Raw genomic sequence first — 55286 nt, 5'->3', positions numbered from 1 at the left:
GTCTGGATTTGTCCCTTGGTGACATCAAAGAAATCTTAGATCTGCGGGACCGACAAATCGCCCCGTGTGGCGTTTTGCTAGATTTGCTAGATAACAAAGCCAAAGAGATAAATCAAAGAATAATCGAGTTGCAGGTTTTGGAGAAAGATTTAAAACAGCTTTTTTCTCTTGGCCTCACCTTTCCAGCTGATGATGTAGAAGGAAAAAATTGTGTTTGTCATTTAGTCAGCCAACAAGCTGAATTAGAAAGTACGTACAAGAGGTGAAGATGGCGCAATATAAAAAGCTTGATTTAGATGTTCGCGGCATGACGTGTGCCACTTGTCCTAACCATGTCGAAAGGGCACTCAGTCAGGTTGAAGGGGTTAAGTCTGTAGATATACCTAATTGGCAGTCGAGCAAGGCAACTGTTATCGCAGAAGCTGAAGTGTCCGAGGAAGCTCTAACAGCTTCCGTAGAGAGAGCCGGGTACCACGCTAGGGTTAAAACCGTTTCAATAGTTGATGACAACGTGGAACAAAGTGGTTCCACTTTTTCTAACGGACACGGGGAAAACAACTTTGATTTGCTGGTCATTGGTGCTGGATCAGCCGGATTTGCCGCAGCGATAAAGGGCGCAGACCTAGGATTTCGAGTCGGCATGGTCGGCCATGGCACTATTGGGGGAACTTGCGTCAATAGGGGTTGTGTACCTTCCAAGACCCTGATTAGAGCTGCCGAAGCCTGGCACAACGCAGGTCACCATCCCTTCAAAGGCATTAATACTCAGCAAGGCAATCTGGATTGGGAAACTGTTCGCTCCCAAAAAGATGAACTCATTTCGCAGATGCGCCAAAGCAGATATGCAGATGTTTTGGCTGCCTATCCCAACATCACCTACATTGAAGGCTTTGCCCAATTTACCGAAGGGGGAAAGGTGCAGGTAGGAGACACGCTTTATAAGGCCAATCGATACGTGATCGCAACAGGCGCGCAACCCCGTATGGTCAACTTTCCAGGGATTGAGGAAGCCGAACCACTGAATAGCACTACGTTGATGGAATTAGAGCAGTTGCCAAAGTCACTCATCATCTTGGGAGGGAGAGCTGTGGCTCTGGAATTAGGGCAAACAATGGCGCGCTTGGGTGTTAATGTTTTGATCCTTCAACGCAGTACTCGCCTGGTGCCGGACCATGAGCCCGAGATTGGTCGGGCAATAAAAGATTATTTGGAGCAAGAGGGGGTCAGCGTTATCACTGGTGTTGAAGTTGGGCGCTTGAGTCAAGATGGCGACACTCGATCTGTTCATGCCCGCGTGCTGGGGCAGGAGCGAGAATTCAAAGCCGATCAAATCCTGATGGCCCTTGGGCGAGAAGCCAACACAAAGGGTATGGGGTTGGAGAACAGGGATGTTGAGCTGGAGCAAAACGGCGCAATCGTTGTAGACAGATACATGCAAAGTTCCAATCCGGCGATTTATGCTACCGGTGATGTGACCACTAATCCAGAATTTGTATACGTGGCCGCTGCCGGAGGATCGATAGCGGCCCAAAATGCTCTCACGGACACAAAAAAGCCCCTTGATTTGTCAACTGTACCAGGCGTTATTTTTACCGACCCACAAATTGCAACCGTTGGATTGACGGAGGCCCAGGCCAAAATTGAGGGAATCAAAGTCAAAACCAGTACTGTCAGTCTTGAGTATGTAGCTCGGGCGCAGGCAGCCCGCGATACACGCGGTTTTATCAAGCTAGTAGCAGATGAAACAACCAACCGGCTTCTAGGCGCGCATATTCTTGCCGCTGAAGCGGGCGAGGTCATTCAATCCGCAACCTTGGCGATCAAGTTTGGTCTCAAAGTCGATGACTTAACAGATACCCTATTCCCGTACTTAACCCAGGTTGAGGGGCTAAAACTAGCAGCAATTGCTTTTGAAAAAGATGTTGCTATGCTTTCTTGCTGCGTAGCCTAAATTAGCCAGATTACTCCGTCGCAATATACTCATCCAGAAAGTTTTGCGAGATCTCAATAGCCGTGAGGGGCGTCAATTAGCAAATGAGAATAATATCTTCTCTACTCCCGTCACCTTGATAAATAATCAGATTGCGTTCCGAGGCGTTCCCGAACTTGACCAGGCAACGGCGGCGGTCGAAAGATGAAAATCGGAGTGCTCAACTCGCCTCACTGTAAAGGTTACTTAAATAGGTCAACCTCGGTCTTAAAAATAGGGTCGTCTTTTCCTAGCTCCATTTCGGGTGCAACGCGGGTGCAACCAGCTTGGATGAGATAGAAACCTTATACTCTATAAACGCAATTTTCCCCCTATTTTTCCTAAAAACTGGATTTCCCATAAAATTTTAGAGCGTGGGTCGAACTCATAAGCCCTTGGTCTTTATGCAAGAGATGCTGAATCCTTGTTAGGCTTTGATAATTCTAGAACTGTAATATCTGCTAAATCGGCAACAAATGCGTAAATTGCCAGCATTACCTTTGTGAATTCCTGCTGAAGTACAAACTTACGAATATCATCTTTTGTCCACTCTTTATATTTAGCTCTCTTATCAGGGTTGTTCACCTTCACTAGATTGCCATATACCATGACGTCAAATATTTCTTGATGTGTTGGTCGCTTCCCCCAAAGATCGTTAACAGAAGGCGGAAACGCTTCCATGAATGCAATATATTGAGTTCTGAGGTCGCTGGCTTTGTTTCTCCATTCTTTTGAAATCGATTCATCCAAAAGTAAATGCCTGAGGGCGGGTATTGAAACAGGTTGTTTTTCAAGAGTAAAAATTCGCAGGGTGTTAACAAAGGCATGTACCTTTTCTTCCTCTGGTAAATCAAACTCGACTGTAAATGTTCTGCATCTTGTTCTTTGGTCGTTCTGAAACCAAGCCCCACTGCAACAACATGTTCAAAAAAACCGAAACTTTTCAGGACCTTATACTTTTCTACTATAGTTTCAAGAATTTCTTTGCTGTCTGGTTTATTCAAGTTCCAGCCCGTTGTTTTCTGTCCTTAGAAGATAACTCGGCAACCTTTTCTCGTTGCTTAAATTGAAACGCTAGCAGTAAGCTATCTTCCTTGCTAGATGGTTCGTGTTGGGTCTTGTAAGGTGCCCCAGGTGGGACTCGAACCCACAGCCTTAGCCTTAGGAGTGCTCTGCTCTATCCATTTGAGCTACCGGGGCTTACATCCGCTCAACGGGCGGACTTGTGTTGCAGCGAGCCGGCGGGCCGGTTCAGGCAACTACCTAATAGTGTATCGCTATAGAAGCAGGTTCTATTTACCCTTCCAGTCTGGTTTGCGCTTCTCACCAAAAGCGCGCATCCCTTCCTTCTGATCTTCCGAAGCAAATAAGAAGTAGAAGGCGCGGCGCTCCTCTTGAATTCCATTGGCCAAGTGAGTTTCAAAGGCGCGGTTGACCGCCTCTTTGCCGAGGCGCAGAGCCAACGGGGCCCGCGCGGCAATCTCGTGCGCCAACTGCAGCGCCTCATCCAAATAACGCTCCACTGGTACGACGCGGTTTACCAAGCCGTAGCGCTGGGCCTCTTCGGCACTGAGCGTGCGATTGTTCAGCACCATCTCCATCGCCAGTGCCTTGCCCACCGCACGCGTCAGACGCTGGGTGCCCCCCGCACCGGGGATCACGCCAAGGTTGATCTCGGGCTGGCCGAAGCGGGCGCTTTCGGAGGCTACGATCATGTCGCACGACATGGCCAATTCATTGCCACCGCCCAAACACCAACCGGAAACTGCCGCAATGATCGGCTTGGTTATATGCTGAATACGATCAAACGGTGAAATATGCTCCTTGAGCAGCAATTCAACCGCAGAGGCATCTGCCATTTCTTTGATGTCGGCGCCGGCGGCAAAGGCCCGCGCATCGCCAGTGATCACAAACGCGCCCACCCCTGGGTCAGCGTCCAGTTGCTCCAACGCATCCGTCAGCTCCACCATCAGATCACGCGTCAAGGCGTGCATCGCCTGTGGCCGGTTGAGGATGAGCAAAGCAACCCGTTCGCGCCGTTCGATCCGAATCAGGGGGCTATTCGCGTCTATCATCTGTGTACTCCTTGGCTGCACTTGCCAACATTGTACTGGAGCTAGCCGGCCAGCTCCGCCAGCAGCGTAGCTGCCGTGGCTTCGGGATACCAAGCCAGGCGAATGTGATGCGCGGCAAATTCGGCCGCGGCCGCCTGCGCCAGCGTTTGCAGTCCGACGGCAGCGGCGGTGTACACCGGGGCCGCCGCGGCGGGCACGCCGGCATAAGCGATCGCCCCGCCACCCAACTGGCGCATCACGCGCCCGACTGACTGGGTGATCAGAAAGCCAGCCGTCAGCGTAGCATCCACGGTGCGGTGCCAATCCCACTCGTCTAGATCGAGAAGGCCATTCTCTGGATGCACGCTGGGAATGAACACCAAAGCGTCCACGCGCTCCCAGTGTTCCAGCACGGCTTGCAGCATCGTCTGCAGCGCCAGCTTGCGTGTCAAATCGGCTGGGTAGGCCGCGGCCTGGCCGCCCGCCTGCTGGATCAGAGCCACCAACGGATCCAGCCGGGTGGGTAAGAGGTCATTCAGTGCGACGCGCCAGCCGGCGGTGGCAAAACCGCGCCCCAGCTCCTGGCCCAGTCGGGTACCAGCCCCGGTCACAAGTACTACACGCTCACTCATCGTTGCCTACCAGGTTCCATTTCTCCACCGTGCTGGTGCCGGCGCACAGTGGTACTTCGTGCGGGTTACGCGGGTGGTTAAGGTTTATATTGAAATACGGCGATGGATCATAGGTATTGCCAATGCGGCTCTCGTTCAAGAAGTGGCCTTCGCCATCATCTTTCACGATCGAGAAATGTAAATGCAAGCCGGTGGGCACGCCCGCTTCGCCAGAGAAGTTGCCCATGTAGCCCAAGAAGGTGCCGGCCGCGACATACACCTCTGCGGTGCCGGCGGGGAACTCGGCAGAGATAAAGCTCTCGCCGTTCACATCGGCCATGTGCGTGTAATAGGTCCAGATCTGGCGGCCCGGTTGCAAAGGGTCACTGGGGATGCGAATGATCACCGTGGAACGCCAATCGGGCAACCGGCTGAGATAACCCGGATAGGCGGCATACACCGGGGTGACCCCTGGTTGCGTGCCAGAGAAAATATCCAGCCCGGTATGCGTGTGCCCAAAACGGTACGACTGGTTCCACAGGCCGAGAATGACGCCATGCGTAGGGAAGGCAAAGGGGGCCGTGCCGCAATGGCTGCCGGGCGCAATCGCATAGCGCGTGAACAAGCTGCGGTCGGTATGCAGATCTTGAAACAGCGCCCAACGCCCAGCGGCTGGCACATAACGATTGTAGATATACACCCCTGCTAGCACAGCCAGGGCCAGGCCCAGTACCGCCGCCAAACCCAGCACCACGCGCCGGCTCACGCCCGGTCTCCGGGCGGGGCATCGTCCGCCGCGCCGCGGCGAAAATGAGCCAGATCATCCTGCAAATGGTCCGCAAACAGCAAAGTGACCTTGCCCGCGGTGATCTCCTGCAGCACCTGGCCGGCACGCTCACCCGCCGGGGAGCCCATCGCCTCGGCGACTGCCGCCAGCGAATCAAAGTACAGCTCATGGATCATGTGGATGGGGTAACTGCCGTGCAGCACGCGATCAATATGGCTGGTAACCTCGCGGCGCAAGCCGGGCATGCGCTCGGCCTCGGCCAAAAATAGTGGCCAGCGGCTGTCAAAATGAGCCGCATCGTCCTGCGGCTCGATCAAAATGACCAATTTATACATAGGCGCCGGGATTATAACCCCCGCCTCTTTAATGCCCTTCAACCTGGCACCCAATCGATTTTTGCGTATGGTAAACTACGCGCGCAAGTGATATAGCAACTATGGATGACAAGATAACAATCATCGAAGGGCCGCCACCTACCTTTGAAGTGGTAGACGATGGCTGGTCTACCGGCGTGCTTGAAGGCCCAACTTTATACGGCGTAGCGCTCACCCATTTACGCACCTTTAACGGCGGTGAGCTGGTGGAGCGTTGCTATCGCGCCTGGAAGGGCCGCCAGGCGATCACCCTCGAATACCGCGACGAAGACGGCAACAACAAAACCGCCCCGATCCTGGCGGCGCGCAGCGCCAACACCGATGAAGGTGAAATGTTGATGCTGTGGGTACGCCTGCCTGACGAAGAGATCGAACTCGCCATTGATTTTGATGACGATGACGAAGAGGATGGCGACGACTTCGAGGCGCTGCCTTAATCGCGTTGCTGGCTCACCCGGCTCCATTACAATTCAATTGAATATCGCTCATACGGAGGCAGCATGGCAGATGCAATGATCGCGCGCGAACTCAAGGAAGGCGTACTGGTACTCACGCTGGACCGGCCCAAGGCGAATGCATTCACTACCGCGATGGCGGTGGAGCTGCAAAACGCCTTTAAGGATGCCAAGCGTGACAAGGCGGTGCGCAGTATTCTGCTGCAGGCCAATGGCAAGCTTTTCAGCGCCGGGCAGGATGTAACTGAGTTTGGCGGAGACGGCCACGTCTCTTTCCGCAAGCATCTGCAAAAAACCTACAACCCGCTGGTGCTGCAAATGCGTCAACTGGAAAAGCCGATCCTGGCTGCCATCCAGGGCGCCGCCGCCGGGGCCGCGCTCGGCCTGGCGCTGGCCTGCGATATCCGCATCGGTTCACCCGACGCGCGCTTCGTCATCGGCTTCAGCGGCATTGGCCTGGCGCCTGATTCGGCGGTCTCGCTCATGCTACCGGCGATCATCGGCCTTGGCCGCGCCAGCCAGGCCGCGTTCTACAACGAGCCGATCAGCGCGGAACAAGCGCTGGCCTGGGGCCTGCTCAACGCCGTGGTGCCGGCTGACGCGCTGCCGCAAAGTGCCTGGGAGTGGGCGCTGCGCCTGGCACAAGGCCCCACCAACGCCATGGGCCTCACCAAGCGCGCCTTCAACAAAGCCTTACTCGCCAATTTGGAAGACGTATTGGATTACGAAGCCCACAACCAGGAAGTTGCCGGCGAGGGCAGTGACCACAAAGAAGGCCTGGCCGCCTTTGTGGAGAAACGCGCGCCGGACTACGCCAAGGCTGCGGGCAACTAGCTGCACGCAGCTCGCCGCGCCCGGTTAGGCCAGCAGCTTGCCGGCCGCCGCCGCGCCAAAGATCAGCAAGACCGCCAATGCACCCAGCCAAATTCGGTTGGGCGCATTGCGATCCACCAGTTCCAGCGCCTCGGGGCGCTCGCGCAGCTCAAAGACGGGGCCGCTCAGGAAGGTGAAGATCAGCCCGCCGAGCAAGCCGCCAAAGTGGCCCCAGTTATCAATGCCAGGGGAAAGACCAATCAGGAAGTTGATCGCAGCAATCTGCAAAATGCTACGCACCACCGCCTGGGCACGCCGCCCAAACACGCGCTGATTGCGGTAGGCAAAGACGGCGTGCGCCGCCAACAAGCCGAACACCGCTGTTGAAGCGCCCAATGAGGCGGCCGCGCTCATCAGGAACGAAGCCACCGTGCCCGCAAAGCCGCTCACCAGGTACAGCGCCAGGAACGCAGCATGCCCAAACATGCGCTCCAGCTCCGGCCCGAGGGCATACAAGGCATACATATTGAAAGCTACATGCACCAAGCTGGCATGCAATAAGACTGGGGTGATCAAACGCCACCACTGCCCTTGCAAGATCAATTCATTGACCTTCATGCCATAGCAGGCGGGCAAATCCGGGCTTAGGAAGTAAGGGCAGTTGCCCCAGGCCAATACGCCGAGGGCGGTGAGCGCTTGCACCGCGTACACCAGCAGCGTCAGCGCCAACAGCGCATACACCACCACTGGCTTGCGCTGCGGTAATCGCACCGGCACGCGCCGGGGCTGGATGCGCCCCAAGGGCTGGGCTGGCTGGGCCTCGGGTGGCCCGGCACCTTCAGGGTGTTCGCTCACAGGTGCACGCGCCGAGGCTTAACGCGATGATGCTCGGCCGAGATGATGTCTTCGATACGGTCCACCGTCTCGTCCAGCTCGCCATCGCGGTTCACCACCACATAGTCGAATTCATCAATGCGTTTGAATTCCTGGCGTGCCGTAGCAATGCGCAGCTTGAGATTTTCAGGAGTTTCGGTCTTGCGCCGTTCCAGGCGTTCCACCAATTCGTCTTCACTGGATGTGGTGATAAAAACCAGGATCGCCTCTTCAGAGATCTTGCGGATGGTGGCCGCCCCTTGCACATCCACGCGCATCACCACATCCACGCCACTGCGCAGGGCTTTGCGCACCTGCTCCTTGGGAATGCCTTTGTAATCGTTATAGACGATGGCGTATTCCAACAACTCTTCTTTTTCGATCAGGCCAGCAAATTCCTCGCGGCTGACAAAAAGATAATCGACGCCATCGCGTTCTTCGGGGCGCGGCGGGCGGGTGGTGGCAGTAACAACAAAATGAAAGGGCAGGCCGCGGCGCTTCATTAACTCCAGCACGCTGTCTTTGCCAACACCAGACGGGCCGGAAATTACGATCAGCAGCGGTTCGACTACGGGGCCAAATTCAGGGCTCGGTTTGCTCATTGCGCCCGATTATACAAGGCGCTACCGGCTTTGTACGCGCGCCAGCACAATCTCGGCCAAGTCACGCGTTACCTCGGCAGGCGGGCGCGTGGCATCCACCACTACCCAGCGCCGCGGTTCAGCGGCGATCAGTTCACGGTAGCCGGCATACACGCGCTCGTGAAACTCCACCTGGTAATCATCCAAACGGTTCCAATTGCCCCCGGCATCGCGGCGGCGCAAACCGTCACGCGGCGGAATATCCAGAAACAGGGTCAGATCCGGCGTGAGCCCACCGGTGGCAAAGCGCACCAGCTCCGCCAACGGCGCCAGCTCGAGTTGGTGGCCATACCCCTGATAGGCCATCGTGCTGTCGGCGTAGCGATCGCACAGCACTACCTCGCCGGCGGCCAGGGCCGGGCGAATGACCTCTTCCACCAGTTGGGCGCGTGAAGATTGGAACAGCAAGATCTCGGTACGCGGCTGCATCGCCTTGTTGCCCAGATCAAAAAGTACCTTGCGAATTTGATCCCCGATGGGGGTACCGCCCGGCTCACGCGTGGTGCGCACGCGGTAGCCAGCAGCCAGCAGTGCCTGCTCCAGCAAAGGAAGCTGCGAAGTCTTGCCGCTGCCTTCCGGCCCTTCGAGGGTAATGAACATGGCCTAAAAACCCTCGATCTTCGAAAAGTCTGCCACGCCGTGCGCCAGGGCGGCCACGCGCTGCAACAAGCCCAAGCGGTTGCGGCGCACGGCTTCGTCTTCCGCCATCACCATCACTTTGTCGAAGAAGGTGTTGATCGCAGGGATCAGCGGGGCGAACGCAGCCAGCATCTCATTGACCGAACCTGGCAGGCGTGGGGTGGCCGCGGCCTGCTGCAGTGCGGCCAGCAGGCCGCGCTCAGCGGCATCGATCAGCGCGGCTTCGTCGACGCGATAGGTTTCGGTCAGATCGCGCGTAATGCGCACACAACGCGCAAAGGCGGCCAGGGTTTGCGGCCAATCAGCCTTGGCGCTGTGCGCGGTCAGCTCGCGGATGGCGCGGGCCGCCCGCGCCGGGTCATGGCCTTGCTGCGCCAAAACGGCGTCGATCACATCGTGGCGTTCACCATTTTCCAGCAGCAGGGCGCGTACCCGTGCCACGATGAATTCGAGCACCTCGGTTTGCACTTGCTCGTTCGCGCTCACCGGCTGCACCACCGCCGCCTGCTGGATCGCCTGGCGCAGGTCAAAGCTCAGTTCCCCAGCGATCAGATTCTGCACCAGGCCGATGGCCGCTCGGCGCAAGGCGAAGGGATCCTTGGCGCCACTGGGCGCCAGCCCCACGGCGAACAAACCCGCCAGGCTATCCAAACGGTCCGCTACGCCCACCACCAATCCGGCCGGGCTGCTGGGTGTGCGGTCTCCGGCGTAGCGCGGCAAGTAATGTTCAAAGATCGCATCGGCTACGGCAGCCGGCTCGCCTGATTCGTATGCATAGATGCGCCCCATCACGCCTTGCAGCGAGGTCATCTCGATCACCATCTTGGTCACCAGATCGGCCTTGCTGAGCTGGGCGGCGCGCGCGGCAATTTCATCCGCGGCGCTCAGGCCCAGTGCCGGCGCGTAGATCTGGGTGAGCTCGGCCATGCGTTGGGTCTTATCCCACATCGAGCCGAGCTCTTTTTGGAAGGTGAGCTGCTTGAGCCCATCCACGTAGTAGGCCAGCGGGTGTTCGCGATCCTTACGGATGAAATACGCTGCATCGGCAAAGCGGGCGCGCAATACGGCCGCATTGCCGGCGGTGACGGCCTTGGCGTCAATATCGCCGTTGGCAACCGCAATGAAATGATTGAGCAGCTTGCCGTCTTTTTCAATGGGGAAGTAGCGCTGGTGCTTCTTCATCACGCCGATCAGAACTTCCGCCGGAAGATCCAAATAGGCCGGGTCAAAATCGCCCAGCAGCGCAGTGGGCGCTTCTACCAAATGGGTCACTTCGTCCAGTAGCGCAGCATCGTCTGGCGTGCGCCCACCGGCCTTGCTGGCCAGCTTCTCCACCTGGCGGCGGATGGTTTCGCGGCGTTGCTCGCCATCCAGCAAGATGCCCTGCTGCTTAAGCTTGGCGAAGTATTCCTTGGCGTTGCGCACGGTGAATTGCTCCCCGGCGCTCAGGCGCAGGCCGCGGCTGCGCGTGGCGGAATGCAGGCCAGCGTACTCAAACGGCACGAGCACATCGCCATGCAATGCCAGCAGCCAGCGCAGCGGGCGCGAGAAGGCAACGCCACTTTCATTCCAGCGCATCGATTTTTCAAAGCGCAGCCCGCCGATCAGGGCAGGCAGTTTCTCAGCCAGGATCTGCGTAGCCAAGCGGCCTTTGCGTTCGACGCGCGCCACGGCGTATTCCCCGCCGTCGATGGTTTCCACGACGAGCGCACTGACCGGCAGCCCCTGGCCGCGGGCAAAGCCCGCGGCCGCCGGGGTAGGCGTGCCATCCGCGCCAAAGGCGCGCGCCGCTGGCGGGCCCTTCACCACTTGCTTCAGATCGGGCTGCTTGGGCGCCAGGCCGCTGACCAGGGCCACCAGGCGGCGCGGCGTGCCCTGCACGCGCAGATCCTTGTGCGCCAACTGCTCACTGGCGAGCAGTTGCTGCAAGCTGGCGCTCAACTGCGCCACGGCACTGGTCAGATCATCCGGCGGCAACTCTTCGGTGCCAATTTCCAACAGAAAATCGCTGGCGGTTTTCGGCGCGCCGATTTTTGGCGGCTTGGCGGCGGCCTTGGTCTCGTCCACCGCGGGGATCCAGGGGTACTCTTCGCGCTGACGCTCGGCGGCGTAGGCCTCGGCCACGCGGCTGGCCAGCGCGCGCATACGGCGGAAGTAGGCCTGGCGCTCGGTCACGCCGATGGCCCCACGCGCATCGAGAATATTGAAGGTATGCGAGGTGCGCAGCATGTAGTCATAGGCGGGCAACAGCAAGCCAGCCTCCAGCGCCGCCAAGCCTTCGGCTTCGTAGAGATCATACAGTTGGCGCAAACGATCCACATCGGCCAACTCAAAGTAATACTTGCTCTGCTCGCGCTCGGCCTGCATGTTGAGATCGCCCCAGCTGCGTTGCGCATTCCAGCGCACATCGCCCACATAGCTCACATCCTGTAGGGCCATGGCGATGCGATCGAGACCGTAGGTGATCTCCACCGAGACGGGCTCCAGGGTGATGCCGCCCGCCTGCTGGAAATAAGTGAACTGGGTGATCTCCAAACCGTCCAGCCATACTTCCCAGCCCAGGCCCCAGGCGCCCAGCGCCGGCGAAGCCCAGTTGTCTTCCACAAAACGAATATCGTGCTTGTGCACATCAATCCCAATTGCCTGCAAGGAACGCAGATACATTTCCTGCGGGTTGCCAGGGTCAGGCTTCAAGATCACCTGAAACTGGTGGTGTTGTTGCAAACGATTGGGGTTCTCCCCATAGCGGCCATCATCCGGGCGCACCGAAGGTTCTACGTAGGCTACGTTCCACGGCTCTGGGCCAATCACGCGCAGAAAGGTGGCCGGGTTCATCGTGCCGGCGCCCACCTGTTGGCTGTACGGCTGCCACAGCACGCAGCCTTGCGCCATCCAGTATTGTTGCAAGGCCATCACAATGGATTGAAAGTCACGCGGCGCCGGCGCTGCCTTGGGGGCGGTGGCGCGTGAGCGCGTGGCTTTGCGAGCCTTGGTTACTGATTTCTTTGTTGCCGCTTTTTTAGAGGTTGATTTAGCCATTGAACGCTAATTATAAACGGCCGCTTGCCCCACACTGCGCCCGGCCAGGCCAGATGCCCGCTTCCCTATACGTTCACTCACATATAATCTTCGCATGCGTATTCTCTACGACGGTTGGCCGCTGGCCTATGCGCCGCTGAGCCCGGCGGCAACCCACCTGCGCGAGCTACTCGCCGCAGCACCCGCCAGGGTCGAGCGGCTGCTGGCGCTGCCGGCAGCGGTCGCCAGCGAGCTGCCCAGCGGTGTGCATCCGCTACACCTGACGCCGCGTAACCGCGGCGACTGGGAGCAACGCGCCCTGCAGGTGCTGGCTGCCGAGCACGGCGCAGCGGCGATCCACACCACCGCGGCCGCCGCGGCCCTGCTGGGCAAGCTGCCTACGTTGGTCAGCCCGGCAGAGTACGCAACGGAGGCCGCTGGCCGGAGCCGCATGGCGGCGGCTCAGGCGCAAGGCGGCCTGGCACGCGCCAGGCTGCTGTGGCCGCACGATCTGCCCGCGCCGGAGCGCCAGGTACACAACCTGCCACCTTTTGCCACACCCTCGCCCCATGAGCCCGCCAACCCAGCACAGGAGTATTTGCTGTACCAAGGCTCGGGCGATGCACAGGTGTTAGCGCATTTGCTCAACGCATGGAGCTGGGCCGCCGGCTCGATCGGCGAGCTGTATCCCTTGCACATTGCCGGCTTGGACGCAAAGCAGCAAGCCTGGTTGGAAAACCAGCTTGCCATCCGTGATCTACAAGACAGCGTGCAGCTGATCCAGCCCAGCCCGGCCGCACTGCCCGATGTGATCCAACAATGCACCGCGTTCCTGCATCCGGAGGTTCCGCCGGCCTGGGGCAGCCCGCTGCGCCAGGCACTGGCAGCTGGCAAAGCGGTGGTGGCTCTGCAAGAGCCGCGCAGCGCGGCGATGGCCGGCGCCGCGGCGTACTTGGTGCCCGCGGGCGATGCGCGCCGCCTGGGCGCGGCGATCATTACCCTGGTGGTGGAGGAGGGCCTGCGCGCCACCCTGGAGCAGCAAGCGGCACAAAAAAGCGCCAGCTGGGACGCGGGCGCTTTTGAAGCTGCGTTGGATGCGGCCTACCAAACGCTGGCCGCGTAGTTGGCTTAAAAACGCCGCCGCGAGAGCTGCCAGCTATACACGCCCAGCCCGCCGCCAGCAATCACCAACACGATGCCCAGCAAACCCATCAATGGGGAAGGCGGGCCACCCTCTTCAGGCGTGAGCAGGTTGAGCCCGCTGCCCGAACCGGGTTGCGCGCCGAAGTTGAGGCTGGTTTCATCCCCCGGGTTGAGCTGGATCGTCGCATTCTGCGCCGTGGTGGGGTTATAGCCCGCCGGGGCGGCTACGCTGACGGTGTACTCACCGCCGGGCAGATCATCAAAGCACATGGGCACCGGCAAGCCATCTGCATCGGTTTGTTGCACCGTATCGCCGGTGCGTGAAGCCAGGTTGGTGCGCTCGCTCACGCTGGCGGCGCCGCCGGGAATACCAAATTCATCATCCTGGCGCATCGCATCGCCATTGGCATCTTCAAAGAGCAGCACACAAATCGTGCCGGTACCGGGCATGCCCTCCGGTGTAGAGGTGGCCACAACTTCAGAGGTCGCCTGGCTGGTGGGCGCGGGGTCGGTCACCACGGCCAACACCACGGTTTCGCCTTCTTGCAGGATTTTGTCAGCTCCCCAGGAGTTCAAAATACGCAACTGCTCGATGGGAATGTTGAACTTGCCGGCAATCAACCACGGTGAATCGCCGGGCAGTGCGGTGTAGAGCACGCGTCCATCCGCGCCAGGCTCAGGCAGCGGCTGGGGTGTGGCTTGCAGCAAAGGGGCGGCAACCGCCTGGCCGGGCCAAGCCGAGAGCAAGACCAGCGCCAGCAAGCTGGCCATCACCAAAAGCAGGGGGAGTTTTCTCAGCAGCGGCTGTTGGGTGTGCATAAAACGGATTATATCAACGCGGCACTATAATTGACGCGCGGCTATGAGCGCCCAAACCATCCATCTCGCCTCCCAGCCCCGCCCCGCCAACCTGCGCCCCTTTTATGTGCGCCGCGATCTGCTGGCGGTGGCCGATCTGGTGGAGCTGTGCTTTGCCCCCTCGCTGGATTCTGACGGCCACGCCTACATCCGCCAGATGCGCCAAGCTGCCCGCGCCGGGCGCTGGCTGCCACAACCATTGGAGGGCGATGCCCCACTGATGGGCATGGTCTGGGTCGAAGATGGCGTGCTGGTGGGCAATCTCAACCTGATCCCGCAACCTCGCGGCGGCCACACGCGCTATTTGATCGCCAACGTAGCGGTGCACCCGGCCTACCAGCGCCGCGGCATTGCCCAGCAACTCACCCTGGCCGCCCTGGACGATTTACGCGCCCGCGGCGGCCCAGAAACCTGGTTGCAGGTAGACCAAACCAATGCCACCGCGGTGCATCTCTACCAGCGCCTGGGCTTCGTGGAAAAATTGCGCCGCACCAGTTGGCGCGGCTGGCCGCCCGATCGCCCGGCACGACCGGCGGCGGGGGTGCGCAGCCGCCAGGCGCACGATTGGCCGCAGCAATCCGCGTGGCTGAAGCATAGCTACCCGGCGGATGTGCGCTGGCAGTTGCCACTCAACCTGGCCGCCCTGCAGCCCGGTTTGCAAGGCAGCTTGCATCGCCTGTTCGGCCCCACGCGCACGCTACAATGGAGCGCACAGGCTGCCGGCAGCTTGCGGGCCGTGCTCACCTGGCAACGCACGAATTTGGAAGCCGATCGCTTATGGCTGGCCGCCGCCGCCGATGACCCACAGCCGCCCCTGGCGGCCTTGCTGGCTGCGGCCAGCCGCCATCTGGAGCCTGACCGCAAGCTGGCGCTGAATTACCCCGCCGGTCTGGCCATCCCGGCCTTTGATGCCGCCGGGTTCACTGTTTTGCGCACCCTGATCTGGATGCGCTTTCCCTGGGAGGATTCGTTTTGACGCTACACACGCAAGAGGAGCTTCGCAATCTGTTGCAAACGGCGCGCACGATTGCCGTCGTAGGCCATTCGGATAAACCGCATCGCACCAGCTATCGCATTGCCCAGTATCTGCGCCAGGCGGGCTACACCGTCTATCCCGTCAACCCCGCGGTGAGCGAGATCGATGGCCAACCCTCGTATCCGGATCTGGCTTCGGTGCCCGAACCAATTGATATCGTCGACGTGTTCCGGCGCTCCGAACACCTGCCGGCCATCGTGGCCGAAGCGATCCAAGCCGGCGCCAAAGCGGTATGGGCGCAACTGGGTGTGGAAGATGCCCAGGCCGCAGCCGCCGCCGAAGCGGCCGGCCTGCCCATTGTGATGGATCGCTGCATCATGGTGGATCATCGCAGTCTGCTGGGCTAAACACCAAGCCATAAAAAAAGAGGCCCTTGCGGGCCTCTTTTTTTTATCTAGCGGATGCTACTTTTTTGTTTTCTTTGCTGGTTCCCGCCCCCAGGGGGTGCCGATCCAGGGGAGCAAGAAGTAGTCCAGGCCGATGTAACCGGCGATCTTCCAACCCATGATCAAGCCCAGAGAGGCGATGAACAGCAGCGGGTTGGTGCTGGCGGAACCGGCCAGCATGAAGTTGAAGTTCATGAAACCACCGAAGAAGGCGGCGATGCCGGTGAAGGCGCCCAGGATCAGGGCAATACCGACCAGAACTTCACCGTAAGCAATCAGCTTGCCGAACCAAACGTAGCTGTTCGAGTCGAGCATGAACTGCAGAAAATCGCGGTACCAATCAAAGGTGATTGGCGGGCGGCCCGTCTCGGGGATGGCCACCGCGTTGCTCCAGAAGCCCTTGAGGGCCTCACCGGTCTGGGTCCAGCCGGGGTTGCTGAGCTTGCCCAAGCCGGATTCCAGCCATTCGTAGCCGAGCCACACACGCACTGCCAGCCACAACCAAGCCATACGAACATCATTGAATAAGAACTTAGCGAACGGCGGGTCTTGAATAAGGCGACCCTTTTGCAAAACAGAGCTCATTTCTTCCTCCTGAGTTTGCTCCTGGCAAACTCGTCAACCAAAGTTAGGCCTACTGTACGCGTTCTCGCCAGCTAGCACTAGGGACATTCTGCCTACCCAGTGTCCCAAGTTTCTTGGGAAGCCTGGCCCTTCCCTACGACAGATTAGGGACAATTTACAGGATTTTTGTACATTCGTCATCTGGGAAAACAAGGCAACTCTATGTATCATCTGCCTATGAACGCCGCGGATACCCTTTTCGCCCCAAAATATATTTCTGCTGAGGAAGCCGTCCAACGTATTCCCTCCGGAGCGCGCATCTACCTCGGCGGCGGCGCGGGCTTTCCGCAGGAGATCGAGCGTGCCATGGTGGCACGCGCCGCTGGCCTCGAAGATGTGGAAGTGGTGCACGTGCTAACCTTTGCGGGCGGCGAGTATTTGCAGCCGCGCTACGTCAATAATTTTCGCCACCGCGCCTTGTTCATCGGTGCGCCGGCGCGCCAAGCGGTGAACGAAGGCCGCGCCGACTACATCCCTATCTTCTTGTCTGAGGTACCGGCCCTGTTTCGCGATGGGCAGTTGCCGCTGGATATTGCTTTCATCCAGGTTTCGCCGCCAGATCGCCACGGCTTCTGCTCATATGGCGTGGAAGTCGGCGTCACCAAGCCGGCGGCGGAGGCAGCCACCCTGGTGATCGCCGAGGTGAACGCGCAGATGCCGCGCGTACTGGGTGATGCGTTTATTCACGTCAGCGATATTGATTTCATGGTGGCGGTGGATTACCCGCTGCCCGAGGCAGTGCACAAGCACATCACGCCCGAGCAGGAAACCATTGGTGAACGCGTCGCAGAGCTGATCCCCGATGAGGCCACCCTGCAACTAGGCATCGGTGCGCTGCCGAACGCCGTGCTGGCCAAGTTGGGCGATAAGCGCAACCTGGGGATCCACAGCGAGCTATTTTCTGACGGCGTGGTCGATCTGGTAGAGCAGGGTGTGGTAACAAATGCCGCCAAAACATTGCACCCTGGCAAGATCGTCGGCGGCTTTCTGTTCGGCTCCAAGCGGCTGTACGATTTCGTGCAAGACAATGCCATGATCGAACTGCACCCGACTGATTACGTCAATGATCCGTTCGTGATCGCCCAAAATTACAAGATGACTTCGGTGAATTCGGCGATCGAAGTGGACCTGAGCGGCCAGGTATGCGCCGACTCGTTAGGCGGCTATTTTTACAGCGGCATCGGCGGCCAGGTGGATTTCTTCCGTGGCGCGGTGCGCTCGAAGGGCGGCAAGGCCATCGTGGCGTTGCCGGCCCTGGCCAAAGGCGGCATCTCGCGGATTGTGCCACGCCTGCGCGAAGGCGCCGGCGTGGTGACCTCGCGCGGCGATGTGCACTATGTGGTCACCGAATACGGCACCGCCTCGCTGCACGGCAAGAGCGTGCGCGAGCGCGCCAGCGAGCTGATCAACGTAGCTCACCCGGAGCACCGCGAAGAGTTGCGTTACTTTATGCGTCAGCAGGGCTGGTAGCGGCGCGCGATAACGGCATCGTAACGTGCAACTGCGTACCCTGGCTGGGCACGCTATCGATGCTCAATTCGCCGCCCAGCTTGCGCGCCCGTTCGCGCATATTGCGCAAGCCGTTGCCATCGCCCCCGGTGGCCGTGGCGAAATCAAATCCAATGCCATCATCCACAATGCGCAGCACCACCAGATCACCGGCTTCTTTCAAGCTCACCAGTACATTGCGTGCCTGGGCATGCTTGCGAATGTTGTTGAGCGCCTCGCGGGCGATCAGCAAAATTTCTTCGGTACGCTCCTCATCCAGCCGGATCACGCTGAGCTTGGTAGGCGCGTCGTAGACTACGGTCATCAACGTGTTGGCGCGCAGCTCAGTGGTCAGTTGGCCCAGGCTGGTGGCCACATCCTGCCCCTGAAAGCGCCCGGTGCGCAAGCCCATGATGTAGTTGCGCAGATCGCGCAACACCTGGCTGAGGTTTTCGATGGTCTGGTCGATGCGCCGGCTGGCGTGCTCGGTGTTGCCATTGATCTCATACTTGGCTTCCTGCAGGGAGAGGCCCGCGGCGTACACCGACTGCATAATGCCATCATGCAGCGCCATGCCAAAGCGCTCGCGTTCTTGCAGCACGGTGATCTCTTGCGTTTTGCGCAGCAACTGCGCATTTTCGATGGCGATCGCCGCCTGGGTGGCAAACTTCTGCAATAGTTCGGCATCCGCTTTGCTGAAGCCAAAGATGCCTTCACGGCCATCCGGCCCCAGGCGCACAATTTTGTCAGCGACGTATAGGTTGCCGAAGATCTCCCCTTTGGATTTGATCGGCACCACTAGCAAGCTATGCATCGGGGGATGGTTGGGCGGGAAGCCCACCGAACGCGCATCTTTGCCAATATCATCCACGATCACCGCTTCGCCGTGCTGGCTGATCTGGCCGAGCAAGCCCAGGCCCACCGGCGGCGCGCCGATGCGCACGCGCTGCTCAGGGGCAATGCCGGAGGTGATGAATTGCTGGATCTGGCTGGTGCCGCGCGCCACCACGCCCAGGGCACCGTATTTGGCGTCGAGCAGGGTACGGCTGATATCCACCATTTTTTGCAGCACCACCTGCAGGTCAAGCTCCACGGTCAGCGCCAGGGCGGCTTCATGCAACGCCTCCAACTGCTGGCCACGGCGGATGATCTCTTCCTCACGCCGGTCGATGATGTTGAAAAAGAAGATCGAGAACAAGCTGGCGCCCAAGCCCACAGCCAACACGGCAAACACGTTGCCCTCGGCGCTGCGCTCAGGCGGCACGTGGGTGACGCGTACATAGATCACGGCCACCATGAACACCAAAGGCAGCACGATCGCCATCCAGCGGAGGGTGCGCGTACTCATTGCACCCCTTGATTTCTAAGTGAAAAAAGCGGCAATGCTATAATCATTAAAAGGGATTATACAGAGTGCCCCATGCTTAAGGTTCTCCTCGTCGACGACCATGAAGTCGTTCGCCTCGGCATTAAGTCGTTGCTTAGCCACTATCCGCAGTTTGAAGTAGTGGCGGAAGCCGGCACCGCCGACGAAGCCATCCAAAAAGCCGCCGACTTCAAGCCGGATGTGATTGTGATGGATATCCGCCTGCCGGGCAAAAGCGGCATCGACGCCACGCGCGAGATCATGGCCGTCCAGCCTGATACGAAGGTAGTGATGCTCACCACCTTCGCCGATGATGAGCTGCTCTTCGATGCCATCTCCGCTGGCGCCTCCGGCTATGTGCTCAAGCAGATCGACAGCCAGGAGCTGATCAGCGCCCTGGAGCGCATTGGCCGCGGCGAATCGCTATTGGACCCGGCAGTGACCCAGCAGGTGTTCAAGCGCATGCGCGAGACCACCCGCAAGGCCGAATCCGAAGCATTTGCCGCGCTGAGCGAGCAAGAGCTCAAAGTGCTGGCGTTGGTGGCCCAGGGCAAGCGTAACAAAGAGATCGCCGATCAAGTTTTCCTTAGTGAGAAAACCGTGCGTAACTATGTCAGTTCGATCTTGAGCAAGCTGGCGCTTTCGACCCGTGCCGAAGCGGCCGCCTATGCGGTAAAACATCGTATTGATAATTACGTGACACTCTAGGAGATAGGTAAGGAGTTACCCATACATTATGAAGAATTCATGGATCGTTCGTTTTGTTGTTAATGCGGTGGCGCTATACGCCGCCATCGCCATCGTGCCCGGCCTTTCAGTGGTCAATGAAAGCTGGACCACCTACCTGTGGCTGGCGCTGTTCTTCGGCATCATCAATGCCTTCTTGGCGCCCATCCTCAAGCTGCTGACCTGCCCGATCTACGTCTTCACCCTGGGCCTGTTCAGCTTGGTAGTCAACACCCTGCTCTTCTACGCCACCGGCTGGTTGAGCAATCTGTTCGGCGTGCCGCTGCAAATCTCTGACTTTGGTGCCGCCTTCCTCGGGGCGCTGATCGTCAGCCTGGTGCAGATGGTGCTGTTCGCAGTTCTGCCCGACGACCGCCCGCGCCCCCGCCCGCACGCCAAGCGCCCCAACTAAGCAGGTTTCAACACGCATAAAAAAAAAGCCCCGCAGATGCGGGGCTTTTTTTATTTACGCAGCTTGGTGCAGATAATCATCCATGGCGGCCAACAGCTCCTCCATATCGGTGACGGTCAGTTCACCCATGTGACCAATGCGGAAGGTCAGATTCTTGAGCTGGCCGTAGCCATTGGCAATGCGCATGCCGCGCTCGCTCAAAAACCCGTTGAGCTTGCTGACCTCGATGCCGAGGGTGTTGTCGATCGTAGTCACCGTCTGCGAGCGGAAGCCCTCGGGCGCGTAGAGCGCCAGGCCGCGGCTGGCAGCCCAGGTGCGGGTCAGTTCGGCCATGGCCGCATGGCGGGCAAAGCGTGCCTCCAGCCCCTCGGCGAGCATGCGCTGCAATTGCGCATCCAGCGCATACACCAAGCCAATGGCCGGCGTGGCTGGCGTGCTGTCCTTCAGGCGGTGCTTTTCCATGCGCACCAGGTCAAAGTACCAGCCGCGGTTGGCCACCTGCTCGGCCTTGGCCATGGCGCGGTCGCTCACCGCCGCCAGGGCGATGCCCGGCGGCAGGGCCAAGGCTTTCTGTGCTGAAGTCAGCACCATATCCAAGCCCCAGCCGTCCATATCTACTTTGTCGCCACCCAAAGAGGAGACGGCATCCACGCAGATCAGCGTATCCGGGCTGGTTTGTTTCACCACCGCGGCAATCTCTTGCACCGGGTTCACCAAACCGGTTGACGTCTCGTTGTGCACCACCAAAATAGCTTCGTACTTCTTCTGCCCCAGCGCATCTTTTACGCGCGCGGCAGTGATGGGCTCTTTCCAATCGGCGCTCAGCACATCCGCCTGCTTGCCGTTGCTCTCGGCCACCTGCTTCCAGCGCTCAGCGAAAGCGCCGTTCACACAGCACAGCACATCCTGATTGACGAAGTTGCGCACCGCCGCTTCATGAAAGCCGGTGCCGGAGGAGGCGCTGATGAATACACGGTGTTGTGTGTAGAACAGCTTCTGCGCATTTTCGCTGGCGCGGCGGAAGATCTCCTCAAATTGTGCGCTGCGGTGCGGCAGCATGGCCCGCGTTTGCTCGGCGGCGATCGCAGGATCTACATCCACCGGTCCGGGAATAAACAAATGGCCCATCCATCCTCCAAAATCGTGAGTGCTGTGCCCGTGGGGCACCTGCTGATTGTACTCCGCGGCGAAGTGCGGCGCGCAGAGGTGGCATAATTCGCAAACCATGACCACTCCTCACGTTTCCGAACCCGCGCTTACCCGCCGCCCGCGCGCCATCGTTGTCGGCGCCTCTTCCGGCATTGGCGCTGCCCTGGTGCGCCGCCTGGCCCACGAAGGCTACCTGGTGGCGGCGCTTTCGCGCAGCGCCGAGCCGCTGCAGGCCCTGGCCAACGAACTCAATGGCGCTGGGCAGCGCCGCGTGATTGCGCACGCCCACGATGTAACCCACCTGGCGGAGATCCCCACTACGCTGCAGAAGCTCCTGGCTGAGATGGGCGGCCTGGATCTGTTTGTCTATTGTGCCGGGGTGATGCCCGCGGTAGAGATCAATGAATTTGATCTGGAAAAAGATCAGCACATGCTGGCGGTCAATCTCTCCGGCGGCGTGGCCTGGCTGGGCCAGGTGTCGGCCTTGTTCCAGAAGCAGGGCCGCGGGCATATCGTAGGCATCTCGTCAGTAGCGGGCGACCGCGGCCGCGTGCTCAACCCCGCCTACAATGCCTCCAAAGCTGGGCTGGATACCTATTTGGAAGCGTTGCGCAACCGGCTCAGCCGCCACGGCATCACAGTGCTCACCGTGCGCCCCGGCTTCGTAGATACCCAAATCCTGGCGAATGCGCCGCGCAGTTTTGGCGTGATCAGCCCGCAGCAGTGTGCCGCGGGAATTTGGCACGCCATCCGCCGCCACCAACAGATCGTCTATGTGCCAGGCTGGTGGCGCTGGCTGATGCTGGCCGTGCGCAACGTGCCTTCGTTCATTTTTCGGAGATTGTCTTTTTGAGCCATCTGCCGCTGCCTTTGCAGACGCTAACCCGTCTGGAGAATTTTGGCCATTCGTTGCAGCGCGTGGCCTATGTGTTTCGGCCAGAGCATACCGATGAACTGCCCGCCCTGTTCGCCCAGGCGCGCCAGGCCGGGTTGAGCATCGGCTTGCGTGGCGCCGGGCGCAGCTACGGCGATGCCGCGCTGAACGCCGGCCAGATCATCCTGGATCTGCGCGGGCTGACCCGCATCCTCGCCTGGGATGCGGAAAGTGGCATCGTGCGCGTGGAACCCGGCGTCACCATCGAACAATTGTGGCGCCATGCGCTGCCTTTCGGCTGGTGGCCGCCAGTGGTGCCTGGCACCATGTTTCCCACGCTGGGTGGCTGCCTGGCCGCCAACATTCATGGCAAGAACAACTGGCAGGCCGGGCCAATTGGCGAGCATGTTGTGGAATTTGAGGCTACCCTGCCCAATGGGCAAACCGTCACCTGCAGCCCGCAGCAAAACGCTGAGTTGTTCTACAGCCTGATCGGCGGGATGGGCTTGCTCGGCATTTTCACTTCCATTACGCTGCAATTGAAGAAGGTGCACTCGGCCCAGCTACGCGTCACCGGATGGACCCAGCCGGCGCTGGCCGGCATGCTGGCCGAAGTGGACGCATACAAGGACGAAGATTACATCGTGGGCTGGCTCGACGCCACCGCGCCCGGCGGTGCATTGGGCCGTGGCCAGTTGCACCGTGCCAGCTACCAGGCGGCCGAGGCGGAGCGGCCGGCGCCCAGCCTCGATTTGCCGCCCAGCATTCTGGGTATCCCCAAAGCAGCCCTGCCGCCGCTGATGGCACCGTTCGTAAACAACCTCGGCGTGGGGCTGGTGAATTTCGCCAAATACAGCGCCAACCGGCTACTGGAGCATCACAAGAGCTACACGCAATCGCTGGTGGAATTCAACTTCCTGTTGGATTACATCCCCGGCTGGGAGCGTATCTACGGGCGCGGCGGCCTGGTGCAGCATCAAAGCTTCGTGCCCGCCGCTGCGGCGCCCAGCGTCTACCGCCAAGTGTTGCAACGCTGCCAGCAACATGGCCTGCCGCCCTACCTGGCGGTGCTCAAGCGCCATCGCCCGGATGCGTTTTTGCTCTCGCACGCCGTAGACGGTTTTTCGCTGGCGCTGGATTTCAAGGTGCCGCGCCAGCCCGCGCGCCTGGTGGCGCTGGCCCGCGAGCTGGATGCGATGCTGCTGGCGGCGGGCGGGCGCTATTACTTCGCCAAGGATGCGTTGCTGGATGGCCAACGGGCGCGCCAATTCTTGGGTGAGCAGACCTTGAGCACGCTCAAAGAACTCAAACAGCGCTGCGATCCTGAGGGCCTGTTGCAGCACGATCTGTTCCGCCGCTGCCTGGCCGAGGAGGCTGTATGAGCACCTGCCAGGTCTACCGGTTGGGTTTGGTGGAGTACCAAAAGGCCTGGAACTTGCAAAACCAGCTGGCCGACGAAATTGCGCGCGGCGAGCACCCGCCCACGCTGCTCTTGCTGGAGCACCCGCATGTGTACACGTTTGGCCGCCGCGGCCAGGCCGAGCACCTGCTCTGGGAACAAGCCCGCTTGCAAGAGCAGCAGGTGGACGTGCATTGGGTGGACCGCGGCGGCGATGTGACCTACCACGGCCCGGGGCAACTGGTGGGCTACCCGCTGCTGCCCCTCGGCGAGGTGCAGCCAGACCCGGCCAGCGGCAACCCACGCATCCCGCAAGTCGACTACATTGCCTACCTGCGCAACCTGGAAAAAACGATCATCAAGGCCCTGGCGCAACTGGGCGTGCCCGCCGGCCAAGTGCCCGGCCAAACCGGCGTATGGGTGCAGCCCGATGTAGCCTCGCGCTGCGTGCACTGCCCGCCGCATCTGCTGCAGGCGCCCAGCAAGATCGCCTCGATCGGCGTGAAGGTGGATGCCAAGGGCGTCTCGCGCCATGGCTTTGCGCTCAACGTCATGCCAGATATGAACTATTGGCAGGGCATCGTGGCTTGCGGGCTGGAGAACCAGAACCAAATCAGCCTGGAGTATATTTTCAACCAGCCGCCCGACATGGAACGCGTGGTGCACGAGCTGTTAACCGTCTTCAGCCAGGTGTTCAGCTACGAATTGGAGCTACACGAAGGCATTCTGCTCATTTAGCAAACAAACTTGTCGATAGTTTCATTTGACAGCCCAAAAGCACTTCCTATACACTCACGCGCATGGCGAATCATTTCAGTCTTGTCATTCAGGCTGGCCCCAACCCCGGTCAGCGCACCCCGCTTTCCAAGGAAAACCTGCTCATCGGCCGTGACCCGTCCAGCGATCTGCACATTCAGGATATCGAAGTTTCGCGCCGGCACGCGCGCCTGATCGCCCAGAGCGGCGGCTTCGTGCTCGAAGACCTCGGCTCCACCAATGGCACCTTCGTCAACGGCGAGCGCGTGCACGGCGTCAGCGTGTTGCGCCCTGGCGATGAGATTCGCCTGGGCGAAGTGGTCACCCTGCGCTACGAGCTGGATCTAAACAGCCTGGAAACCACGCCGCCCAGCCCCAGCGCGCCACCGCGGCGCTCGGTGGCGCCGCCTCCGCCCACCGCCAGCCTGCCGCCGCTGGAAGAGCGCCCCGCACGGCACGCCTTCGACGCACCCGCCGCGCCGCTGCGCCCTGCCGCACCTCCCGCCAGCCAAGCTCCGCTGCCGCCGCCCACCCGCCCGGATGAGCCGATCGCCGTGCGCATGGCCGCCCAGCGTGATTTTGTGGACCCGCTGGATATCGACCCCTATGCCGAAGCGCCGCAAGGCCCGGTGAGCCGCCGGCCGCGCCGAAAGGGTATGCGCCTCAGCCGCAATGCGATGCTGGGCTGTGGCGGCCTGGTATTGTTGGGATTGTGCGGGCTGATCGCCTTCCTGTTTTACGTCGATGCCAACTCGCTATGGTGCGATGTCTTCGGCGGGCTGATCGCGGCCTGCCGTCCCATCGTTCCGTAGACCACACAATAAAAAAACTCGCCGAATGGCGAGTTTTTTGTTTCAGTCGATACCGCGTTTAGTGATGGTGGTGGCCTTCGGGCCCATGTACATGCCCGTGGGCCAATTCATCGGCGGTGGCAGCGCGCAGCCCCACCACGGTCACCTCAAAGTCCAGCGTTTTGCCAGCCAGCGGATGGTTGAAATCCATGGTCACGCTATCCTCGCTGATCGCCAGAATGCGCCCATACAGATCGTTCCCATCCTCATCTTTTACTTCCAGCTCCATGCCAATTTCCGGCACGATGCCCTCGGGAAAGTCTTCCAGCGAAATTTCTTCGATCTCTTCGCTATCGGTTAGCCCGTAGCCATCTTCCGGCTTCACGCTCACCGTTTTGCTGTCGCCCATCTTCAGGCCGGTCAGCTCGTTCTCCAGGCCAGGAATGATGTTCTGGTTGCCATGCAGATACTGCAACGCATCCTCGGCCCCCGCCTCATCCAGGATCTCACCCTCTACGGTGAGCTTGTAAGCCAGGCTCACCACTACATCTTTGTCTACCGCAGTCGGTTCACTCATCAGGTCTCCTTTGGCGCATCTGTGCGCCAGCACAACAGCCGGGTGTGCCGACCGTGAATCGATTCTAACATGCGCAAAAAACACCTACCCGCATGTCTAGGCGCCACCTACCCAAACGGCGGATGTGGCGCCGCGCCAAAAACTATAGACTGGTATCGCTGGGACACAACACATCTGCCGCTATACCGGTTGGCTGGCAGCCTTAGCAAAGTCCCGCTATGATGAAAGGAAGTCTTATGAAAGACGCAAACAACACACAGGGCCTTAGCGCCCTCTCCCATTCGCTTGTGGAGGCCACCCAGGCGGCCAGCGCATCCATCGTTACGGTGCATGGCCGCCGGCGCCTGCCCTCCACGGGCGTGATTGTGGAGCCCGGGCTGGTGCTCACCGCCAGCCACACCCTGCGCGAAGAGGGTGACATCCAGGTCAGCCTGGCCGATGGCACCACCTTGGGTGCCGAGCTGCTGGGGCGTGACCCGCACAGCGATCTCGCCGTGCTCAAGCTCGTCGATGCGCTCGGCACGCCGGCGCGCATCAATGAGCAGCCGCAGGTGGGCCAACTGGCCATCGCGCTGGGCCGCCCCGGCCAGGCTATCGAAGCCAGCCTGGGCATCGTCAGCGCCATCGGGGGGCCAGTGCGCACGCACGGCGGCGGCCTGGTGGAAAGCACGCTGCGCACGGATGCCACCGCCTACCCCGGTTTCTCCGGCGGCCCGCTGGTAGACGATCTGGGCCAGGTGCTGGGCATCAACACCTCCGGCTTGGGTTGGGGCAGCTTGATGTCCATCCCAGCCAAGCAAGCCTGGAAGATTGCCAAATCCATCCAGGAGCATGGCGGCGTGCAGCGCGGCTACCTGGGCGTGCGCAGCCAATTGGCTGAGCTGCCCGCGGATGCCAAGCAAGGGCAAGACACCGGCCTGCTGATTGCGAGCATCGAAGCCGAAAGCCCCGCCGCCGCGGCTGGCTTGATGGTGGGTGACATCATCGTCGGGCTGGCCGGGCAAGCGGTGGCAGACCACGATGCGCTGATGCTGCAACTCAACAGCGGCATCGTGGGCACGCCAACTGCGCTGGAGTACCTGCGCGGCGGTGCCCTGCACACCGCCCAGGTGAGCGTCACCGGGCGCACGGAAGCCGCGCACCATCATCGCCACGGCGGTGGCCGCCGCGGGCGCGGCTTCGGCGGGCATGGCTTCGGCCATCGCCCAATGGGCCGCATGGGCCTGCGCTTCGGCCACGGCGGCTGGGGGCCGGGCCGCCTGCAGCGCAAACGCTGGGGGGGCCGATAAACAAGCCTCCGGCTGCATCCGTACAAGTCGCCATTCTGGCCGCTGCGCCCGCTTTGCGCAGCGGCCTGCGCGCCTTGTTGGCTTACGACCCGCGCATCCAGGTGGCCGCCGAAGCGGCCACCTTGGCGGGCTTACTGGAGCAGGAGGCCGAGCTGGATGTAGTGCTGCTGGCCGAGGAGTTGCCGCTGGCCCAGTTGGCCGAAGCACTGGCCGCCTCCGAGGAGCCGCCGGCGCTACTGCTGCTCAGCCAGGCTCCCGAGGCGGCACAGCCAATAGCCAGCCTGCCGGCGCGTGCCTGGGGCTGGCTGCCGCCGGATTGCAGCCCGCAGGAGCTGGCCGCGGCCGTGCTGGCGCTGCACGAGGGCTTGATCGCCGCCGCGCCGCCCATGCTGACAGCGCTGCTGGCCCCGGCCAACCGCAGCGAGGCCCCGCTGGACGAAGAGCTCACCGAGCGCGAGCTGGATGTGCTGCAACTGCTGGCCGAGGGTATGGCCAACAAGCAGATTGCGCTGCAATTGAACATCAGCGAGCACACCGTCAAATTTCACAGTTCATCCATCTATGCCAAGTTGGGCGTCACCAACCGCACCGAGGCGGTGCGCCGCGCCGCCCGGCTGGGCTTGCTGGTGCTGTAGAAGGGCTGGATAGAATACTGACTATGCAAGGAATGAAAGTCATCCATCTCACCACCACCGGGCGGGTTACTGGCAAGCCGCAATGGGTGGAGCTGTACTGCTTCTTCCATGAAGAGCACGCCGTAGTGGTTGCCTCTTATGGGGGCAAGGATCAGCACCCGCAGTGGTACCTGAACCTCAAAGCCAACCCGGCCGTCACGGTCAAGATCGGCAAAGACAGCTACCCGGCCACGGCCAAGATCGCCGGCCCCAAACTGCGCGCCCAACTCTGGCAGGAGCTTAACCAGTTGAACTCACATTACGAAAACTTTCAGCGCAACACCCGGCGCACCATCCCAATGGTGGTGCTGCATAAGGAGACGGCCTGATGCGCGGCGGAGGCGGGGGCGGCGGCTGGCGCCGCTACCTGAATTACGACGAAGAGCAGGCCAAGGCGCCGATCGATCGCGAGCTGCTGCGCCGCGTGTGGGCCTATGCGCGCCCATACTTCAAACGTCTGGCGCTGATGTTGCTGGCGATCGTGGTGACCTCCTCGATCGATCTGCTGCCGCCGTTGCTGTACCGTGATCTGTTCGACAATGTGCTACCCAACCAGGACTATCACCGCTTGCTGATACTGGGTTTGCTGATGTTGGCGGTGCCCTTCATCAGCGGACTGATCGGCGTAGGCCAACGCTACTTAAGCGCCACCATCGGCGAGGGCATCATTTTTGATCTGCGCCAGAGCATGTACGAGCATTTGCAGCGCATGGGGTTGCGCTTCTTTACGCGCACCAAATCCGGCCTGATCATCTCGCGCTTTGAAGAAGATGTCGTCGGCGCGCAAAACGCCATCACCAGCACGGTGCCCGGCATCCTCACCAACGCCGTACGCCTGCTCAGCACCCTGGGCATCATGCTGGCCATCGAGTGGCGCCTGACGCTGATGGCGCTGGCGGTGGTGCCGCTGTTCATGCTGCCGGCGCGCCGCGTGGGCCGCGTGCTGCGCGATGTGCGCCGCCAGGCGATGAATTACAACGCCGATATGTCAGTGATTGTCGGCGAAACCTTGAGCATCAGCGGGGCACTGCTGGCCAAAACCTTTGGGCGCCAGCCTGAAGAGCGCGAAAAGTATCGCCAAGTCAACCAAAACGTGCGCGATATCGGCCTGCGCCGCGCCATGATCGGGCGCTGGTTCTCGCTATGGCTCGAGCTGGCCGGATCGATCGGCATGGTGCTGATCTTCTGGGGCGGCGGCTATTTCGTGTTGCAAGGCAGCATCAGCTCCGGCAGTATCGTGGCCTTCGTGGCCTATATCTTCGGCCTCTACGGGCCGATCTCAGCGCTCTCCAATGTGCAGGTTGAATTCGCCACCTCGATGGTGAGCTTTGAGCGCGTGTTTGAGTTTATGGATCTGCCGATTGAGATCCAGGATAAGCCGAAGGCGGTGCACTTGACGCGCGCCGAAGGCCATATCCAGTTCGAGCACGTCTCCTTCAGCTATGTTGAAGAGAATGAAGAGCCGCTGCTCACCGCACCGCCGCGCCACGGCCAGGAAGAGGAAGCCCAGCAGATCGTGCCGACGCGGCGCTTTGCGCTGGAAGATGTAAGCTTCGAGATCCAGCCTGGCCAGCTCGCTGCGCTGGTGGGCCCCAGTGGCTCGGGCAAGACCACGGCTACCTATCTGCTGCCGCGGCTGTATGACCCCACCGAGGGCCGCGTGCGGCTGGACGGGCACGACCTGCGTGATTTGGCACAGGAATCGCTGGCTGAACAGATCGGCATGGTGACGCAGGAGAGCTACCTGTTCCACGATACGGTGCGCGCCAACCTGCTGTACGCCAAGCCTGACGCCACGCAGGCCGAGATGGAAGCCGCCGCCAAAGCCGCCAACATTCACGACATGATCATGGCGCTGCCCCAAGGCTACGATACGCTGGTGGGCGAGCGCGGCTACCGCATGAGCGGTGGCGAGAAGCAACGGCTCTCCATCGCCCGCGTGGTGCTGAAGGACCCGCGTATCTTGATCCTTGACGAGGCCACCTCCTCGCTCGACTCGCAATCCGAGGCGTTGATCCAGGCGGCGATGCAGCCGCTGATGAAGGGGCGCACCTCGCTGGTCATCGCCCACCGCCTTTCCACCATCCTGGCCGCAGATGTCATTCTGGTGCTGAATGCTGGCAAGCTGGTGGAACAGGGTACCCACCAGCAGCTATTGGCTATGGATGGCTTGTACGCAGAGTTATACGAAACCCAGTTCCGCCACGCCTTGGAGCACAGCAGCCAGCTTACTGAGTTAAATGACCAAAAGGCCAGCAAGTAACCGTTGGCCTGCTAACAAAAAGCCGCCCGAGTTGGGCGGCTTTTTTGTTTGGCTAGTACTTGCCATCCAGATGTTGCAGCATCTGTTGATAAGGCTCCGGCGTCAAGCGCCAATGACCCACGAAGGGGTTATCCAAGCCCTCAATGATGAAGAAGATCATAATCTGCTGGAAGCTAATCACCAGCATGGCCAATACACCGTATTGTGAGGTCATAAACGGCATGAATGAGAACGTGACCAGAGTGAAGAACGAAGCAATGTAAATAAATGCTTTGAGCAGCAACGGCAGGCGGCGCACACTTTTGGCCACGCGCTCGGTACGCGTCCAGGCCAGTTGGCGATAGTGCTCCAACACCTGATTAAAGACGACCGAATCGTGATCATCATTGAAATGCACATGGCTAATGATCTCGGCAATGCGCTCGAAGGCTTTGCTGCTGCGCGTGGTGCGATCACGGCTGCCAAGTTTTTGAAATTTGCCTTCGATGATGATCGAAGCGTATTCTTGAATGGCCGTTTTCATCTCCGCGGTCATCTTCTCGTCTCGAAAGTACACGGTCAGCCCGTATAACTGCTCCAAGCTTTGCGCTTCCTGCTCGATCAGCTCGGAAATGTTGTTGTATTGCTTCCACACTTCAAGGATGACGAAGGCTGTCAGGATGCTGTACAAGGAGCCAAACACGGTCAGGAAACCATTGAGGGTATTGGCCTCAGGCATGAAGGTGTTGGTTTGCAGCCAGTCATGCAATAGGGCATACACCCCGGCCATGACGACAGAAAAGAGTAGGGCTTTGGCCAGTGTGGTTTTCATTGAGGTTCTGATCCTTGGTTAGGTGGTTAAGGGGGCATTGATCTCGATCAAGGTGCCCTCGGGGTCACGCAGGTGCACCACGCGCAATACCCAGGCAGGCTGGTCTTGCGGCGGGCCGAGGAACTCGACGCCCTGGGCGCGCAACTGGGCATAGGTGGCATCCACATCATCCACTGCGAAGGTTAGCAGCGCCTGATCGCCCTGGCGGCGTGCCTGCGCCACGCCGCCCACCGTTTGCATGCTCGCCCGGTCGTACAGCCCCAGCCGGGCAGACCCGGTGGCGAATTCATAGTAGATGCCCGGCACCGCAACCGCCGGTTCGCCTAAGCCCAACTGGTCACGATAGAAAGGCAAGCTGGCATCCACATCATTCAGCAGTAAGCGTACATGGGTCAATGCGAGCATGGCGTCTCCGTCTGGGTGCACATTCTAATCGGGCAAGTGGCGGCGCACGCGTTCCAAAAAGCGCGGCGTGTTCAGTTTGCGCTCCGCCAGGTAGGCCACATAGGCATTCATCAAGCGCTCCAGCTCATGCTGCACGCTGGCACTCAGTTGCAGGCTGCGCACCTCCCCAAACGTCTTGCGCTGTAAATGACGCAGCACCTTCAGCGCCCCCAGACTGATGCGTGTAGCATGCAGGCGCTTGCCGCAACTGGGGCACAGCGCGCCGCCAAGCTCAAAGGAAATGTACTGATCCTCTGGTTGCAGCGCTCGCCCGCAATGGGCACAGTGCTGCAACTGCGGGCGAAAACCGACCTGATCGAGCAGATGTACTTCAAAAAAACGGACGGCCAATTGCAGATTCTCGCCGGCGGCCAGGCGTTGCAAGGTATCGCGCGTCAGGCGATAGACGCCGCGGCTTTCATCGTGGTCCGCGCTGAACTTGTCCACCAGCTCAACCACATAGGCCGCATAGCCAAGCGCTTCCAGGTTTTCACCCAGCGCGCTATTGAGCTCCACAGCTTCGGCTTGTTCCACCAGCGGAATCTCGCGCCCCTTGCCCAGCAGCAAGCTCACCCGTGTGAATGGCTCCAAATGGCCGCCTTTGCGTGAGCCGGGTTTGCGCGCCCCCTTGGCCAGGGCGCGCAGCTTGCCTTCTTCACGCGTGAACAAGGTCACCAGGCGGTCCGCCTCGCCAAAATCTGCATGCTTGAGCACGATGGCTTCTACGCGTTGGGTACGGCTGGGGCGCGCCATAGATTGATTTTATCTGCACTCGTGAGAGTGCAGGCCGCTTGACTATGCTCTAGTAGTAGAGTACTCTATTACTAGAGCAATGACAGACGCAGAACTCGCCATCCTCGGCTTGATCGCCGAAACCCCGCGCCACGGGTATGAGATCGAACAGGTGCTGGAGCAGCGCAACATGCGCCGCTGGGCCGATATTGGTTTTTCCTCAATCTATTATCTGCTCAACAAGCTGGAGGCCAAGGGCTGGATCCGCAGCCAACCCCAGCCGGCCGAAGGCAAGGGCCCGGCGCGCAAGGTGTATACGATCACCACGGCCGGGCAGCAGGCCTGGTATCAGGCCACGCTGGCTGCGCTCAGCGGGCCAGGCCAGGCCAATACGCGTTTTCTCACCGGGCTGGCCGGGCTGCCTGGCGTACGGCCGCAGGATGCGGTGGCGGCGCTGCGCCAGTATCGCCGGCATGTGCTTGAGCGCATACACGAAGTGGAGCAAGCCTGGCAGGGCGCCGAGAATTTGCCAGCCTTCTTGCAAGGCATGTTTGAGTACAGTGCCAACGTGTTGCAAACCGAGTTGGATTGGCTCGACCGTTACATTCCGCGCTTTGAAAGCCAGATCACAGACCACGACGAAGACCCCGAATAATCCCCCGGGCCACTCATGGGGACCAATCGCCCAAAGGATACGCACATGGACAAGCTAGACCTCAAAAAGGAATACAAGCACCTCTTCAACCCCAGTGCTAAGCAAGTCGCCCTGGTCAGCGTGCCGCGCTTCAACTTCATCATGATCGACGGCACCGTGCCGGCACACATCAAAGTAGACGATGCCCCGGATTACCAGAACGCCGTTGAAGCGCTTTTCAGCTTGTCGTACACCATCAAATTCATCTGCAAGAAGCGCCAGGCCGATCCCAGCGACTATGCGGTGATGCCGCTCGAAGGCCTATGGTGGAGCAAGAGCAGCAACAAAGCATTCACGCCCGATCGCAAAGAGGCATGGTATTTCACCGCCATGATCATGCAGCCCGCGCCGGTCACCAAAGCCACCTTCGCCCAGGGGGTTGAGGCCGTGCGCGCCAAGAAGGATCTGGCGATGCTGGATGCGGCGCGCTTCGAAGCCTTTGCCGAAGGCAAAGCCGTGCAACTGATGCACTTAGGCCCCTATTCTGAAGAGCCGGCCAGCATTGCGCGCATGGTCGCTTTCAGCGATGAGCACAACCTCAAGCCCAACGGCAAGCACCACGAGATCTACCTGGGCGATCCGCGCCGCACGGCACCAGCCAAACTCAAGACCGTGCTCAGGCACCCGGTGAAGTAACTCGCCTGCCATAAGCCCTTGACGCGCAAACGCTTCGCGCATACCATACAAACAGGTTTGTAACACAAACCATATTTGGAGGATGCGATGAGCAATCAACTGGCACAAGTGGAAAAGCGCGTGAAGAGTGCGTGGTATCGCGACGGGATCGGTGAACTGGCCGCAGGCCTGGTACTCATTCTGTTGGGCGCCTATTTTGGCATGAGCGAGTATTTCGGGGCTGATTCGCTGATCGGCAGCCTGCTGGAACCCAGCCTGGTACTGGTGCTGATCGGCTTGCTGGCCTTTGGGCGCTGGGTGGTCGAGGCGCTCAAGACCCGCCTGGTCTACTCGCGCAGTGGCTATGTGGAATACAACGTCAGTGAGCCGCAAGCGCCCCGTTGGGTTTTGGCTGCGTTGGCGGCAGGCGTGTTGGCCGCCGCGCTGGTGGTGAGCGCGGCGCGGCTGCCCACGCTGCAGGCAATCCCCGCGCTGACCGGTATCCTCGGCGCGGGAGTGCTGCTCATCGGGCAATTCAAGTTCAGTGGAGCACGACGCCTGCTGTTGCTGGCCGCCCTCTCGCTTGCCACAGGGCTGCTACTGGCCGCCAGCACGCTGGCTGAAGGCTATGTCATCGGCGGCTATTACGCGCTGATGGGCCTGGCGCTACTGGTCTCGGGCGGGCTGGTATTGAGCCACTATCTGCGCCACAATCCGTTAGAGAACTGACCACCGTGGCAAAGCATGTACAAGCCCTCGCCACTCTGGATCGTACGATCCATGAGCCGGCGCGCCTGATGTTGGTGATGCTGCTCTCGGCGGTCAAGCGCGCCGATTTCCTTTTTTTGGAGCGTGAATCAGGCCTGACCAAAGGCAATCTCTCAGCCCATCTAAGCAAGCTGGAAAAAGCGGGCTATGTAGCCATAGAAAAGACCTTTAAAGGCAAGTACCCGCTCACCGTGTGCAGCCTGACTCCGCAAGGGCGCCAGGCACTTGCCAGCTATCGCCGCAGCTTGGAAGCCGCATTTAGCGAGTAGGTGATCTGGCCCAAGACTAGGCCAGCTGCCAAACTGAATACAAGCTCAAATCGCCCGTGCGGCCATCGGAGTAGAACGTCTCAGCCACGCTGAAGCCAGCGTCTACCGCCAGCTCGGCCAGCTCGTGTTCACTAAACTGGTGCACATAGCGCAACCCGCTACCGCCGCTGCGCCAATCCAATAGATAATCACCCGGGTCCAGCTGGCTTTCGTGCAGGCCGGCGGCCGCCCACGATTGCACGCGTGCGGCCAGCTTGGGGCTGCGCATGAATTGCCAGTTGGAGTGAATAAAGTGCCCACCGGCTTTCATCACTGAGCACACCTGGCGCAAAAAGGCCAGCTGCAGCTCACGGCCCGGGATGTGATGCAGCACCGCCATCGCCAGCACCACATCAAATCTGCCCTCCAACCCTGCGGCCCATGCGCCACTTAAATCGGCCGGCACAAACTCGGCTGGGTACCCGGGGTGCGCAGCCAACCGCTGGCGGGCAGCCTGCAGCAGCCCCTCGCTAAAATCGAGGCCCACATAGCCGCCCTGGTGGCCGCTGGCCGCCAAGTGCGCCGCTACCCCGCCGTTGCCACAGCCCAGGTCGAGTATCCGAGCAGGGGCCAAGGTATTGCGAACGCTGCTCTCAACATGGCCTTCAAGGTCAATCCCTGCCAGCGTTCGCAATAAGCGAAGCAAACCGGGCTGCAACCGGCCGCGCGTGGCCGAAAACGCTTCGGCGTGCGTTTGATAGAATTCTCTATTCAGCGCAATCAATTGCTGAGCAACGGCGGCTTCCATAGCTTGATTATAGGTGGCCGTAGATAAAGATGACTTTACTGACACCCCAAGAACCCCGCATCCACGCCTGGGAGGAGTCCAAGCTCCCCACCCAGGAGCGTATGCAGCGCGCCCGCCAGATCCTAGAGGATGTGCGCGCCGGCGCCAGCCCGGCTGAGGCGCTGCGCCGCTATCCGCTGGATGGCGAGGGCGGCGGCTACATTGGCAAGCAGTTTCTCGTAGCCGCTTACCGCCAACTGGTAGCCACCGGTGAAATGGCCGAAGACCCGGCGCTGCTGCGCCGCATCCGCCTCAAGCCGATGCGCTCGCTCTCCGGCGTCAGCGTGGTCACCGTGCTGACCAAGCCCTATCCCTGCCCGGGCAAGTGCGTGTTCTGCCCCACAGACGTGCGCATGCCCAAGAGCTACCTGCCCGATGAGCCCGGCGCGATGCGCGCGCTGCAACACCAGTTTGATCCCTACGCCCAGGTGCGCTCACGCCTCGACGCGCTGGAAGCGGTGGGCCATCCCACAGACAAGATCGAGTTTCTGATCTTGGGCGGCACCTGGAGCTCATACACACGTGCTTACCAGGAAGAATTTATCCTGCGCATGTTCGAGGCGCTCAACGGTGTGCCCTTCGCTAGCTTGGAAGAAGCGCATACCTACAACGAGACCGCCGCGCATCGCAACGTAGGCCTGGCCATCGAAACCCGCCCAGACCATATCGACGCGGCCGAGATCGCCTGGCTACGCCGCCTGGGCGTCACCAAGGTGCAGCTCGGCGCACAAAGTTTTGACGACCGCGTGCTGGAACTCAACAAGCGCGGTCACAGCGCCGCCGAAACCCAGCGCGCCGTAGACCAACTGCGTGCGGCGGGCTTCAAGATCGTGTTGCACCTGATGCCCAACCTGCTCGGTGCCACCCCGCAGACCGACCGCGAAGATTTCAAAAAACTGTGGGCCGGCCACAACCCCGACGAGCTCAAGATCTACCCTACCCAGCTACTCGAGAATGCCGAGTTGTATCTACATTGGCAGCGCGGTGAGTACCAGCCCTATACAACCGAACAGCTAGTTGAGCTGCTGGCCGAGATCAAAAGCCAGATCCCGGAGTACTGTCGCGTCAACCGCGTGATCCGCGATATCCCTTCCACCAACGTTGTGGAAGGCAACAAGCGTACCAGCCTGCGCATGGACGTGCACGCGCGCATGCAGGCGCGCGGCCAGCGCTGTCGCTGCATCCGCTGCCGCGAGGTGCGCGGCCGCGCCGTGGACGCCGCCCAGCTTAACCTGCACGACCATGCCTACCGCACGCCGCACGCGCAGGAGCATTTCTTGTCCTTCGTCACGCCAGAAGACAAGCTAGCCGGCTTCCTGCGCCTCTCGCTGCCAGCAGCCAATGCGCCACACACTGGGCTGGCCGAGCTGGCCGGCGCGGCGCTGATCCGCGAGGTGCACGTGTACGGGCAATCGCTCGAGGTCGGCGCCGAACAGAGCGGTGCCGCCCAGCACATCGGCCTGGGCACGCAGCTCATCGCCCACGCTGAAGAGCAGGCGCGCTCGGCTGGCTACCGCCGCGTGGCGATCATCGCCGCGGTGGGCACGCGCCGTTACTACGCCGGGCGCGGCTACCAGCTCGAGGGCACCTACATGGTGAAGGAGCTTTAGCCACATGCTGCATCTCCCCGTGCTTCCTGTCTCACTCCACTTGTTACACGCCTTCGTCTACACCTCTGCGCTACTCCTGGCCGCCCATGTCCTTTCCTAACCTGCTCGTCGCCGCCCGCCGCCTTCCCGTGATTGGCGTGCTGGCCTATTACGCGCTCAAACTCCTGGGCGTGGAGATCCCCCGCAGCGTGGCGATCGGCTCTGGCTTTGACCTGGTGCATGGCGGGGTGGGCGTAGTGATCCACCCGCGTAGCGTCATCGGCGCCAATGTAAAGATCTACCCGGGCGTCACCCTCGGCCGCGCCGATGTGCACCTGCCTGCGACGCAATCCAAGTTTGAGGGCATTGCGATCGGCGACGGCGCCATTCTGGCCCCCGGCAGCAAAGTGCTGTGCAAGCAGGGCGTGCTGAGCGTGGGCCGCGGCACGGTGCTGGGCGCCAACGCGGTGTTGTTGCAATCTACCGGCGAGGGCGAAACCTGGGCTGGGCTGCCTGCCAAGAAGGTGGGCCAGCGTGAAGGCTGGAGCAGCTAGCCGTCTTTGCGAGGCCGCCTAAGGCGGCCTCGCAAAGACGTAGGAGTTGCTTTCTTGACAGGCTACTGACCCGCCTGTACAATCAGCCCTCGCCTGCTAAAGGCAACTTGCCGAGGTAGCTCAGTTGGTAGAGCACGCGACTGAAAATCGCGGTGTCGCCGGTTCGATCCCGGCCCTCGGCACCTACGCAAGGGCTTACGCCCTTGCTAATAGAGAAACTGCTCGGCTGACGCCGAGCGACGTTTCTCTAGGCAGATCCCTGGGAGACTCCACAAGAACAAGGGATTTAGCTATAATAGGTGTATTGCGGGCGTGGCTCAGTTGGTAGAGCATCTCCTTGCCAAGGAGAAGGCCACGGGTTCGAGTCCCGTCGCCCGCTCAGACGAAGAAAAACAGGCCACTGGCCTGTTTTTCTTTATGCCACGGGGCTAGGTATAATGCCCCTTCTGGCGACGTGGCCAAGTGGCAAGGCAAGGGTCTGCAAAACCCTGACCACGGGTTCGAATCCCGTCGTCGCCTCTCATATAAAAACGGCTGGCATGTTGCCAGCCGTTTTTTTTATCTCTACGCTGTTTAGTCGTGCGTACGTATCAGGCGCGCAACATGGCACTACGTGCCAAACGGTCCACCCGCTCATTCTCGGCGTGGCCGGCATGGCCGCGCACCCAACGCCAGTCGATTTCATGCTGGCTGATCACCGCCGCCAAGGCCTGCCAGAGGTCCACATTGGCCAACGCGCCGCCTTTGCGCTTCCAGCCGCGTGCCATCCAACCCGGCAGCCACTCGGTAATGCCCTTACGCAGGTATTCAGAGTCCGTGTAGAAGACCACCCGGCTTGGCCCGCGCAAGGCTTCCAGGGCGCGTAGCGCCGCGGTGAGCTCCATACGGTTGTTGGTGGTGTGCGCTTCGCTGCCACTGAGCTCACGCTCGTGCGCGCCGGAACGCAGCAGGGCGGCCCAGCCGCCGCGGCCGGGGTTGCCTTCGCACGACCCGTCTGAGAAAATTTCCACAATGTCTGCCATTCTGTGCGGCATTCTATCAGTTGAGCCGGTGGCTTTCTCGTATAATCACGCGTAATTCGTCGTTTCACAACTAAGGAGATGAGCACGAATGAATAATTTGCGTAAAGAATTCACCACTCTCAGCATCACGCTCATTGCAGTCGGGATTGCCCTGAACTTGGCCTTGGGCACGATTGTGCTGCGCTTGGGCCTGCCGCTGTATCTGGACTCGATCGGCACCGTATTGGTCGGCGCCCTGGTTGGCCCTTGGGCTGGCGCCGTCACCGGTTTCCTCTCGAACCTGGTATGGACGCTGACCGGCTTGTACCCGCAGGCATTCGCCTGGGCCGGCGTGGCCGCCATCATTGGTGCACTGGCGGGCGTATTTGCTCGCTCTGGCTGGCTTAACTCTGTTGGCAAGGCGGCTCTGGCCGGCTTGATCACCGGCATTGTCTCGGCAGTGCTCTCGGCCCCCATCGCCACCTACGTCTTCGGTGGCGTGGTCGGCGCCGGCACCGATGCCCTGGTGGCTGCCTTCCGCGCCGCAGGCCTCGATGCGCTGATGTCCAACGTAGCGCAAGGCACCTTCTCTGACCCGCTGGACAAGCTGGTCACCTTCGTCATCGTTTGGTCGCTGCTGCTGGCCTTGCCCGCACGCGAGAAGGCCCGCTTTGGCAACCTGCCTGTAGCCAGCACGGCGCGCGCCCCGCAAGGCGCCACTCGCCGCCCGGTAGGCAAAGCCGCCAAGAAAACGGCGACCAAGAAAGCGGCCACCAAAAAGTCGGCCCGCCGCAAGTAACATATCTTTCACCATCAACAAACGCCCGCCAAATAGCGGGCGTTTGTTTTTAAGATGGTTTAATCGGGCTATGCGCGGTGGCAGTATCTATATTCAAGGCAACAGCGGGCTACATAGGCTGCACCCCATGACCAAGCTGGCCTTCAGTGGCCTGTGCTTCGCCTGCGCCGCGGCGTTGCCCACGCTGCCCTGGCTGCTGGCCGTGTTCGGCCTGGTGATCCTTCCCTTGGCAGTCTGGGGGCGGCTGACCAAAGCCTTTGCAAAAGCCTGCCTGCTCGTGGTTGGCCCGTTCTTGCTTTCCCTCTCGATTATTCAAGGCTTCTTCCACGGCGGCGACACCGTGTTGTTTGCGCTGGGCCGCTTCAGCTATACGCTGGAAGGTCTGATGGCCGGCTTGCTGTTCGCGGCGCGCTTGTTGGTAGCGCTGGGTGGCACGCTGCTGCTCATGCAAAGCACCGATCAGGCGCAGCTGATGCAGGCGCTCACCGAGCGCGGCTTCCCGGCGCGCATCGCCTATGTTGTGCTGACCGCAATTCAGATTTTTCCTAGCTTTCAAGAGCGCGCTCAAGTGATCATGGATGCACAGCAAGCCCGCGGGCTGGAGCTGCAGACCGGGGCGCTCAACCGCGCCCGTCTGCTGCTCCCTATGGTTGGCCCGCTCATTTTGGGCAGCGTGATGAACGTCAGTGAGCGCGCCATGGCGCTGGAAGCACGCGGCTTCAGCAGCCCGGCCCCCAAGACCAGCCTATACGTCCTGGCAGATAGCAGCGCCCAGCGCAGCCTGCGCTGGGCGCTGCTGGCCGCGGCCGTGGCGCTGCTGTTGTGGCGGCTGTGGAGCGCCCTGGCATGATTCGGCTCAAGAAGTTCAGCTACTGGTATCCAGCCAGCCAGCAGCCCGCGCTGGATCGCATCAGCCTTGAGATCCCCGAGGGCCAATTTCTGGGCATCGTGGGCGCCAACGGCGCCGGCAAAAGCACGCTGTGCTACGCGCTCAGCGGCTTTGTGCCGCACTTTTACAACGGCGAGCTTGAAGGCGAGCTGAGCTTTGACGGCACGCCCATAGCCGAACTTGATCTGGGTAAGCTGGCCGGGCAGATTGGCCTCGTATTCCAAAATCCATTCAATCAGATCAGCGGGGCGCGCTTCACGGTGCGCGAAGAGATTGCTTTTGGTCTGGAAAATCTCGGTTTGCCACGCGCTGAAATAAAAGTGCGCATTGAAGAAGCGCTTGAGCTGGTCAACATTCAAGAACTGGCAGAGCGCTCGCCGTTTTCGGTATCCGGCGGGCAGCAGCAGCGCATCGCCATCGCCTCCATTCTGGCAATGCAGCCGCGCGTGCTGGTGCTTGACGAGCCGACCTCACAGCTGGACCCTGAGGGCACCCGGGATGTCTTCGCGGCGCTCAGTAAATTGGTCAGCACACGCAAGATCACCGTCATCATCGCCGAACACAAGCTGGAATGGCTGGCTACCTTCTGTGACCGTGTGGTGGCACTGGCCGGCGGCAAGCTGCGCGCCGCAGGCAGCCCGCAAGAGGTGCTGAGCTCAGAGCAGATGCTGCGCCTGGGCATCGGGCGCACTCAGTACAGCGAAGCTGCGGCGCGCCTGTTGCGCAGCAAGCAGCTGCCCGTGACCCTGGAGCAGGCCAAGAAAGCGCTCAAATGAACCTGAATGTAAAGGATGTTGCTTTCCGTTACCCCTCAGGCGTACTGGCGCTAGACAACGTAAGCCTGGAGGTGCCTTCAGGCCAGGTGCTCGGCATTCTGGGCGAAAACGGCGCGGGCAAGACCACACTGGTCAAGTTATTCAACGGCCTCTTGCGGCCTTCTCAGGGCCAGGTATGGATTGGCGACTGGAACACGGCCGAACACTCCACCGCCGCGCTGGCCGCCCGCGTGGGCTTTCTGTTTCAAAATCCAGACAATCAACTGTTTGAGCGCAGCGTCGCCCGCGAGGTTGCCTATGGCCCGCGCAACCAAGGCGCGGCTGAAGGCGAAGTACAGCGCCGCGTGCAGGCCGCGCTGAGCATGGTGGGCCTGCAACACGAGGCTGACTCACACCCCTATGACCTGCCGCAGCCGCAGCGCAAGCTGCTGGCCCTGGCCGCCACGATTGCCATGCAAACGCCCATCCTGGTGCTGGATGAGCCCACCATCGGGCAGGACGAGGTGGGGCGCAAAGCCATCGGCCGCATTGTCAGCAAGTTACACAACATGGGCCGCACGTTGATCATGATCACGCATGATGTAGACTTTTGTGCACAGCACGCCCAACGCATTCTCGTAATGCTCAAGGGCAAGGTACACGCAGACGGCCCGGCCGGCAGCATACTGGCACAAACTCAAACGCTCGATGAAGCGCAAGTTGCGCCGCCACAGTTGGTGCGCCTGGCACAAGCGCTGAAGATGCCGGCAGTGCCACTTACCGTAGAGGATTTTGTAGACGAGTACAAACAATGGCGAAAGAAACGAAAGAAATGAAGCTCAATATCCTGGGCGATCTAATTGCAGACATCGGCATGCGCCTGCAAAAATTCCCTGTGCAAGCGCGTGACATCCATCGTCTGTCCTATATGGAAGTGGGACCAGGCGGCGCCTGCAACGTAGCCATCATGGCGGCGCGCTTTGGCGTACCCGTGGGCGCCTTGGGTGAAGTAGGCGATGACGGCTTCGGGTTGGTGGTGCGCGAGGGGCTGCGCCGCGAAGGCGTGGATGTGTCCCAATTTCATGTCAGCGCCGAGGCGCACACCCCCGTGGCTGGCGTGATCGTAGACGAGGCGAGTGAGCCCGGCTATCTGGGTTACCCTGGCTCGCTGCAGCACCGCACACTGCTCCCGGAGTGGAAGGCGGCCATTGAACATGGCGCCGCCTTCTTTGCCGATGGCTGGGCTGAGTACCCCGAAACCCCCGCGCTGGCCCTGGCCGGCTTTGAAGCGGCACGTGCGGCCGGTGTCACCACTTTCTTTGACCCCGGCCCGGGCAACCCGGATATTGACAACCGTTGGCATCTCGAAGCGATTGCCATGAGCAACGTGGTGCTCATGAACCGCCGTGAGGCATTGCGCCTGACCGGGCTGGAAGATGATGAAGCCGTGGTGCAAGCGCTGCAAAAGATCGGCGCTGAGCTGATTTTGCTTAAGCGTGGTGAGCTGGGCTTACTGGCCGCACGCGGCGACGAGCGCGTGCAGGCGCCAGGCCTGGATGTGGAAGCTAAAGACGCCACCGGCGCGGGCGACAGCGTAGCTGGTGCCATGATCTACGGCGTGTTGCATGGGCTGCCCTTGAAAAAACTGGCCGCCCTTGGCAACGCCACCGGCGCCGCCAAGGTGCAGAACATCGGCACCGGGCACAATATGCCCAGCCTGCAGCAAATTGCCACGGTGCTGCAACACAGCGGTGCTGACCCAGCAGCCCACTTGCCAGCCCACTAGAAACAAAAAAACGCCGCAGTTGCGGCGTTTTTTTATTCAGGGGTCTAGTTGCTAAGCACGCACGGCGCTGCGCTCACCGTAGAGTTGCTCGCGCAGGTCGCTCACCTGGCGGCGCAAGCGCTCATCGGTTTCGAGCAACTCACTGATCTTCTCGTAGCCGTGCATTACGGTGGTGTGATCGCGGCCGCCCAGCACCTCCCCGATGCTGGGCAGGGAGAGGCGCGCTTCTTCGCGCATTAGGTACATCGCCACCTGGCGTGCCAGCGCTACCGGGGCCGAGCGGTCCCGCGAGAGTAGCTTGTCCTGCGGCTGGTTGAAGGCGCGTGCCACTGCCTCTACGATATTCTCGGGGGAGAGGCTTTGCGGCTCCGGCAGTATATCCGCCAGGGCACCGTCCACCAGATCGACCGTCAGCGGCACATCGCGCAGGTAGGCATAGGCCACCATGCGGTTCAGCGCGCCCTCCAGCTCACGGATGTTGGTTTGCATGCGCTCGGCAATCGCCTCCAACACCTCGGCCGGCACCGGGCGGCCCAGTTTCTCAGCATTGCTGCGCAAGATGGCCAAGCGCGTCTCATAGTCTGGGGATTGGATATCAGCCAGCAGGCCCCACTCAAAGCGCGAGCGCAGGCGCTCCTCCAGGGTCAAAAAGCCCTTGGGGGAACGGTCTGAGGTAAGCACGATCTGCTTGTTCTGACCGTGCAGGGTATTGAAGGTGTGGAAGAACTCTTCCTGCGTGGACTCTTTACCGGCAATAAACTGAATGTCATCGATCAACAGCACATCGGCCGAGCGGTATTTATCACGGAAGGCGGGCGTGGTCTGGCTGCGGATGGCGCTGATGAGGTCATTGGTGAACTCCTCAGACGAGACGTACAGCACGCGCAAACCGCGCTGCTGCGAGGCGAAACCGATCGCCCGCAACAAATGCGTCTTGCCCAGGCCCACCCGGCCATACAAGAACAGGGGGTTGTAGGATTTGCCCGGGTTCTCCGCCACCGACATGGAGGCGGCGTGCGCCAGGCGGTTGCCTGAGCCGACCACGAAGTTTTCAAAGGTATAGCGGGAGTTGATGCCAAACTGCGGGCCAACGCTGGGCTCCACTGGGCTGGCTTCGGGGATTTCGTTTATGCGTGGCAGCACCGCCGGTTCAGCCAGCGAGGGCAGTGCCGCGCCCGTGGTGGGCGCCAGGGCCTGCTCCTTGAGCCACACCACAAAACGCACTTCAACACTGCGGTTCATGATGCCGGTGAGCATGCGCGTGGCGGTGCTCTTCAAGCGGCTTTCGAGCCAATCACGCGCATAGGCGTTATTGACGCCGATGACGAAGGAGCCGTCTTCGTAAGCAACGAATTCTGCGTCGCGCACCCAGGTATCAAAGGTGCTCTTCGGCATTTCAACTTGCAGTTGCCCCAGGGCAGCTTGCCAAGCGTGGCTTGCGTTCACGGCTCTCCTCTCTCTGCCCATCACCACGTAAGACGAATTCAGACCCTTGCGTTCACAGCCGCTGCCTGTGGGGAGATGTTCAGTTGTCGCTACAGATTGTTGATACTGATGTCTGGCAATGCAGGCATCAGGGGGCGGCATTGTAACAAATGACCCCCGGCGGTCAAGCATTTTAGGCGCCGAATCCCCTTCCACTACCTAAAAGATTCGCATTCTTTAAGAGTGCAGTCTTTCAGGCACGCGTTAAAAATTCGGTCACGTTAGCGCAGCACCGTAACATTTGTTGGCTGCATGAATCCACCCACACATGGGGGGTATCACGGCCTGTACCCAACAAGTGGTGCGATTCAAATCGAACGTATCGATACCGCTCTATCGCAGCCACTACCTTAACATTTTTTCCGCGCGCCGCGTGCACGCTGGCGTCCAAGCAACTTTGCAAATTCTGAATCACGCGTTTTTGGCGCAGATTCAGCGCGTACGCGCGTGGTGTAGTGGCGCGTGGCAGCTCAAAAAAGTTAAACCCAGGTGTGTTCGTCCATCAACTCCGGGCGATATGCAAATTGAGCGTGGTGTATAGATTATTGGCCCGCATCTCACTATATTCATGGGGAGTAGGCGCGCTTGACGCGCCCTGGCTGCCTGCCAGGGCCAACGCCAAACCCCCTGCATCCCAATCCACCTCTGCCCTATGGGCAGTATTGCTTTGGTCCTTCGCCTTAGCAACCTTTGCGCGACAAAGGAGAAAGAGTTCAGATGAAGAGAGTTGTTTTCATTTTCGCGTTGCTAGCCGTGCTGCTGGCTGCCTGCCAGCCCGCCGCCGTAGCCACGCCTGCCGCGGTGGACCAAACCAGCAGTGATGCCGCCGCGGATGCGCCGGTGGCCACCGATTTGAGCGGCATCAAGGAATACCTGACCGCCAAGGTGGCTGAGTTGGAAGCGGCCAGCGCAGAGCTGGTCAGCGCTTCCGATGCGTACTACAGCCTGGCCGAAGCGGCCGGCTTCGATTACGCCGCGCTGTGGGCCACGGCGCCGGATGAGGCCGCCGCCGCCATCATGGATGCGCGCGCCGCCTGGCTCAAGGTCAGCCCGCTCTACGAGCAGACCGAGGGCATTGTGGCCGGTGTGCCCACCCTGGCCGACTATGACGTCATCCTGGATGCGGGTGCCTCTGGCGCCGAAGACCCCGAAGGCGCCGTGCCGTTCGATCTGCAACTGCCGGATGGCCGCGTACTGCCGCAGCCGGGCAACCTGTTCGGTGTGCTCGAAAGCACGCTGTGGGGCACTTATGCCGATTACAGCAGTGGCGTGGTGGCTGACGTGAACGCGGACGGCGAAGGTTTCGCCGATCTGCTGCCGGATGCCAATGTGCTCAAGGGCGCGGCCGATCTGACCCACAGCTACATCGTGGAGCTCAAGGACGCCACCGCCGCCTGGACGCCGACGGATTCGGATGCCTACACCGCCCTGGTGGTGATGGTGCCGACGATGAGCGAGTACTTCGAATCCTGGAAGAATTCGCGCTTCGTAGTTGGTGATGCCTCCACCCAGCGTGACTTCGTGGTCATCTCGCGCCTGGCCGATATCCAAGACATCCTCACCAGTCTGGAAGTCGTCTACGCCGAGATCAAGGCCCAGGTTGCCAGTGTGGATGCGGACCAGGCGGAGCAGATCGAGCAGGGCCTGGTGGATCTGAAAGCCTTTGTGGCCGGCGTCTACGCCGAAGAACAGGCTGGCAAGACCTTCACCGCCGAAGAAGCAGATGTGCTCGGCCAGGAAGCGCAAGACCGCGCCACTGCGGTGGCAGGCCAGGTAGCCCAGGTGGCTGCTGCGCTGAATGTGGAGATTGCTGAGTAAAAGGCAGTCTTGAGACTTCGCAAGCTCGTTTACCTTCTTGTACTCACAGGGCTGGCCGTGATACACACGGCCAGCCCTGCCCGCGCGGCGGGAGAAAGCCCGGCTGCGCAGGCCGAAAGCCTGCGCGCCGCGCTGTTTAACGCCCAACGCAACTTGCTGGCCGGTGACGGTGACGCCAGTACACACCTGGCCGCAGCCCAGGCGGTTTGGGCCGCGGGCCTGGGCCAAACCCTAAGCAGCGCCGATCCTGCCGCCGGCCAACGCATGCAGGCCGCACTGGCCCAGATGGAAAACGCCATCGCCGCCGCCGACGTGCCGTTGTTTGCCGCCGGCCGCGCCAGCGCCTGGACTGCAGTATTAGCCGGCAGTTCCCGCCTGGTGGAGCACGCCGTCGCCGCGGGCGATGCCGCCACGGCCCAGGCCTGGCTGCCCGTGCGCGAATTCCGCACCGCCTCACGCTTTGCGCGCCCCAATGGCGACGCCACCGTCGCATTGCTCGCCTTGGCCTCTGGCGAAATGGATAGCAGCACCGTGGCCCAATTCGTGCGCGCCGACCTTTACGATACCTATCAGGCCCGCCTCAACGAAGCCCTGCGCGAGCTGACCCAAGCCGCCGCCAGCGGCTTCAGCACGCGCCTGGCCGAAAGCGCCGGCTTTGCCCAGGGTTATTTCGCCATCTTGGCACCGGCGTATGCCGAGCAACGCGGCTCCGCCGCCCTGGCCGAGGCCGAAGCCGCCTTCGCCGCCCTGCAAACCGCCGCCCTCGAAGGCGGTGAGCTCACCCCGGCATTGAACGCGGCCCACGCCGTGCTGGATAACTTCCGCGCCGCGCCGCTGAGCCCTGAGGAACAGGCCCGCCGCGCCGGGCAGTTGCTGCGTTACATCTATCTCGTGCCGCTGGAGTATGGCCGCGGCGTGAGCAACGGCCAGGTGACCCTGCAATTCGAGATCCAGGAGGCCGTCACCTTCCACGAAGCCGCCGTGGCAGCCTTCACCGATCTGCGCGATGTGCTGGCGGGCATTGACGCCAGCGCTACCGCCGCCACCGCCGGGTTGTTGGATACGCTCGGCGCGCGCCTGCTGGCGGCCAACACCGGCGGCGCCGTTGCCGAGCCGCGCCAGTTGAACCAGGAAGCCCAGCAAGTGCTCACCACATTGGATGCGCTGATGCCGGAGGAATGGAAACAACAGAGCGTGGCCGGCGATTTTGATGTCATCGACTCGATGCTGGATCAGATGGAGAACGCAGTGCGCGCCGGCGATTACGCCATGGCCGAATCGGCTCGTCTGGAAGCCTATGCCGTCATGGAAAGTGGCCCTGAAGCACGCCTCACCTCGCTTGATCCGGAGTTGAAACTACGCGTGGAAGCCCTGTTCTGGAACGGTGATGCTGTCAACAAGAACGGGCTTAGCAGCTTGATCGCTCGCCAGGTACCCCTGCAAGAGATCCGCACGGTGCGCGTGGCGCTCAACACCGAGCTGCAGCAGGTGCAAAAGCTGCTCTCGGTGCAAAGCGCTCCCGGCGCGATTGCCACCAATGCCGCTGTGATCGTCTTCCGCGAAGGATTGGAAGCGGTGCTGATCCTGGCCTCGTTGATGGGCAGCCTCAAGCTACAGAACCAGCAGTATCGCAAGCCGCTGTGGGTCGGCACCGCACTGGCGCTGCTCGCCACGGTGCTCACCTGGAGCCTGGCGCGCAGTGTTCTGCTCTCGCTGGCGCGCTACGGCGAGAAGCTCGAAGCGATCGTCTCGCTGATCGCCATCGTGGTGTTGCTACTCATCACCAACTGGTTCTTCCACAAGAGCTACTGGGATAACTGGCTGGCCGCCTTCCACGGGCGCAAGCGCCGCCTGCTCTCCGGCGAAACCGGTGTGTGGCTGGGCCTGATCTCGCTGGGCTTCACCAGCGTGTATCGCGAAGGCTTCGAGACCGTGCTGTTCCTGCAAGCCCTGGTGCTCGACGGCGGCAATCAGATTGTGCTGGCGGGCGTGGCGGTAGGCTTGCTGCTCACCGGCATCATCGGTTTCCTCACCTTCCGCTTCCAAAGCCGCTTGCCGCACAAGAAGATGCTGATTGTTACCGGCATTATGATCGGTGCGGTGTTGCTGGTGATGGTGGGCAAAACCACCTACACGCTGCAATTGCTCGGCTGGCTGCCGGCGCACACCATGGGCTTTGCGCTGCCGTATTGGGCGGGTATGTGGTTCGGCTTGTATGCCACCTGGGAAGGGTTCGCTCTGCAATGTGTGGCGGCCTTCATCGTGATCGGTAGCTATCTGTTGGCCGAAGGTTTGAAAAAGAAGAGCCGCACGCAGGGGCAACACGCCGCAACCCATTAGTAACAAGTACAGGCCGGGGGGCATCCCGGCCTGTATGCCTGAAAAAGCCCGTAGCGGGTATTTCCAAGCGTAAAATCATTCTACGCACTTTCGGTGGGTGGCGTCAACGTCGCGCCCCGCCAGAAAGTGGTACAACTTGCCTGGATGCAAGGAAAGGTTGTGAGCATGGCTAAGAAATCAGCTAAGGGGAAGAATTCGTGGAGCACGCGCGACCTACTGGTCACTATCGTGATCGGCCTGGCCTTCGGCGTGCTGCTCATCCCCGTCACCTGGGCCTACGCAGGCCTATTGAGCCTGGGGGGCATCTTCACCCGCACCATCTTGGGCGGCTTGTACTTTATGCCCGCCGCGTTCGCCGCGTATGTGATGCGCAAACCGGGCGCCACGCTGTTGGCCAGTGTCCTCAGTGCGCTGCCTTCCATGTTCGGCCCCTACAGCCTGATCGTAGTGATGATCGGCGCCCTGATCGGCCTGGTGGGTGAGCTGTTCGTCTGGCTGCTGACGCGCTATCGCAACTTCAGCCGTATCGGTATGCTCTGGCTGGGCGTTGCCTCCGGCGTGAGCGTCTTCGTGCTCATCCTCGGCTCGATGCTGCACACCACCACCTTCGCGCCCAGTGTGCTGGCCGCCGCGCTGGCCGTCTCGGCCATCGTCTTCGGCTTGTGCAGTGTGATCGCCCAATACCTGGCTGACTCCGTGGTAAAGACTGGCGTGCTGGCCAACACAGCACTGGGCGAAAGCCGCGCGGATGAGATCTAAGTCAATGGAAGCAGAGCGCCTGGCCCCCAGCCCCGAGCAAGTAAAAGGCAGTGACCGCAGCATGGCGGGCTACATTGTGTTTGTGGCCATCCGTTGCACGCTGCAATACATCGTCTTTCCATTTTTGCTGCCGTTTATCGGCCTAAGCGGTTCGATCTCACTTATCCTCAGTCTGCTGATCGATGTCTTCGCTCTGGGGATGATCGTCTACAACATTCGCCGCCTGTGGAATACGTCGTGGCGCTGGCGCTATGTTGCGCTAAGTGTGGTGATGATCAGCATCCTGGCCGTCTTCATGGTCGAAGATGTCCGCCTGCTGTTTGCGTAACGTTTGTAATGCCCATTATTGAAATCAATGCGCTCACGGTGAAGTATGCGCGGCGCAAGTTGGCTGCGCTGCACCAGTTGAGCCTGCACGTAAGCCATGGTGAAACCGTGCTCTTGCTGGGGCCTTCGGGCTCCGGCAAGAGCACCTTGGCGCTCACCCTCAACGGCCTGCTACCGCAGGCCGTAGGCGAGCTACGCAGCGGCTCCGTGCGCGTGGCGGGGCTGGATACTCAAGAACATTCTGTGGCCGACCTGGCGCAACAGGTCGGCATTCTGTTTCAAGATCCAGATGCGCAGTTTGCTACGCTCAAGGTGGAAGACGAAGTCGTCTTCGGCCTTGAGAACCTTGGCTATCCTCCGCAACAAATGGAAACGCGCATCCAACAGGTCTTGACGGATGTCGGCGTCTCGGCCCTGCGCGATCGCCCGGTCTCGGCGCTCTCCGGCGGCGAGAAGCAGCGCGTGGCGCTGGCTTCCCTGTTGGCCATCCAACCCGAGGTGCTGGTGTTCGATGAGCCAACCGCCAACCTGGATTCGATGGGAACCCAGCAGGTGTTCGCCCTACTGGCCGAGCTGAAGTCGCGCGGCGAACACACTTTGGTGCTGATCGAGCATAAGCTGGATGAGTTGATGCACCTCATCGATCGCGTCGTGGTGCTCAACCCCCAGGGTGGCATCCTGGCGGATGGCCCGCCGCGGCAGATCTTTGATGAGCACGGCCCGGCGCTGCAACAAATGGGGGTTTGGATGCCGCAAGTGGCCTTACTGGCGCACACTTTGCGGCAGCGTGGCGTAGCCCTGCCGCTCTTCCCCATCACCCTGGGCGATGCGGTGCGCGCCTTCCGCCCCTGGGTGGCGGCGGCCACGCCGCCGGCCCCAGCCGAGCCAGCCAGCCCGGCCCAGCCCACCCCGCCGGCTCTTTCGATCCAGCACCTCTCATTCAATTATGGCCAGCAAGCCGCGCTGCAAGATGTCTCGGTGCAGATCAACCAGGGCGATTTTCTCGCCATCGTGGGCGCCAACGGGGCTGGCAAGACCACGCTGGCCAAGCATCTGATGGGCATTCTGCGCCCCCCGGCGGGCACGATCCAGCTACAGGGAGTGGAGTTCAACGAGATCCCCACTCAGGAGCTGGCGCGCAAAATTGGCTACGTCTTCCAAAACCCAGAGCACCAATTTGTGACCGAGACAGTGTGGGATGAAGTGGCCTACGGCTTGCGCGTGATGCAAACCGAAGAGGCCACCCTGGCCAGCACCACCCAAGCATTATTGGAAACCTTTGGCCTGGTGCGCTATGCCAAAGCCAATCCGTTCACGCTGAGTTACGGGGAGAAGCGCCGCCTCAGCGTGGCTAGCATGCTGGCGCTGGGGCAGGATGTGCTCATCCTGGACGAGCCTACCTTCGGCCAGGACGAGCGCAACGCCACCGCGCTGCTGGAGATCTTGCAGGAGCTCAACCGCACAGGCAAGACGGTCATCGTGATCACCCATGATATGCGCCTGGTACTTGAAAACGCCAACCGCGTCGTGGCGATGAGCGCCGGGCGGGTCCTATTTGATGGCGCCCCCGCTGCGCTGGCCGCCCAGCCGGCGTTGCTATCCGAAGCGCGCCTCACCCTGCCGCCGCTGGCGCGCCTCTCGGCGTTACTGGCCACGGAGCAACCCCACCTGCGCCAGGTGCTCACCCTGAACGACTATTTGGCCCTCTCCTGATGCAGACGCTCTACCAACCGTACGATTCGCCGCTGCACCGCCTGAACCCGCTCAGCAAGCTACTGGTGGCGTTGCCCCAGATGGCGCTGATGCTAGTGGTCAGCGAACCCTGGACCCCGCTGGCCTTCCTGGCCCTCACCAGCCTGATCCTGCTGACATTGGGGCGCGTTACGTTGCGCCGCTTCCTGCGCCTGTTGGCGCCGCTATTGTTGCTGGTGATCCTCTTCACCGCTTTTTATCCCTTCCTGGTGCGCCAGAGCCTGGTGGAACACACCCGCCTGCTGTGGCAGTGGGGCCCGATCATGCTCTATCAGGGCGGCCTGTATTTGGCGCTGGTAACCGGCCTGCGCATCCTGGCGCTGTTGGCCAGCTCGCTGCCGTTCTCGCTCTCCAGCGATTCGGCCGATTTTGTGCGCGCCCTGGTGCAACAGGCTCGCTTGCCCTACCGCATTGGCTATAGCACCCTGGCAGCCTTTCGTTTCATCCCCATGCTGCAAAGTGAAATGGCGGTAGTACAAGCTGCCCACCGCGTGCGCGGCGTGGACAGCCAGCCGGGCTGGCGCGGCACACTGGAGCGCCTGCGTCGCTCAGCGGTGCCGCTGCTCACCACCGCCATCCGCCAGGCAGAGCGCACCGCGCTGGCGATGGATGCCCGCGCCTTTGGCGCCCTGCCGCAACGCAGCTACTTCCGCCGCATGCGCTTCAGTGGCTGGGATTGGGCCTACCTGTTGGGTTTCTGGGCGCTGAGCGCCGCGCTCCTGTTGGCCTTGCGCCACTTCGGCCTGCTTGGCCCTTTGCATGTGCTGCAAATCCTCTAGGGCCTGATGTACAATTGATCATCGCCAAATATAAGGAATAGAAGATGGTCTTAGAAAATAGCCTGCCCACCCTGGACGGACTGAATGACATTGAGCGCGCCGAAGCGATTCGCGGGGCCTATGAGCGCGATCGCAAGCAGATGGTGCTGGTGCTCGCCCGCCAACTCGGCGTGCCCGAGCTTGAAGTCGTGCGTGTAATGCCCAGCGAACTGGTCACCGAGCTGGATGCCGATCAATGGGAGCCGATCATCCGCTCATTTGAAACACTGGGTGACGTGCATGTGGCCGTCTCCAATACTGGCGTCACGCTGGAAAGCGTAGGCACCTTCGGCAAATTCAGCAACACCCAGGGGTTCTTCAATGTGCAGAATGACCCGCTGGATATGCACATCCGTGCCAGCAGCCTCGGGTCGATCTTTGCGGTGGTGAAGCCCAGCCACACCGACGGTAAAGATGCGCTGAGCTTCCAATTCTTTGACCGCCAAGGTCATGCCGTCTTCAAAGTTTTCCTCACCTTCGGTGGTAAGGATCCTTCGCCGGAGCGCTTGGCACAATATCAGGAGATCATCCAGCGCTTCAAGGTGGACTAGGGTTCAAAGTAAGCGTAACTGAATAGCAAAAGACTAGACGCTCTTAAACCGAGCGTCTTCTTTTAGGGTCTGCTTGAGGCCTTTTTCCAGCGGCATGCGCGCCGTGAAGCCCAACAGCTTGGCGGCCAACTGCGTATCGGCGCACATACGCGAAACGCCGCGATCATTGTGCGGCGTGTAGAGGATCTCGCCACGCCGCCCGGTGATCTCCAAGATCATCTCCGCCAGATCCTGCATGCGGGTTTCCTGCCCACTGCCCACATTGATCACGCGCTGGTCAATCCCCGGCGCAGTGGCAGCCGCCACCAGGGCGCGCACCACATCGCTGACGTGGATGAAATCGCGCGTCTGGCTACCGTCGCCATGCACCACCAGCGAACCGCCGCGCACCGCCTGGCGCAGCCAATTGGCCACCACCGGGGGATGCGAAGGGGGCAGGTGCTGCCCGGGGCCATAGGCGTTGAAAATGCGCAGGCACACCGTTTCAATGCCCCACAGCGCGCCGATGGTGCGCACGTAGTATTCGGCAGCCAGCTTGGAGACGGCATACGGTGAATGCGGAAAGGGCGAGGCGTCCTCCTGCAGCGGCTGGCTCTGCTGGTCCCCATACACCGCACCAGACGAAGCAAACACTACCCGGCGCACGCCCACATCGCGCATCGCTTCCATCAAGCTCACCGTGCCGCCCACGTTGGCATCGGTGTACTCGCGCGGGTAGAGCAACGACTCAGCCACCAGCACACGCGCCGCCAGATGGTAGACGCAGTCAATATCCTGCAGCAGAGTCCATAGTTTGGGGCGGTCGTTTACATCGCCACGCGTGAAGTGCACATCATCGAATAGCACCTGCGGCTCACCGCTGGAAAGGTTATCGATGCCACGCACCAGGTGCCCCTCGCGGGCCAGTTGGTTGGCCAATGCCGAGCCTAGAAAACCGGCGGCACCGGTGATCAGAAAATTCATGGTGAGCGATTATAGCATTGGGGCTTTCCCCGGCCGCCGCACCGCGCTGCAGGCAGTATCATCGGGGCATGCGCCGCCTGCTCTCGCTGTTGCTCTTGGCCGCCTGCGCCCCTGCGCTCAGCCGCGCTAGCCTGCCGTTGCACGACACGCAAGAGCAGGTGCGCGCCTTCACGCGCCCGCTTGAGTTCGATTATGTGCGCTGGACCCTGCGCACGGCCGCCGAAAAGCTGCAGGCGGCCACCCTCGGCCTGCCGCGTTACCTGCCCACCGAAGAACAAAGTCAACGAGTGCGCCAGTTCATGGCGCTGGTGGCGCAGATCCAGCTCCAGGAAGCCCAGCTCAGCGCACTACACGCCGATCCGCAGCCGGCGCGCGTAGCGGGCCAGATCGAAGCTACCAACGCCCAACTGGAGCAACTGAATGCGCAACGGCGCGCCGAAGCGCCACTGGCTGAGAGCATCTTGCAGGTCCAGATGAGCACCATTTTGGCTGAGCAGGGCTTTGCCCTGGGCGGCCAGCCCATCCCGCCGATGCTGTATCACAGCACGCCACTGCCCTGGGCGCTGATCGTTTCGCCGCGTGACGCCATCCGCCAAGAGGCTAACATCTCCCTCGAAACCGAGCTCAGCCTGGAGCAGCAGATCGCGCTCGAGGAGCAGGTGGCGGCAACACTGGATGTCGCCACCCTGGTAGTGCCGGTAGGCGGCATCGGCACCTATCCCACGATGGTGGCGCAAACCAGTGCACTGAACTGGCTGTGCGAAGTGGTGGCGCACGAGTGGTTGCACAACTACCTGGCTTGGCACCCGCTTGGCTGGCAGTATGCCCAAGCCCCTGAGTTGACCACGATGAACGAGACGACCGCCAACCTGTTTGGCAAGGAAATTGGCGCCCTGCTGATCGCACGCTACTACCCCGAATACGCCCCCTCCAGCGCGCCGGCGCCCTCGCCGCGCCCAGCCCGCGCCGCCACGATGGAGCCACCCCGCTTCGATTTCCGCCAGGAAATGCACACCACCCGGCTACGCGTGGATGCGCTGCTGGCGGCCGGCCAGGTGGCCGCGGCCGAAAACTACATGGAGGCGCGCCGCCTGATCTTCTGGGAGAACGGCTATCCGCTTCGCAAGCTCAATCAGGCTTATTTCGCCTTCTATGGCAGCTACGCCGATACGCCGACTGGCCCCGCCGGTGAGGATCCGGTAGGCGCGGCGGTGCGCCAGTTGCGCGCCGCCAGCCCCAGCCTGTTGGCGTTCGTGCACACGATGCAAAGCCTGACGTCGTTTGCGCAGCTGCAGGCACAGCTCAGCCAGGCGCCATAGCGCGCTGGTAGAATCGCCAGCATGCGCTCCTTTGCTCTACTTGCCATTCTGTTTAGCTGGTTGCTGGCCAGTTGCGCCCCAGCCAGCCCATCTGCGGCTGCGCTGGCCACCGCGCCGGTGCTCAGCCCCAGCTCCACTACGCCAAGCGCCTACCCAGACATGCAGTGCACCTCGGTGAGCGCTGGCCAGAACCGCAAGTATTTTGAGCGCATGCCCTATGCGCCCTTGAGCGCGGCCGATTGGGCGCGTGGCCCCGCCGATGCGCCGATCACCCTGCTGGTGTATAGTGATTTTCAATGCCCCACCTGCGCGGCCTTTGCCCAAACCTTGGCCGCGCTGCAAGCGCGCTACCCTGAACAACTGCGCGTGATCTTTCGCCCCTATCCACTGTTGGGCAGCGCCGAGCAGCCGCTCAACGATAAGGCCGATCTGGCGCTCAGCGCCGCCGAAGCCGCCGGGGCACAAGGCGCCTTCTGGGAAATGCACGATCTGCTCTTCGCCCAGCAAGACACCTGGGCTGGCCTCAGCCGCGAGGCATTTGTTGCCTGGCTCACCGAGCAGGCCCATACGTTAGTAC

Annotated in this window: 59 protein-coding genes and 4 tRNA genes (2 of these 63 cut by a window edge); 41 read left to right on the top strand and 22 right to left on the bottom strand. The window is 61.0% G+C overall.

Annotated features, from left to right (window positions below; genetic code table 11):
• Both KF821_07170 and merA read left to right on the top strand, forming a co-directional pair.
• Positions 1 to 266, top strand: the 3' portion of a protein-coding gene (locus KF821_07170; GenBank protein MBX3005591.1) for a MerR family transcriptional regulator. The gene continues 187 nt to the left of window position 1, outside the view; the window shows 266 of its 453 coding nt (coding positions 188–453); its start codon lies beyond the left edge, outside the window; it ends in the stop codon at positions 264 to 266.
• A gap of 2 nt (positions 267 to 268) precedes the next feature.
• Positions 269 to 1951, top strand: coding sequence for a mercury(II) reductase (merA, locus tag KF821_07165; protein MBX3005590.1), 1683 nt, complete (start codon positions 269 to 271; stop codon positions 1949 to 1951).
• Between the two features lie 420 nt (positions 1952 to 2371).
• On the opposite strand, the gene KF821_07160 is transcribed toward merA, so the two are convergent.
• The 6 genes from KF821_07160 to KF821_07135 all read right to left on the bottom strand — a co-directional run bounded on the left by KF821_07160 (position 2372) and on the right by KF821_07135 (position 5756).
• The gene (locus tag KF821_07160; GenBank protein MBX3005589.1) at positions 2372 to 2719 is read right to left on the bottom strand and encodes a hypothetical protein; all 348 of its coding nucleotides are present in this window, start codon (positions 2717 to 2719) and stop codon (positions 2372 to 2374) included.
• 376 nt (positions 2720 to 3095) lie between these two features.
• Positions 3096 to 3169 (bottom strand) — tRNA-Arg (locus KF821_07155).
• A 92-nt stretch (positions 3170 to 3261) separates the two neighbouring features.
• A complete protein-coding gene (locus KF821_07150) occupies positions 3262 to 4044 on the bottom strand; it encodes an enoyl-CoA hydratase/isomerase family protein (protein ID MBX3005588.1) in 783 nt (260 codons plus the stop codon).
• 41 nt (positions 4045 to 4085) lie between these two features.
• On the bottom strand, positions 4086 to 4655 hold the full coding sequence (locus tag KF821_07145) for an SDR family NAD(P)-dependent oxidoreductase (protein MBX3005587.1): 570 nt from the start codon (positions 4653 to 4655) through the stop codon (positions 4086 to 4088).
• A complete protein-coding gene (locus tag KF821_07140) occupies positions 4648 to 5400 on the bottom strand; it encodes a M23 family metallopeptidase (protein MBX3005586.1) in 753 nt (250 codons plus the stop codon). Before KF821_07140 ends, KF821_07145 begins: the two co-directional genes overlap by 8 nt.
• Entirely contained in the window at positions 5397 to 5756 is a 360-nt protein-coding gene (locus KF821_07135; GenBank protein MBX3005585.1) for an EthD family reductase, read from the bottom strand. Before KF821_07135 ends, KF821_07140 begins: the two co-directional genes overlap by 4 nt.
• 101 nt (positions 5757 to 5857) lie before the next feature.
• On the opposite strand from KF821_07135, the gene KF821_07130 reads away from it, so the two are divergent.
• Both KF821_07130 and KF821_07125 read left to right on the top strand, forming a co-directional pair.
• A complete protein-coding gene (locus KF821_07130) occupies positions 5858 to 6232 on the top strand; it encodes a hypothetical protein (GenBank protein ID MBX3005584.1) in 375 nt (124 codons plus the stop codon).
• 63 nt (positions 6233 to 6295) lie between these two features.
• A complete protein-coding gene (locus tag KF821_07125) occupies positions 6296 to 7084 on the top strand; it encodes an enoyl-CoA hydratase/isomerase family protein (protein MBX3005583.1) in 789 nt (262 codons plus the stop codon).
• 24 nt (positions 7085 to 7108) lie between these two features.
• On the opposite strand, the gene KF821_07120 is transcribed toward KF821_07125, so the two are convergent.
• The 4 genes from KF821_07120 to glyS are packed head-to-tail and all read right to left on the bottom strand — an operon-like array spanning position 7109 to position 12255.
• Positions 7109 to 7918, bottom strand: a complete 810-nt coding sequence (locus tag KF821_07120) for a rhomboid family intramembrane serine protease (GenBank protein ID MBX3005582.1) — start codon at positions 7916 to 7918, stop codon at positions 7109 to 7111.
• Positions 7915 to 8538, bottom strand: coding sequence for a guanylate kinase (locus tag KF821_07115; GenBank protein ID MBX3005581.1), 624 nt, complete (start codon positions 8536 to 8538; stop codon positions 7915 to 7917). The genes KF821_07120 and KF821_07115 overlap by 4 nt, the downstream gene beginning before the upstream one ends.
• Positions 8539 to 8559: 21 nt before the next feature.
• Positions 8560 to 9177 (bottom strand): dTMP kinase, encoded by a 618-nt coding sequence (locus tag KF821_07110; protein MBX3005580.1) that lies wholly within the window; start codon positions 9175 to 9177, stop codon positions 8560 to 8562.
• Positions 9178 to 9180: 3 nt separating this feature from the next.
• Positions 9181 to 12255: a glycine--tRNA ligase subunit beta gene (glyS, locus tag KF821_07105; protein ID MBX3005579.1), complete on the bottom strand. Its 3075-nt coding sequence runs from the start codon at positions 12253 to 12255 to the stop codon at positions 9181 to 9183.
• Positions 12256 to 12349: 94 nt separating this feature from the next.
• Between glyS and KF821_07100 the strand changes: the two genes are divergently transcribed.
• Entirely contained in the window at positions 12350 to 13357 is a 1008-nt protein-coding gene (locus KF821_07100) for a glycosyltransferase (protein ID MBX3005578.1), read from the top strand.
• A gap of 5 nt (positions 13358 to 13362) precedes the next feature.
• Here the strand turns inward: KF821_07100 and KF821_07095 are convergent, their stop codons facing one another.
• Complete coding sequence (locus tag KF821_07095) at positions 13363 to 14196, bottom strand: hypothetical protein (GenBank protein ID MBX3005577.1); 834 nt, start codon at positions 14194 to 14196, stop codon at positions 13363 to 13365.
• Positions 14197 to 14239: 43 nt separating this feature from the next.
• On the opposite strand from KF821_07095, the gene KF821_07090 reads away from it, so the two are divergent.
• Together KF821_07090 and KF821_07085 are read left to right on the top strand one after the other, a co-directional pair.
• Positions 14240 to 15211: a GNAT family N-acetyltransferase gene (locus KF821_07090; GenBank protein ID MBX3005576.1), complete on the top strand. Its 972-nt coding sequence runs from the start codon at positions 14240 to 14242 to the stop codon at positions 15209 to 15211.
• The gene (locus KF821_07085; protein MBX3005575.1) at positions 15208 to 15618 is read left to right on the top strand and encodes a CoA-binding protein; all 411 of its coding nucleotides are present in this window, start codon (positions 15208 to 15210) and stop codon (positions 15616 to 15618) included. The genes KF821_07090 and KF821_07085 overlap by 4 nt, the downstream gene beginning before the upstream one ends.
• Before the next feature lie 57 nt (positions 15619 to 15675).
• Here the strand turns inward: KF821_07085 and KF821_07080 are convergent, their stop codons facing one another.
• Positions 15676 to 16242: a DoxX family membrane protein gene (locus KF821_07080; GenBank protein ID MBX3005574.1), complete on the bottom strand. Its 567-nt coding sequence runs from the start codon at positions 16240 to 16242 to the stop codon at positions 15676 to 15678.
• Between the two features lie 216 nt (positions 16243 to 16458).
• Here KF821_07080 and KF821_07075 point away from each other — a divergent pair, with 216 nt between their 5' ends.
• A complete protein-coding gene (locus KF821_07075; protein ID MBX3005573.1) occupies positions 16459 to 17751 on the top strand; it encodes an acetyl-CoA hydrolase/transferase family protein in 1293 nt (430 codons plus the stop codon).
• On the opposite strand, the gene KF821_07070 is transcribed toward KF821_07075, so the two are convergent.
• Positions 17729 to 19117: a GAF domain-containing sensor histidine kinase gene (locus KF821_07070; GenBank protein MBX3005572.1), complete on the bottom strand. Its 1389-nt coding sequence runs from the start codon at positions 19115 to 19117 to the stop codon at positions 17729 to 17731. The two genes, KF821_07075 and KF821_07070, sit on opposite strands and share 23 nt — an antisense overlap.
• Before the next feature lie 72 nt (positions 19118 to 19189).
• Here KF821_07070 and KF821_07065 point away from each other — a divergent pair, with 72 nt between their 5' ends.
• A complete protein-coding gene (locus KF821_07065; GenBank protein ID MBX3005571.1) occupies positions 19190 to 19843 on the top strand; it encodes a response regulator transcription factor in 654 nt (217 codons plus the stop codon).
• A 28-nt stretch (positions 19844 to 19871) separates the two neighbouring features.
• A complete protein-coding gene (locus KF821_07060; protein ID MBX3005570.1) occupies positions 19872 to 20273 on the top strand; it encodes a phage holin family protein in 402 nt (133 codons plus the stop codon).
• A 54-nt stretch (positions 20274 to 20327) separates the two neighbouring features.
• On the opposite strand, the gene KF821_07055 is transcribed toward KF821_07060, so the two are convergent.
• Positions 20328 to 21392 (bottom strand): alanine--glyoxylate aminotransferase family protein, encoded by a 1065-nt coding sequence (locus tag KF821_07055; protein MBX3005569.1) that lies wholly within the window; start codon positions 21390 to 21392, stop codon positions 20328 to 20330.
• Between the two features lie 106 nt (positions 21393 to 21498).
• Between KF821_07055 and KF821_07050 the strand changes: the two genes are divergently transcribed.
• From KF821_07050 to KF821_07035, 4 genes are all read left to right on the top strand, one after another.
• Positions 21499 to 22275: an SDR family NAD(P)-dependent oxidoreductase gene (locus tag KF821_07050; protein ID MBX3005568.1), complete on the top strand. Its 777-nt coding sequence runs from the start codon at positions 21499 to 21501 to the stop codon at positions 22273 to 22275.
• Positions 22272 to 23678 (top strand): FAD-binding oxidoreductase, encoded by a 1407-nt coding sequence (locus KF821_07045; GenBank protein MBX3005567.1) that lies wholly within the window; start codon positions 22272 to 22274, stop codon positions 23676 to 23678. Before KF821_07050 ends, KF821_07045 begins: the two co-directional genes overlap by 4 nt.
• Positions 23675 to 24433 (top strand): lipoyl(octanoyl) transferase LipB, encoded by a 759-nt coding sequence (gene lipB, locus KF821_07040; GenBank protein MBX3005566.1) that lies wholly within the window; start codon positions 23675 to 23677, stop codon positions 24431 to 24433. The genes KF821_07045 and lipB overlap by 4 nt, the downstream gene beginning before the upstream one ends.
• Positions 24434 to 24495: 62 nt before the next feature.
• On the top strand, positions 24496 to 25263 hold the full coding sequence (locus KF821_07035; protein ID MBX3005565.1) for an FHA domain-containing protein: 768 nt from the start codon (positions 24496 to 24498) through the stop codon (positions 25261 to 25263).
• A 58-nt stretch (positions 25264 to 25321) separates the two neighbouring features.
• On the opposite strand, the gene KF821_07030 is transcribed toward KF821_07035, so the two are convergent.
• Positions 25322 to 25819 (bottom strand): peptidylprolyl isomerase, encoded by a 498-nt coding sequence (locus tag KF821_07030; GenBank protein MBX3005564.1) that lies wholly within the window; start codon positions 25817 to 25819, stop codon positions 25322 to 25324.
• 236 nt (positions 25820 to 26055) lie between these two features.
• Between KF821_07030 and KF821_07025 the strand changes: the two genes are divergently transcribed.
• The 4 genes from KF821_07025 to KF821_07010 are packed head-to-tail and all read left to right on the top strand — an operon-like array spanning position 26056 to position 30045.
• Positions 26056 to 27108 (top strand): serine protease, encoded by a 1053-nt coding sequence (locus KF821_07025; protein MBX3005563.1) that lies wholly within the window; start codon positions 26056 to 26058, stop codon positions 27106 to 27108.
• Positions 27109 to 27161: 53 nt separating this feature from the next.
• Positions 27162 to 27743 (top strand): response regulator transcription factor, encoded by a 582-nt coding sequence (locus KF821_07020; protein MBX3005562.1) that lies wholly within the window; start codon positions 27162 to 27164, stop codon positions 27741 to 27743.
• A 23-nt stretch (positions 27744 to 27766) separates the two neighbouring features.
• The gene (locus KF821_07015) at positions 27767 to 28111 is read left to right on the top strand and encodes a nitroreductase family deazaflavin-dependent oxidoreductase (GenBank protein MBX3005561.1); all 345 of its coding nucleotides are present in this window, start codon (positions 27767 to 27769) and stop codon (positions 28109 to 28111) included.
• Entirely contained in the window at positions 28111 to 30045 is a 1935-nt protein-coding gene (locus KF821_07010; protein ID MBX3005560.1) for an ABC transporter ATP-binding protein, read from the top strand. The genes KF821_07015 and KF821_07010 overlap by 1 nt, the downstream gene beginning before the upstream one ends.
• Before the next feature lie 52 nt (positions 30046 to 30097).
• Here the strand turns inward: KF821_07010 and KF821_07005 are convergent, their stop codons facing one another.
• The 3 genes from KF821_07005 to recO are packed head-to-tail and all read right to left on the bottom strand — an operon-like array spanning position 30098 to position 32053.
• A complete protein-coding gene (locus KF821_07005) occupies positions 30098 to 30856 on the bottom strand; it encodes a DUF4239 domain-containing protein (protein MBX3005559.1) in 759 nt (252 codons plus the stop codon).
• Positions 30857 to 30874: 18 nt separating this feature from the next.
• Positions 30875 to 31261, bottom strand: coding sequence for a VOC family protein (locus KF821_07000; GenBank protein ID MBX3005558.1), 387 nt, complete (start codon positions 31259 to 31261; stop codon positions 30875 to 30877).
• 24 nt (positions 31262 to 31285) lie between these two features.
• Positions 31286 to 32053 carry a DNA repair protein RecO gene (gene recO, locus KF821_06995; GenBank protein ID MBX3005557.1) on the bottom strand — a complete coding sequence of 256 codons (768 nt, stop codon included), beginning with the start codon at positions 32051 to 32053 and terminating at the stop codon, positions 31286 to 31288.
• 79 nt (positions 32054 to 32132) lie between these two features.
• Between recO and KF821_06990 the strand changes: the two genes are divergently transcribed.
• From KF821_06990 to KF821_06975, 4 genes are all read left to right on the top strand, one after another.
• Positions 32133 to 32687: a PadR family transcriptional regulator gene (locus tag KF821_06990; protein ID MBX3005556.1), complete on the top strand. Its 555-nt coding sequence runs from the start codon at positions 32133 to 32135 to the stop codon at positions 32685 to 32687.
• Between the two features lie 45 nt (positions 32688 to 32732).
• The gene (locus KF821_06985; protein MBX3005555.1) at positions 32733 to 33362 is read left to right on the top strand and encodes a GyrI-like domain-containing protein; all 630 of its coding nucleotides are present in this window, start codon (positions 32733 to 32735) and stop codon (positions 33360 to 33362) included.
• A gap of 87 nt (positions 33363 to 33449) precedes the next feature.
• Positions 33450 to 34070, top strand: coding sequence for a hypothetical protein (locus KF821_06980; GenBank protein MBX3005554.1), 621 nt, complete (start codon positions 33450 to 33452; stop codon positions 34068 to 34070).
• A gap of 5 nt (positions 34071 to 34075) precedes the next feature.
• Complete coding sequence (locus tag KF821_06975) at positions 34076 to 34378, top strand: transcriptional regulator (protein MBX3005553.1); 303 nt, start codon at positions 34076 to 34078, stop codon at positions 34376 to 34378.
• A gap of 16 nt (positions 34379 to 34394) precedes the next feature.
• On the opposite strand, the gene KF821_06970 is transcribed toward KF821_06975, so the two are convergent.
• Entirely contained in the window at positions 34395 to 35165 is a 771-nt protein-coding gene (locus tag KF821_06970) for a methyltransferase domain-containing protein (GenBank protein ID MBX3005552.1), read from the bottom strand.
• Between the two features lie 29 nt (positions 35166 to 35194).
• Between KF821_06970 and KF821_06965 the strand changes: the two genes are divergently transcribed.
• From KF821_06965 to KF821_06945, 5 genes are all read left to right on the top strand, one after another.
• Positions 35195 to 36814, top strand: a complete 1620-nt coding sequence (locus KF821_06965) for a tRNA uridine(34) 5-carboxymethylaminomethyl modification radical SAM/GNAT enzyme Elp3 (GenBank protein ID MBX3005551.1) — start codon at positions 35195 to 35197, stop codon at positions 36812 to 36814.
• An 86-nt stretch (positions 36815 to 36900) separates the two neighbouring features.
• A complete protein-coding gene (locus tag KF821_06960; protein MBX3005550.1) occupies positions 36901 to 37347 on the top strand; it encodes a hypothetical protein in 447 nt (148 codons plus the stop codon).
• A gap of 109 nt (positions 37348 to 37456) precedes the next feature.
• Positions 37457 to 37529 (top strand) — tRNA-Phe (locus KF821_06955).
• 124 nt (positions 37530 to 37653) lie between these two features.
• A tRNA-Gly gene (locus tag KF821_06950) sits at positions 37654 to 37726 on the top strand.
• Positions 37727 to 37795: 69 nt separating this feature from the next.
• Positions 37796 to 37866 (top strand) — tRNA-Cys (locus KF821_06945).
• Positions 37867 to 37937: 71 nt separating this feature from the next.
• On the opposite strand, the gene rnhA is transcribed toward KF821_06945, so the two are convergent.
• Entirely contained in the window at positions 37938 to 38369 is a 432-nt protein-coding gene (rnhA, locus tag KF821_06940; protein MBX3005549.1) for a ribonuclease HI, read from the bottom strand.
• A gap of 88 nt (positions 38370 to 38457) precedes the next feature.
• On the opposite strand from rnhA, the gene KF821_06935 reads away from it, so the two are divergent.
• The 5 genes from KF821_06935 (at position 38458) to KF821_06915 (ending at position 42577) form a co-directional block, all read left to right on the top strand.
• Positions 38458 to 39147: a hypothetical protein gene (locus KF821_06935; GenBank protein ID MBX3005548.1), complete on the top strand. Its 690-nt coding sequence runs from the start codon at positions 38458 to 38460 to the stop codon at positions 39145 to 39147.
• 70 nt (positions 39148 to 39217) lie between these two features.
• A complete protein-coding gene (locus KF821_06930) occupies positions 39218 to 39997 on the top strand; it encodes an energy-coupling factor transporter transmembrane protein EcfT (GenBank protein MBX3005547.1) in 780 nt (259 codons plus the stop codon).
• Complete coding sequence (locus KF821_06925; protein MBX3005546.1) at positions 39994 to 40812, top strand: ABC transporter ATP-binding protein; 819 nt, start codon at positions 39994 to 39996, stop codon at positions 40810 to 40812. Before KF821_06930 ends, KF821_06925 begins: the two co-directional genes overlap by 4 nt.
• Positions 40809 to 41627, top strand: coding sequence for an ATP-binding cassette domain-containing protein (locus KF821_06920; protein ID MBX3005545.1), 819 nt, complete (start codon positions 40809 to 40811; stop codon positions 41625 to 41627). Before KF821_06925 ends, KF821_06920 begins: the two co-directional genes overlap by 4 nt.
• Positions 41603 to 42577, top strand: a complete 975-nt coding sequence (locus KF821_06915) for a carbohydrate kinase family protein (protein MBX3005544.1) — start codon at positions 41603 to 41605, stop codon at positions 42575 to 42577. Before KF821_06920 ends, KF821_06915 begins: the two co-directional genes overlap by 25 nt.
• Positions 42578 to 42628: 51 nt before the next feature.
• Here the strand turns inward: KF821_06915 and dnaA are convergent, their stop codons facing one another.
• Complete coding sequence (gene dnaA, locus KF821_06910) at positions 42629 to 44023, bottom strand: chromosomal replication initiator protein DnaA (GenBank protein MBX3005543.1); 1395 nt, start codon at positions 44021 to 44023, stop codon at positions 42629 to 42631.
• 756 nt (positions 44024 to 44779) lie between these two features.
• Between dnaA and KF821_06905 the strand changes: the two genes are divergently transcribed.
• The 7 genes from KF821_06905 to KF821_06875 all read left to right on the top strand — a co-directional run bounded on the left by KF821_06905 (position 44780) and on the right by KF821_06875 (position 52427).
• Positions 44780 to 45880, top strand: coding sequence for a hypothetical protein (locus KF821_06905; GenBank protein ID MBX3005542.1), 1101 nt, complete (start codon positions 44780 to 44782; stop codon positions 45878 to 45880).
• Between the two features lie 57 nt (positions 45881 to 45937).
• Positions 45938 to 48220 carry an FTR1 family protein gene (locus KF821_06900; protein ID MBX3005541.1) on the top strand — a complete coding sequence of 761 codons (2283 nt, stop codon included), beginning with the start codon at positions 45938 to 45940 and terminating at the stop codon, positions 48218 to 48220.
• Between the two features lie 165 nt (positions 48221 to 48385).
• Positions 48386 to 48979, top strand: coding sequence for an ECF transporter S component (locus KF821_06895; protein ID MBX3005540.1), 594 nt, complete (start codon positions 48386 to 48388; stop codon positions 48977 to 48979).
• A 4-nt stretch (positions 48980 to 48983) separates the two neighbouring features.
• A complete protein-coding gene (locus KF821_06890) occupies positions 48984 to 49307 on the top strand; it encodes a hypothetical protein (protein ID MBX3005539.1) in 324 nt (107 codons plus the stop codon).
• Positions 49308 to 49315: 8 nt separating this feature from the next.
• A complete protein-coding gene (locus KF821_06885) occupies positions 49316 to 51019 on the top strand; it encodes an ABC transporter ATP-binding protein (GenBank protein ID MBX3005538.1) in 1704 nt (567 codons plus the stop codon).
• Entirely contained in the window at positions 51019 to 51837 is an 819-nt protein-coding gene (locus KF821_06880) for an energy-coupling factor transporter transmembrane protein EcfT (protein ID MBX3005537.1), read from the top strand. Before KF821_06885 ends, KF821_06880 begins: the two co-directional genes overlap by 1 nt.
• A gap of 44 nt (positions 51838 to 51881) precedes the next feature.
• On the top strand, positions 51882 to 52427 hold the full coding sequence (locus KF821_06875; protein ID MBX3005536.1) for a hypothetical protein: 546 nt from the start codon (positions 51882 to 51884) through the stop codon (positions 52425 to 52427).
• A gap of 33 nt (positions 52428 to 52460) precedes the next feature.
• On the opposite strand, the gene KF821_06870 is transcribed toward KF821_06875, so the two are convergent.
• Positions 52461 to 53390, bottom strand: a complete 930-nt coding sequence (locus KF821_06870; GenBank protein ID MBX3005535.1) for an NAD-dependent epimerase/dehydratase family protein — start codon at positions 53388 to 53390, stop codon at positions 52461 to 52463.
• A 68-nt stretch (positions 53391 to 53458) separates the two neighbouring features.
• Here KF821_06870 and KF821_06865 point away from each other — a divergent pair, with 68 nt between their 5' ends.
• Positions 53459 to 54709 (top strand): hypothetical protein, encoded by a 1251-nt coding sequence (locus KF821_06865; protein MBX3005534.1) that lies wholly within the window; start codon positions 53459 to 53461, stop codon positions 54707 to 54709.
• A 21-nt stretch (positions 54710 to 54730) separates the two neighbouring features.
• A protein-coding gene (locus KF821_06860; GenBank protein ID MBX3005533.1) for a peptidylprolyl isomerase crosses the window boundary here: on the top strand, positions 54731 to 55286 show its start. It continues 701 nt past the right edge of the window; 556 of the gene's 1257 nt are visible here — the first part of the coding sequence; its start codon is at positions 54731 to 54733; its stop codon lies beyond the right edge, outside the window.

The sequence above is a fragment of the Anaerolineales bacterium genome (genome assembly GCA_019637755.1).
In the GTDB taxonomy this organism is placed as follows: domain Bacteria; phylum Chloroflexota; class Anaerolineae; order Anaerolineales; family UBA11579; genus JAMCZK01.
The sequence above is the reverse complement of the archived record's forward strand: the minus strand, read 5'-3'. Positions and strand labels throughout refer to the sequence as shown.

Coding starts and splice junctions, on each gene's coding strand:
- merA (MBX3005590.1), top strand. CDS start 269: ATGGCGCAATATAAAAAGCTTGATTTAGATGTTCGCGGCATGACGTGT.
- KF821_07150 (MBX3005588.1), bottom strand. CDS start 4,044: ATGATAGACGCGAATAGCCCCCTGATTCGGATCGAACGGCGCGAACGG.
- KF821_07145 (MBX3005587.1), bottom strand. CDS start 4,655: ATGAGTGAGCGTGTAGTACTTGTGACCGGGGCTGGTACCCGACTGGGC.
- KF821_07135 (MBX3005585.1), bottom strand. CDS start 5,756: ATGTATAAATTGGTCATTTTGATCGAGCCGCAGGACGATGCGGCTCAT.
- KF821_07130 (MBX3005584.1), top strand. CDS start 5,858: ATGGATGACAAGATAACAATCATCGAAGGGCCGCCACCTACCTTTGAA.
- KF821_07125 (MBX3005583.1), top strand. CDS start 6,296: ATGGCAGATGCAATGATCGCGCGCGAACTCAAGGAAGGCGTACTGGTA.
- KF821_07115 (MBX3005581.1), bottom strand. CDS start 8,538: ATGAGCAAACCGAGCCCTGAATTTGGCCCCGTAGTCGAACCGCTGCTG.
- KF821_07110 (MBX3005580.1), bottom strand. CDS start 9,177: ATGTTCATTACCCTCGAAGGGCCGGAAGGCAGCGGCAAGACTTCGCAG.
- glyS (MBX3005579.1), bottom strand. CDS start 12,255: ATGGCTAAATCAACCTCTAAAAAAGCGGCAACAAAGAAATCAGTAACC.
- KF821_07100 (MBX3005578.1), top strand. CDS start 12,350: ATGCGTATTCTCTACGACGGTTGGCCGCTGGCCTATGCGCCGCTGAGC.
- KF821_07095 (MBX3005577.1), bottom strand. CDS start 14,196: ATGCACACCCAACAGCCGCTGCTGAGAAAACTCCCCCTGCTTTTGGTG.
- KF821_07090 (MBX3005576.1), top strand. CDS start 14,240: ATGAGCGCCCAAACCATCCATCTCGCCTCCCAGCCCCGCCCCGCCAAC.
- KF821_07080 (MBX3005574.1), bottom strand. CDS start 16,242: ATGAGCTCTGTTTTGCAAAAGGGTCGCCTTATTCAAGACCCGCCGTTC.
- KF821_07075 (MBX3005573.1), top strand. CDS start 16,459: ATGAACGCCGCGGATACCCTTTTCGCCCCAAAATATATTTCTGCTGAG.
- KF821_07070 (MBX3005572.1), bottom strand. CDS start 19,117: ATGAGTACGCGCACCCTCCGCTGGATGGCGATCGTGCTGCCTTTGGTG.
- KF821_07065 (MBX3005571.1), top strand. CDS start 19,190: ATGCTTAAGGTTCTCCTCGTCGACGACCATGAAGTCGTTCGCCTCGGC.
- KF821_07060 (MBX3005570.1), top strand. CDS start 19,872: ATGAAGAATTCATGGATCGTTCGTTTTGTTGTTAATGCGGTGGCGCTA.
- KF821_07050 (MBX3005568.1), top strand. CDS start 21,499: ATGACCACTCCTCACGTTTCCGAACCCGCGCTTACCCGCCGCCCGCGC.
- lipB (MBX3005566.1), top strand. CDS start 23,675: ATGAGCACCTGCCAGGTCTACCGGTTGGGTTTGGTGGAGTACCAAAAG.
- KF821_07035 (MBX3005565.1), top strand. CDS start 24,496: ATGGCGAATCATTTCAGTCTTGTCATTCAGGCTGGCCCCAACCCCGGT.
- KF821_07030 (MBX3005564.1), bottom strand. CDS start 25,819: ATGAGTGAACCGACTGCGGTAGACAAAGATGTAGTGGTGAGCCTGGCT.
- KF821_07025 (MBX3005563.1), top strand. CDS start 26,056: ATGAAAGACGCAAACAACACACAGGGCCTTAGCGCCCTCTCCCATTCG.
- KF821_07015 (MBX3005561.1), top strand. CDS start 27,767: ATGCAAGGAATGAAAGTCATCCATCTCACCACCACCGGGCGGGTTACT.
- KF821_07010 (MBX3005560.1), top strand. CDS start 28,111: ATGCGCGGCGGAGGCGGGGGCGGCGGCTGGCGCCGCTACCTGAATTAC.
- KF821_07005 (MBX3005559.1), bottom strand. CDS start 30,856: ATGAAAACCACACTGGCCAAAGCCCTACTCTTTTCTGTCGTCATGGCC.
- KF821_07000 (MBX3005558.1), bottom strand. CDS start 31,261: ATGCTCGCATTGACCCATGTACGCTTACTGCTGAATGATGTGGATGCC.
- recO (MBX3005557.1), bottom strand. CDS start 32,053: ATGGCGCGCCCCAGCCGTACCCAACGCGTAGAAGCCATCGTGCTCAAG.
- KF821_06990 (MBX3005556.1), top strand. CDS start 32,133: ATGACAGACGCAGAACTCGCCATCCTCGGCTTGATCGCCGAAACCCCG.
- KF821_06985 (MBX3005555.1), top strand. CDS start 32,733: ATGGACAAGCTAGACCTCAAAAAGGAATACAAGCACCTCTTCAACCCC.
- KF821_06980 (MBX3005554.1), top strand. CDS start 33,450: ATGAGCAATCAACTGGCACAAGTGGAAAAGCGCGTGAAGAGTGCGTGG.
- KF821_06970 (MBX3005552.1), bottom strand. CDS start 35,165: ATGGAAGCCGCCGTTGCTCAGCAATTGATTGCGCTGAATAGAGAATTC.
- KF821_06965 (MBX3005551.1), top strand. CDS start 35,195: ATGACTTTACTGACACCCCAAGAACCCCGCATCCACGCCTGGGAGGAG.
- KF821_06960 (MBX3005550.1), top strand. CDS start 36,901: ATGTCCTTTCCTAACCTGCTCGTCGCCGCCCGCCGCCTTCCCGTGATT.
- rnhA (MBX3005549.1), bottom strand. CDS start 38,369: ATGGCAGACATTGTGGAAATTTTCTCAGACGGGTCGTGCGAAGGCAAC.
- KF821_06935 (MBX3005548.1), top strand. CDS start 38,458: ATGAATAATTTGCGTAAAGAATTCACCACTCTCAGCATCACGCTCATT.
- KF821_06930 (MBX3005547.1), top strand. CDS start 39,218: ATGCGCGGTGGCAGTATCTATATTCAAGGCAACAGCGGGCTACATAGG.
- KF821_06925 (MBX3005546.1), top strand. CDS start 39,994: ATGATTCGGCTCAAGAAGTTCAGCTACTGGTATCCAGCCAGCCAGCAG.
- KF821_06920 (MBX3005545.1), top strand. CDS start 40,809: ATGAACCTGAATGTAAAGGATGTTGCTTTCCGTTACCCCTCAGGCGTA.
- KF821_06915 (MBX3005544.1), top strand. CDS start 41,603: ATGGCGAAAGAAACGAAAGAAATGAAGCTCAATATCCTGGGCGATCTA.
- KF821_06905 (MBX3005542.1), top strand. CDS start 44,780: ATGAAGAGAGTTGTTTTCATTTTCGCGTTGCTAGCCGTGCTGCTGGCT.
- KF821_06895 (MBX3005540.1), top strand. CDS start 48,386: ATGGCTAAGAAATCAGCTAAGGGGAAGAATTCGTGGAGCACGCGCGAC.
- KF821_06890 (MBX3005539.1), top strand. CDS start 48,984: ATGGAAGCAGAGCGCCTGGCCCCCAGCCCCGAGCAAGTAAAAGGCAGT.
- KF821_06885 (MBX3005538.1), top strand. CDS start 49,316: ATGCCCATTATTGAAATCAATGCGCTCACGGTGAAGTATGCGCGGCGC.
- KF821_06880 (MBX3005537.1), top strand. CDS start 51,019: ATGCAGACGCTCTACCAACCGTACGATTCGCCGCTGCACCGCCTGAAC.
- KF821_06875 (MBX3005536.1), top strand. CDS start 51,882: ATGGTCTTAGAAAATAGCCTGCCCACCCTGGACGGACTGAATGACATT.
- KF821_06870 (MBX3005535.1), bottom strand. CDS start 53,390: ATGAATTTTCTGATCACCGGTGCCGCCGGTTTTCTAGGCTCGGCATTG.
- KF821_06865 (MBX3005534.1), top strand. CDS start 53,459: ATGCGCCGCCTGCTCTCGCTGTTGCTCTTGGCCGCCTGCGCCCCTGCG.